General features: G+C 59.2%; 50 protein-coding genes and 1 pseudogene (2 of these 51 only partly in view). 31 read left to right on the top strand and 20 right to left on the bottom strand.

Features of this window, described 5'->3' with window-relative positions:
- The 4 genes from MJA45_RS21155 to MJA45_RS21140 form a co-directional block, all read left to right on the top strand.
- On the top strand, positions 1-532 hold the 3' portion of the coding sequence (locus MJA45_RS21155; RefSeq protein WP_315603883.1) for an ABC transporter permease. Its footprint begins 311 nt before the window's first position; the window shows 532 of its 843 coding nt (coding positions 312-843); the start codon falls outside the window, past its left edge; the stop codon is at positions 530-532.
- A gap of 65 nt (positions 533-597) precedes the next feature.
- On the top strand, positions 598-1368 hold the full coding sequence (locus tag MJA45_RS21150; protein ID WP_315603882.1) for an ABC transporter permease: 771 nt from the start codon (positions 598-600) through the stop codon (positions 1366-1368).
- A 22-nt stretch (positions 1369-1390) separates the two neighbouring features.
- Positions 1391-2083: a response regulator transcription factor gene (locus MJA45_RS21145; RefSeq protein WP_315603881.1), complete on the top strand. Its 693-nt coding sequence runs from the start codon at positions 1391-1393 to the stop codon at positions 2081-2083.
- Positions 2065-3528 (top strand): sensor histidine kinase, encoded by a 1464-nt coding sequence (locus MJA45_RS21140; protein ID WP_315603880.1) that lies wholly within the window; start codon positions 2065-2067, stop codon positions 3526-3528. Before MJA45_RS21145 ends, MJA45_RS21140 begins: the two co-directional genes overlap by 19 nt.
- Positions 3529-3680: 152 nt before the next feature.
- Here the strand turns inward: MJA45_RS21140 and MJA45_RS21135 are convergent, their stop codons facing one another.
- On the bottom strand, positions 3681-3896 hold the full coding sequence (locus tag MJA45_RS21135) for a YrzA family protein (protein ID WP_315603879.1): 216 nt from the start codon (positions 3894-3896) through the stop codon (positions 3681-3683).
- A 146-nt stretch (positions 3897-4042) separates the two neighbouring features.
- On the opposite strand from MJA45_RS21135, the gene MJA45_RS21130 reads away from it, so the two are divergent.
- The 5 genes from MJA45_RS21130 to MJA45_RS21110 all read left to right on the top strand — a co-directional run bounded on the left by MJA45_RS21130 (position 4043) and on the right by MJA45_RS21110 (position 9324).
- Positions 4043-4789 carry a response regulator gene (locus MJA45_RS21130; protein WP_315603878.1) on the top strand — a complete coding sequence of 249 codons (747 nt, stop codon included), beginning with the start codon at positions 4043-4045 and terminating at the stop codon, positions 4787-4789.
- Between the two features lie 29 nt (positions 4790-4818).
- The gene (locus tag MJA45_RS21125; RefSeq protein WP_315603877.1) at positions 4819-5934 is read left to right on the top strand and encodes a sensor histidine kinase; all 1116 of its coding nucleotides are present in this window, start codon (positions 4819-4821) and stop codon (positions 5932-5934) included.
- Positions 5935-6081: 147 nt separating this feature from the next.
- Positions 6082-7017, top strand: a complete 936-nt coding sequence (locus tag MJA45_RS21120) for an ABC transporter ATP-binding protein (RefSeq protein ID WP_315603876.1) — start codon at positions 6082-6084, stop codon at positions 7015-7017.
- Positions 7018-7037: 20 nt separating this feature from the next.
- Positions 7038-8174: an ABC transporter permease gene (locus MJA45_RS21115; protein ID WP_315603875.1), complete on the top strand. Its 1137-nt coding sequence runs from the start codon at positions 7038-7040 to the stop codon at positions 8172-8174.
- A 1-nt stretch (position 8175) separates the two neighbouring features.
- Positions 8176-9324 (top strand): ABC transporter permease, encoded by a 1149-nt coding sequence (locus MJA45_RS21110; protein WP_315603874.1) that lies wholly within the window; start codon positions 8176-8178, stop codon positions 9322-9324.
- A gap of 50 nt (positions 9325-9374) precedes the next feature.
- On the opposite strand, the gene MJA45_RS21105 is transcribed toward MJA45_RS21110, so the two are convergent.
- Positions 9375-10079, bottom strand: a complete 705-nt coding sequence (locus MJA45_RS21105) for a M15 family metallopeptidase (RefSeq protein WP_315603873.1) — start codon at positions 10077-10079, stop codon at positions 9375-9377.
- Positions 10080-10547: a hypothetical protein gene (locus tag MJA45_RS21100; protein ID WP_315603872.1), complete on the bottom strand. Its 468-nt coding sequence runs from the start codon at positions 10545-10547 to the stop codon at positions 10080-10082.
- A 153-nt stretch (positions 10548-10700) separates the two neighbouring features.
- Here MJA45_RS21100 and MJA45_RS21095 point away from each other — a divergent pair, with 153 nt between their 5' ends.
- Complete coding sequence (locus tag MJA45_RS21095) at positions 10701-12038, top strand: MATE family efflux transporter (RefSeq protein WP_315603871.1); 1338 nt, start codon at positions 10701-10703, stop codon at positions 12036-12038.
- A 125-nt stretch (positions 12039-12163) separates the two neighbouring features.
- Here the strand turns inward: MJA45_RS21095 and MJA45_RS21090 are convergent, their stop codons facing one another.
- On the bottom strand, positions 12164-12520 hold the full coding sequence (locus MJA45_RS21090) for an Mpo1-like protein (protein ID WP_315603870.1): 357 nt from the start codon (positions 12518-12520) through the stop codon (positions 12164-12166).
- 191 nt (positions 12521-12711) lie between these two features.
- Between MJA45_RS21090 and MJA45_RS21085 the strand changes: the two genes are divergently transcribed.
- The 8 genes from MJA45_RS21085 to MJA45_RS21050 all read left to right on the top strand — a co-directional run bounded on the left by MJA45_RS21085 (position 12712) and on the right by MJA45_RS21050 (position 23553).
- A complete protein-coding gene (locus MJA45_RS21085; protein WP_315603869.1) occupies positions 12712-14886 on the top strand; it encodes a HelD family protein in 2175 nt (724 codons plus the stop codon).
- 403 nt (positions 14887-15289) lie between these two features.
- The gene (locus MJA45_RS21080) at positions 15290-16102 is read left to right on the top strand and encodes a VanW family protein (protein ID WP_315603868.1); all 813 of its coding nucleotides are present in this window, start codon (positions 15290-15292) and stop codon (positions 16100-16102) included.
- Positions 16103-16286: 184 nt separating this feature from the next.
- On the top strand, positions 16287-16907 hold the full coding sequence (locus MJA45_RS21075; protein WP_315603867.1) for a DUF4004 family protein: 621 nt from the start codon (positions 16287-16289) through the stop codon (positions 16905-16907).
- Positions 16908-16910: 3 nt separating this feature from the next.
- Complete coding sequence (locus MJA45_RS21070; protein ID WP_315603866.1) at positions 16911-17708, top strand: polymer-forming cytoskeletal protein; 798 nt, start codon at positions 16911-16913, stop codon at positions 17706-17708.
- 257 nt (positions 17709-17965) lie between these two features.
- Positions 17966-18547, top strand: a complete 582-nt coding sequence (locus MJA45_RS21065) for an RNA polymerase sigma factor (RefSeq protein WP_315603865.1) — start codon at positions 17966-17968, stop codon at positions 18545-18547.
- Complete coding sequence (locus MJA45_RS21060; RefSeq protein WP_315603864.1) at positions 18544-19359, top strand: DUF4367 domain-containing protein; 816 nt, start codon at positions 18544-18546, stop codon at positions 19357-19359. Before MJA45_RS21065 ends, MJA45_RS21060 begins: the two co-directional genes overlap by 4 nt.
- Positions 19360-19395: 36 nt before the next feature.
- Entirely contained in the window at positions 19396-19647 is a 252-nt protein-coding gene (locus tag MJA45_RS21055; RefSeq protein WP_315603863.1) for a hypothetical protein, read from the top strand.
- A gap of 288 nt (positions 19648-19935) precedes the next feature.
- A complete protein-coding gene (locus MJA45_RS21050) occupies positions 19936-23553 on the top strand; it encodes a CheR family methyltransferase (protein WP_315603862.1) in 3618 nt (1205 codons plus the stop codon).
- A 60-nt stretch (positions 23554-23613) separates the two neighbouring features.
- On the opposite strand, the gene MJA45_RS21045 is transcribed toward MJA45_RS21050, so the two are convergent.
- The 6 genes from MJA45_RS21045 to yhbH all read right to left on the bottom strand — a co-directional run bounded on the left by MJA45_RS21045 (position 23614) and on the right by yhbH (position 30277).
- The gene (locus tag MJA45_RS21045; RefSeq protein ID WP_315603861.1) at positions 23614-25305 is read right to left on the bottom strand and encodes a histidine kinase dimerization/phospho-acceptor domain-containing protein; all 1692 of its coding nucleotides are present in this window, start codon (positions 25303-25305) and stop codon (positions 23614-23616) included.
- A gap of 27 nt (positions 25306-25332) precedes the next feature.
- A complete protein-coding gene (locus MJA45_RS21040) occupies positions 25333-26409 on the bottom strand; it encodes a cobalamin-dependent protein (protein WP_315603860.1) in 1077 nt (358 codons plus the stop codon).
- 163 nt (positions 26410-26572) lie between these two features.
- Positions 26573-26965, bottom strand: a complete 393-nt coding sequence (locus tag MJA45_RS21035; protein ID WP_315603859.1) for an AbrB/MazE/SpoVT family DNA-binding domain-containing protein — start codon at positions 26963-26965, stop codon at positions 26573-26575.
- Between the two features lie 120 nt (positions 26966-27085).
- Positions 27086-27526: a hypothetical protein gene (locus MJA45_RS21030; RefSeq protein WP_315603858.1), complete on the bottom strand. Its 441-nt coding sequence runs from the start codon at positions 27524-27526 to the stop codon at positions 27086-27088.
- A gap of 167 nt (positions 27527-27693) precedes the next feature.
- On the bottom strand, positions 27694-29130 hold the full coding sequence (locus tag MJA45_RS21025; protein ID WP_315603857.1) for a SpoVR family protein: 1437 nt from the start codon (positions 29128-29130) through the stop codon (positions 27694-27696).
- A gap of 4 nt (positions 29131-29134) precedes the next feature.
- On the bottom strand, positions 29135-30277 hold the full coding sequence (gene yhbH, locus MJA45_RS21020) for a sporulation protein YhbH (protein WP_315603856.1): 1143 nt from the start codon (positions 30275-30277) through the stop codon (positions 29135-29137).
- Between the two features lie 372 nt (positions 30278-30649).
- On the opposite strand from yhbH, the pseudogene MJA45_RS21015 reads away from it, so the two are divergent.
- From MJA45_RS21015 to MJA45_RS21000, 4 genes and pseudogenes are all read left to right on the top strand, one after another.
- Positions 30650-32137, top strand: a pseudogene (locus MJA45_RS21015) (DUF4127 family protein); the annotation flags it as partial.
- A 177-nt stretch (positions 32138-32314) separates the two neighbouring features.
- Positions 32315-33019 carry an N-acetylmannosamine-6-phosphate 2-epimerase gene (locus tag MJA45_RS21010; RefSeq protein WP_315608071.1) on the top strand — a complete coding sequence of 235 codons (705 nt, stop codon included), beginning with the start codon at positions 32315-32317 and terminating at the stop codon, positions 33017-33019.
- Positions 32994-33824, top strand: a complete 831-nt coding sequence (locus tag MJA45_RS21005) for a MurR/RpiR family transcriptional regulator (protein WP_315603855.1) — start codon at positions 32994-32996, stop codon at positions 33822-33824. The genes MJA45_RS21010 and MJA45_RS21005 overlap by 26 nt, the downstream gene beginning before the upstream one ends.
- Before the next feature lie 189 nt (positions 33825-34013).
- On the top strand, positions 34014-35582 hold the full coding sequence (locus MJA45_RS21000; protein ID WP_315603854.1) for an FAD-dependent oxidoreductase: 1569 nt from the start codon (positions 34014-34016) through the stop codon (positions 35580-35582).
- 714 nt (positions 35583-36296) lie between these two features.
- Here MJA45_RS21000 and MJA45_RS20995 read toward each other — a convergent pair.
- From MJA45_RS20995 to MJA45_RS20985, 3 genes are all read right to left on the bottom strand, one after another.
- Positions 36297-38324 carry a glycoside hydrolase family 10-like protein gene (locus tag MJA45_RS20995; protein ID WP_315603853.1) on the bottom strand — a complete coding sequence of 676 codons (2028 nt, stop codon included), beginning with the start codon at positions 38322-38324 and terminating at the stop codon, positions 36297-36299.
- Positions 38325-38538: 214 nt separating this feature from the next.
- A complete protein-coding gene (locus MJA45_RS20990; RefSeq protein WP_315603852.1) occupies positions 38539-38979 on the bottom strand; it encodes a C40 family peptidase in 441 nt (146 codons plus the stop codon).
- Positions 38980-39234: 255 nt separating this feature from the next.
- Positions 39235-39681 carry a hypothetical protein gene (locus tag MJA45_RS20985; RefSeq protein ID WP_315603851.1) on the bottom strand — a complete coding sequence of 149 codons (447 nt, stop codon included), beginning with the start codon at positions 39679-39681 and terminating at the stop codon, positions 39235-39237.
- Positions 39682-39813: 132 nt separating this feature from the next.
- Between MJA45_RS20985 and MJA45_RS20980 the strand changes: the two genes are divergently transcribed.
- From MJA45_RS20980 to MJA45_RS20960, 5 genes are all read left to right on the top strand, one after another.
- Positions 39814-40113 (top strand): hypothetical protein, encoded by a 300-nt coding sequence (locus tag MJA45_RS20980; protein WP_315603850.1) that lies wholly within the window; start codon positions 39814-39816, stop codon positions 40111-40113.
- Positions 40114-40129: 16 nt separating this feature from the next.
- On the top strand, positions 40130-40507 hold the full coding sequence (locus MJA45_RS20975; RefSeq protein ID WP_315603849.1) for a DUF423 domain-containing protein: 378 nt from the start codon (positions 40130-40132) through the stop codon (positions 40505-40507).
- 224 nt (positions 40508-40731) lie between these two features.
- Positions 40732-41958 (top strand): glycosyltransferase family 2 protein, encoded by a 1227-nt coding sequence (locus MJA45_RS20970; protein WP_315603848.1) that lies wholly within the window; start codon positions 40732-40734, stop codon positions 41956-41958.
- Between the two features lie 58 nt (positions 41959-42016).
- Positions 42017-44365, top strand: a complete 2349-nt coding sequence (locus MJA45_RS20965) for an FtsX-like permease family protein (RefSeq protein ID WP_315603847.1) — start codon at positions 42017-42019, stop codon at positions 44363-44365.
- A 50-nt stretch (positions 44366-44415) separates the two neighbouring features.
- Positions 44416-48903, top strand: a complete 4488-nt coding sequence (locus MJA45_RS20960) for a DEAD/DEAH box helicase (RefSeq protein WP_315603846.1) — start codon at positions 44416-44418, stop codon at positions 48901-48903.
- Positions 48904-49056: 153 nt separating this feature from the next.
- Here MJA45_RS20960 and MJA45_RS20955 read toward each other — a convergent pair whose 3' ends face one another.
- On the bottom strand, positions 49057-49545 hold the full coding sequence (locus MJA45_RS20955; protein ID WP_315603845.1) for a hypothetical protein: 489 nt from the start codon (positions 49543-49545) through the stop codon (positions 49057-49059).
- Positions 49546-49695: 150 nt separating this feature from the next.
- Here MJA45_RS20955 and MJA45_RS20950 point away from each other — a divergent pair, with 150 nt between their 5' ends.
- Positions 49696-49998 (top strand): YunC family protein, encoded by a 303-nt coding sequence (locus MJA45_RS20950; RefSeq protein ID WP_315603844.1) that lies wholly within the window; start codon positions 49696-49698, stop codon positions 49996-49998.
- Positions 49999-50021: 23 nt separating this feature from the next.
- On the opposite strand, the gene MJA45_RS20945 is transcribed toward MJA45_RS20950, so the two are convergent.
- The 5 genes from MJA45_RS20945 to MJA45_RS20925 all read right to left on the bottom strand — a co-directional run bounded on the left by MJA45_RS20945 (position 50022) and on the right by MJA45_RS20925 (position 53687).
- The gene (locus MJA45_RS20945; protein ID WP_315603843.1) at positions 50022-50942 is read right to left on the bottom strand and encodes a DMT family transporter; all 921 of its coding nucleotides are present in this window, start codon (positions 50940-50942) and stop codon (positions 50022-50024) included.
- A 166-nt stretch (positions 50943-51108) separates the two neighbouring features.
- Entirely contained in the window at positions 51109-51384 is a 276-nt protein-coding gene (locus MJA45_RS20940) for a DUF2179 domain-containing protein (RefSeq protein ID WP_315603842.1), read from the bottom strand.
- A 75-nt stretch (positions 51385-51459) separates the two neighbouring features.
- On the bottom strand, positions 51460-52689 hold the full coding sequence (locus MJA45_RS20935) for a cation:proton antiporter (protein WP_315603841.1): 1230 nt from the start codon (positions 52687-52689) through the stop codon (positions 51460-51462).
- Between the two features lies 1 nt (position 52690).
- Positions 52691-53185 (bottom strand): cation:proton antiporter regulatory subunit, encoded by a 495-nt coding sequence (locus MJA45_RS20930; RefSeq protein WP_315603840.1) that lies wholly within the window; start codon positions 53183-53185, stop codon positions 52691-52693.
- A gap of 148 nt (positions 53186-53333) precedes the next feature.
- Complete coding sequence (locus MJA45_RS20925; RefSeq protein ID WP_315603839.1) at positions 53334-53687, bottom strand: hypothetical protein; 354 nt, start codon at positions 53685-53687, stop codon at positions 53334-53336.
- A gap of 271 nt (positions 53688-53958) precedes the next feature.
- On the opposite strand from MJA45_RS20925, the gene MJA45_RS20920 reads away from it, so the two are divergent.
- From MJA45_RS20920 to MJA45_RS20910, 3 genes are all read left to right on the top strand, one after another.
- Entirely contained in the window at positions 53959-55230 is a 1272-nt protein-coding gene (locus MJA45_RS20920; protein WP_315603838.1) for a glucuronate isomerase, read from the top strand.
- Positions 55231-55349: 119 nt separating this feature from the next.
- Positions 55350-55829: a hypothetical protein gene (locus MJA45_RS20915; protein ID WP_315603837.1), complete on the top strand. Its 480-nt coding sequence runs from the start codon at positions 55350-55352 to the stop codon at positions 55827-55829.
- A 168-nt stretch (positions 55830-55997) separates the two neighbouring features.
- Positions 55998-57320 carry a DRTGG domain-containing protein gene (locus MJA45_RS20910; RefSeq protein ID WP_315603836.1) on the top strand — a complete coding sequence of 441 codons (1323 nt, stop codon included), beginning with the start codon at positions 55998-56000 and terminating at the stop codon, positions 57318-57320.
- A gap of 191 nt (positions 57321-57511) precedes the next feature.
- On the opposite strand, the gene MJA45_RS20905 is transcribed toward MJA45_RS20910, so the two are convergent.
- On the bottom strand, positions 57512-57671 hold the 3' portion of the coding sequence (locus tag MJA45_RS20905; RefSeq protein WP_315603835.1) for a hypothetical protein. Its footprint extends 17 nt past the window's final position; 160 of the gene's 177 nt are visible here — the last part of the coding sequence; its start codon lies off the right edge, out of view; the stop codon is at positions 57512-57514.

The following is a 57671-nucleotide window of genomic DNA, read 5'->3' as shown; positions in this document are numbered from 1 at the left end:
TGCCGCCAAATGGCTGGCCTTTGTCCTGATGACGGCGCTGTTCTTCCTCGTTTATCTCCTTGCGGCAGCCGTCGTCGGAAGGCTCGCCTTCCCGTCTTCTTCGGAGCAGATTCTGTTCTATCATGATCAAGCGGTGGCAAGCGGTGACATGCTCCGGTATACACTCGGCTATTACGGCCTGGCCTTCGCTACCATTCTCGGCACGTCCTCCGTGTTTCTGGCCGCGGCCGTCGTCTCCCGCACCTCGACCGCCGCCATCGGCCTCGGCATGGGGTACCTGTTAACCTCCCTGGCTTATCCGGTCCTCTTCGAGCTGGCGAACCGCGTGCTTGCCTGGGGTCTGCCCGGGAAGCTTAAGTTTCTGTCGCTCACCGAAATCCAGTACAGCGGCATCGCGGTGATGCTGGGGGACGCGAAGGCGCTGCCCAGTATGGAGCTTGGCCTGTGGATGACCGGCATTCTGGCCGGGAGCGTGGCCGTTTTCTTTGCGGGCGCGTGCCTGCTTTTTACGAAACCGGACCGTTGGGCTTAGTGCCTTATCCGGTAACTTTGTTGACGAGAAAGCCTTGGATAAGGCACAAATGGAGGAGGACGACCATGATAACTCTTATGCTTAATGACTGGCAGCGCATCTGGAAGCGGCGCAAAACGATGATCAGTCTGCTAATATTTGCCGCCATCGTGGGCCTGGACAGCTTGTTTCTCAAGATGCAGCAGATGGGGGCGTTCGACAGCGTGAGCGGAGTACCGCTGACTGCCCAAAACTTTCCTTTGTTCCTGCTGAAGGAGGTCTCCTTCTTTCTGTCGCTGATTATCGGGCCTATGCTCATCATTGACAGCTTTAACGGAGAGGCCCACAGCGGGCAGCTGAGGCTTGTGCTGATCCGGCCGATTTCGTTCGGTAAGCTGTTTGCGGCCAAATGGCTGAATTTGTCCATCCTTCTCACCCTTTTCCTGATCGTGACCTTCGTGATTGGGCAATCCGCAGGCTATGCGTTCAAGCCGAGCGTGGATTGGCAGGTATTCCGAAATCCTGAGCAGACGTACGATCCAACCGGAGCGTTCCTCTACTGCCTGAAGGCATACGGCTTGTTTCTGCTCATCCTGCTCGCCCAGCTCAGCGTAATGGCGCTGCTCTGCTTCCTGCTGCCGAATCCTGTGCTCTGCTACCTCGGATGGATCGGCGTGGCGGTCGGCTCCTTGTACGCCACAGATGCCTTAAGCTTCCTGCTGTACGGCATCGGCTCCGTGTTCGATTGGATGGAGGAAAGCGGCCCGGCCGTCCGGCTGCTTCCCGTTCTCATTTGTATGGGGCTCTGCTTTGCCGTTACAATGGTGGGATGGAAACGAAGAAATTGGGTGAACTAATGCCCGCATCAGGAGAGTGACCATGCAGGAAAAAGTATTAATTGCCGATGACGAAGCGGACATTGTGTCCTTAATGGAGCAGGCCTTGACGGCGGAAGGCTATGAGGTGCTGACCGCCTCCGGCGGCAGAGAAGCGTTAACCCTGCTCCCCCGCAAGCCCGACTTGATCATTCTGGATGTGATGATGCCGGGACTGGACGGCTTCGAGCTCTGCCAGATGATTCGGGACGAGGTGAGCTGCCCCATCCTGTTCGTCAGCGCACGGCAGGCGGAGGCCGACCGCATTCAAGGCTTGGCCATCGGGGGAGACGATTATATCACGAAGCCGTTCAGTCTGCGTGAGCTGAAGGCCCGGGTGGCGGCGCATCTGCGGGGCAGCCGGAGAAGGCAGGAGGGCGCTCCGGAGCGTTCCCTGCTCCGGTACGGCCTGCTTCGCATCGATCTGAAGGGGCGGGAGGTTCAAGTGAACCAGGCCGAGGTTCCCCTGGCGGCCAAGGAATTCGAGATTGTGAAGCTGCTTGCTCTGCACCCGGGGCAGGTGTTCTCGAAGGAGCAGATCTACGACCGGATCTGGGGGCTCGAAGCAGCAGGAGACTCGAGCACCGTAACGGAGCATATTAAGAAAATCCGGGCCAAGCTCGCCGCAGCGGATCCGGAAGGCAGCTACATCCAGACCATATGGGGAGTCGGATACAAATGGGTCAAATCGGACTGATCGAACGCCAGCCTCTCAAAAGGCAGCTGATCCTTACCTTTGTCTGGATCCTCCTGCTCAGTGCCGTGTGTTCGGCTGCCGCCATGGTTTCGGGCTTCTGGTGGCTCACCCGGAGCAGCTGGTTCCAGCCGGCCAACGCTTACGAGAACCAGCTTCCTGCCATCAAGGACTATGTCCGCTCGCAGCACGACCGGATTCTGGATCCCGCGAGCCGGCCGGAGCTCGAGAAACGAATCCCGTCCGAGGGCATTCAATACCAAGTGACGGACACCACCGGCCGGCCGATCTACGGAACGCTGGCGGAGCGGGCCATCCCCGGCCAGGCAGCCCTGCTGGAACAGCTGAACCGGACGGCTGCGGCCGACCCTTCGTTCGGATTCGGAGGAAGGTTTAGGGAAGTAATGCCCCTTTCTTCCGCCGGCGGGGAATGGAAGGGGGCGATCCTGCTTCAATACAAGCTGGAGGCGACGGCTAGCGGCGGAAGCGTCCTCTGGGCAAAAGCGGCGCTGGCGCTTCTCTTCCTCGTCTCGCCCTTTCTCTTCATCACCCTCTTCACTTATCTGTTTGCGGGACGATTCGGCAGGCGGCTCGCGAGACCCGTTCAGGAGCTGATCGAAGCGTCGAAGCGGATCCGGGACCAGGATCTGGATTTTACGGTCACGTATAAGGTGGACAATGAGCTGGGGCTGCTGACGGAATCGTTCGAGAACATGCGTAGCGCCCTCAAAAGCTCCTTGCTCCGGGAATGGAGACTGGAGCAGGAGCGCCGGGATATGATGGACGCCATCGCCCACGATTTCCGGACGCCGATGACGATTATCCAAGGCAATGTCGAGCTGCTCGCCGATATGCCGGAACTTACCCGGGAGAAGGCGGCGGGCCATCTGCGCGTGCTCGAGGACAACATCCGCCGCGTCAACCGGCTGATCCAGGACGTGGAGATCGCATCCGAGAAGGATATCGACTACTTTCCGCTCCGGGTCGAGAAGGTTACTCTGGCCGAGTTTCTTGCAGATAAGGAACGGGAGCTCCGCTTCCTATGCCGCTCCCGCGGGATCGGTTGTACCTTTACCTTCGAAGATGAGGCCTCGGAGGAGGGGCCGCAAGTGGATCTGGATGTGGAGCGGATCAGCCAGGTGCTCGACAACCTGATGGCGAACGCCATCCGGTACGTGCCATCCGCTGACGCCCGGCTTGACCTGCGGGTCCGCCGGCAGACCGGGACCCTCGAGATCGAGCTGTGCGACAATGGCCCCGGCTTCCGGGACCAGGATCTGCCCCATCTCTTCGATAAGTTCTATACCGGAGACAAGGGGCAGACGGGGCTTGGGCTGTATACGGCCAAGCTGATTGCCGAGAAGCACGGAGGAGGCATCCGCGCCGGGAGCCGCCCTGAAGGGGGAGCTTGTCTCCGTTTCTGGGTTCGAACGACGGGGGTGAAGTGAGCCCTATATGCGATTTCCTAAAGAAGCTGGGAGTGGCGTGCTGCCTAAACACGAAAAACAGCCCCACGGGACGTTCGAGTCCCGGGGGCTGTTTTTCCTTATGACCATAGGGCGGCCCGCTATTCCGACGCGGAGACCGGCCGACATGGCGTCTACAAGGAGCTTTTCGCCTGAAAATGAACCACGGCGGTGTAAAGCAGCCGGTTCCGGTTAGGATCGAACGTCACCTGATGCTGAACGGATCGTACGTCGAGCAGCAGGGCTTTGTTTTTGTCGATCTGCTCCTCAATTTGCTTCTCCAGCGACTTAAGGTCATACGCTTCAAAGAATTCAACTTTGCTTTCCAGCTTGTCCAATAGAAAATCCATGCCGATGCTCCTTTGCCTTTCGGATCTAGGTTGATTATAGCATTTCTCCTTGTCAGAATCTCCGCCCCGCATTAAAGTGGAATACAGCAAATAGGTGAAGATCGGCCTAACGGTTACCAGATTTTTGGCAAGGGGAGTGCGAGTGAATGAAGATCAGAGTGCTGATCGCCGATGACAATTCCTTCATCCGGGAAGGGATGAAGATTATTTTGACCACGTTTGGAGATTTCGAGGTGGTCGGGACCGTGGAGGACGGCTTGGAGGCGGTGGAGTTCTGCCGGCGGCAAGAGGTCGACGTGGCTCTCCTGGATGTCCGCATGCCGAGAATGAACGGGGTGGAGGCGTCCCGGATCCTTTCCAGCGAAACCGGGACGCGCCCGCTCATCCTGACGACGTTCGACGACGACGAATACATCCTCGACGCCATCCGAAGCGGGGCGAAGGGCTACCTGCTGAAGAACAACGACCCGGAGCGCATCCGCGACGCGATCAAGAGTGTTTATAACGGAAACAATGTCCTTCAGGACAGCGTGCTCGATAAGCTGAAGACGAACATGGAAGCGTGGAAGCCGGCGGGAACCGGCAAGGAGAACGGGCCGGAAGAGCGGAAGGCTGGTACGGGAAGCGTGGAGCCGCCTCGTGTGGAGCCGGGAGGAACGCAGGGCGACGCTCCTGCCCCGGATGCCTGTCCCTTTGACCGCAGCCCCTTCACGGAGAGGGAGCTGGAGGTCATGTCGCGGATTGCAAAGGGGCTTTCCAATAAGGAAATCTCGAAGGAGCTCTTCATCGCCGAGGGAACGACGGCCAACTACATCACTTCCATCCTGAACAAGACGGGGCTCGAGCACCGGACCCAGATCGCCATCTTCTATTTAACAGGCAAGGCCCGCTGATGAGAAAAGGATCTTCCCTGGAATTATGGATGGTGGGCAGCAAAGCCCTCGTCCTCCTGTATGTCATAGCGGCCACGTATTTCGAATCGCCGGGGGAACGCTCTCCCTGGGTCATTCTGTATGTCCTCGCCTACCTTTTTTTCAATCTGCTCGTCCTGGTGCTTCCTTACGACCGGATTCGGCAGGGAGTTCTCCTCCTTCTGTGCGCCGGGCTGGCGGTCTGCTCAGCCTATGCTTATCCCTTTTTTCTGCTCCTGCTTCCCTTTAACGCCATCGAGTTAACCTCCTTCTCCGAGAGCAGGCGCCGGCTGGTCCTCCCGGCCGTGCTTCTTCCGGTGCTTTTTATAAGAGGTGACCTGCTTGTCCAATACACCTTCGTCGCGCTGTTCGGCTTCTTCCACTTCGCCTTCGTCCGGTATTGGCAGGAGAAGGCCGAAGGCCACGCCGTCCGTATCGAGGAGCTGCGCTCGGAGCGGGAGCGTCTGGCCAAGGGGCTCGCGGACAACCGGGAGTATTTGCGGGTTTCGGAATACATGAGCAAGCTGGAGGAGCGCAACCGGCTGTCCCAGGCCATTCATGACGGAATCGGCCATTCGATGACAGGGGCTCTCATTCAGCTGGAGGCGGCCAAGCGGCTGCTGGTCTCGGATCCGGAGACGGCCGGGCGCCTGCTGCAGAACGCCATCGACATCTCGAAGGAAGGGATCGAGGAGATCCGGGTGACGCTGAAGAATACGAAGCCGCCGGCCGAGCAGCTCGGGCTGGTCCGGCTGAAGGCGGCGGCGGAAGCCTTCGGGGCCCGGACCGGCCTCCAGGTTACGCTCGTGCATGAAGGAGAGATGGAAATCATCTCTCCGCGGCAGTGGAAAGTCATCCATGAGAATGTCCTGGAGGCCCTCACCAACTGCGGCAAATATGCCCAAGCCTCGGCGGTCCATGTAGAGGTACGGGTGCTGAACCGGTTCATCCAGGCCGTTGTGGCCGACAATGGCCAGGGGGCGGCGAAATGGGCGAAGGGACTCGGCTTAATCGGCATGGAGGAAAGAGCGGCGGCTCTTAATGGGACGGTTGTCTGCGACGGAACCCGGGGCTTCCGGGTGACAACGCTTCTGCCTCGCTCGGTTCCGGAGGAGCAGCCCGAGTGATGGGATAAATTTCATGGCGGCACCTGTCCGGCCGTGATACTCATACAGGAGATTTCTCATGCCAAAAGGATGAACTTATGCACTGACATAAGGGCATCCTTTTCTTTTAGAATAAAGGCATATCAAAGGAAACACGGAGGGAAGGCCATGAATGTACTGCAGGTGAAAGAGTTGACTAAGAAATTCGGTGATTTTGCAGCCGTGGATAAATTGTCGCTGACGGTGAGGGAAGGAGAAATCTTCGGTCTGCTAGGCTCGAACGGAGCGGGCAAGAGCACCACGATTCATATGATCGCCTCGCTGCTGCTGCCGACGAAAGGGGAAATCCGCATTCTCGAGAAGGACATCAGCAAGAACCGGAGCTTCGCCAAGCGGAACCTGGGCATCGTTCCCCAGGACCTCGCCATCTACGAAGACATGAGCGCTTACGAGAATGTGAGCTTCTTTGCCGGCCTGTATGGGCTGAGAGGAAGCGAGCTGCGCGCCAAAACCGAGGAGGCTCTGGAGTTCGTCGGTCTGAGTGACAAGGCCAAGCATTATCCCAAAACCTTCTCCGGGGGCATGAAGCGGCGCCTGAATATCGCCTGCGCCATCGCCCACAAGCCGAAGCTGATCATCATGGACGAACCGACGGTCGGCATCGATCCCCAGTCCCGGAATTATATTCTCGCTTCCGTCCGGAAGCTGAACGAGATGGGCTGCACCATCATTTACACGAGCCACTATATGGAGGAAGTCGAAGAAATCTGCACCCGAATCGCCATCATGGATCACGGCAAGGTGATTGCGGAAGGAACGAAGGAGCAGCTTAAAGCGACGATTACGGACGTCAAGGACATCCGGATCGAGCTGAGGGCTCTCGTCCAAGGGGAATCCAGGGCGTGGAAGGCGATTCCCGGCGTCCGTTCCGTTGTAACCGAAGAGAACCTGCTTCGTATCCAGAGCGACGCTTCAGTAGATAACCTGAACCGCATTCTCAGGCTCTTGATGGAGGAAGGCAACGAGATCCGGGCTGTCGAGGAGCTGGAGCCGAATCTGGAAACGGTCTTCCTGACGCTGACCGGACGCACCCTGAGGGATTAGAAAAGGAGGGAGAAGCCAACATGACCACGCTGTGGATAGCCCTAAAAGAATTCAAGCAGGATTTCCGCGACCGCCGCACCCTGCTGTTCATGCTGCTCTTTCCGGTCGTCCTTATGCTCATCCTCGGGACGGCGCTCAGCAATGCCTTCAACAGCCAGTCGAGCCTGGGAGAGATCAAGATTCTGGTGAAGAATGAGACGGCGAAAGGGCCGCTGGCCGATGCCTTCGGTTCCTTCACGAAGCAGATAATGGAGATGGGAATCGAGGTCGATTCCTGGAAGGAAGGAATTGACGGCAAGGAAGAGGTGGAGAACAATCGTTATGCCGACTATGTGGAGGTAAATACCAGCGGCATCTCCCTGCACGGCAGCAGCCGGAGCACCTTGGAGAGCAGCGTAGTTCAGGGCATGCTGACGGCTTTCACGGACAAATATAAGGCCGCGGCCGCCGTGGCGGCGGTCGATCCGTCCCAGGTGGAGGCGGTGTTTGCCTCCGCGGGCGCCGGCCATGCCAAGGACTACATCGAAGAAACCTCGCTTACCGCCGACCGCAAGCCGGGTTCGCTGGATTACTACGCTTTGGCCATGTCAATCATGGTGGCCATGTGGGCGGCCATATCGGCGGGAGGGCTCATCCGCAGTGAGATGGTGCGCGGCACGGCTCCCCGGCTGGTGGCGGCACCGGTAAGCAAAGGGCAAATCATTGGCGGAAAGCTGCTTGGCAGTCTCGTGGTGAACGTGCTGTGCGTATCGGTTCTGGTTTTCTTCAGCATGCTCGCCTTCGGCGCCTACTGGGGGGACCACCTCGGGATCGTCTTTCTGGTCCTGGTCTCCTTGGTCATCCTCGCTATGAGCTTGGGGTTATCCCTTAGTTATATGCTAAAGGGCAGCGCTTCAAGAGGAGTCATTAATATGTTTGTCCAGCTGGCCGCCTTCTTCGGCGGAGCTTACTTTCCGCTTGGGGAGGACGACGGGACAGGGGTCATGAGCTTTATCGTCAAGCTATCCCCCATTCGATGGGCCAACCGTGCCCTGACCGAAGTCATCTATGGAGGGACCGTTTCCGCCGCCTGGCCGGTCATCGGGTTGAACCTCGCCGTGACGGCCGCCCTGCTTATCGTCTCGGTTTTCATCATGCGCCGCAAGGAGGGGCTGTAATATGTCAAATCTTTGGTTGCTTGTCAGAACGACCCTGCGGATGACCTTCCGCAAACGCTCCAGCCTGTTTCTGTACTTCGGCTTGCCCATGATCGGCATTCTGCTGTCGAGCCTCCTGTATGGCAATATGGGAACTACGCCTCTGCGGATCGGGGTGGTGAACGCCGATGGAACCCAGGCTTTGGCGAAGGAGACGATCGGCTTTGTTAAGGGGATGGGCAACGTCACGCTGGTGGAGCTGAACGGGGAAGACCTTCGTTCCCAGCTTGCCGCCGGCAAGCTGGACGTCGGCCTATTGATCGGTGAGGGCTATTCGGACAGCCTGCGGAAGGGAAACCCCGGAAGCCTTACCATCCAATCCGTAAAGGGTGCCCAGGTGACAACGTATGTGAAAGCGATGCTGAACGGTTACCTGGAGAATGTGGCGGCTATGGGCAAGCTGGCGGGACCGGATCAAGCCAAGTTTCAGCTTCTCTATGACCAGTACCGGAACGGAGACTTTAAGCTGACGGCCCAGTCCGTCAATGACACCTCGGTGGTGAAGGGCATGTCTTACCAGTCGATCGGCTTCCTGATCATGTTCATGATGATGTCGGCGATCAGCCTGTCCGACATCATGCTGAAGAACCGGGAGAACCGGACGTACTTCCGCATCCTGTCCTCCCCGGTGAGTGCCCGGGTATACGTCGCTTCCAACATTATCGTTAACCTGTTTATCATGCTGCTGCAGATTTCCGTCGCCCTGCTCCTGATGAAATTCGTGTTCCATATGGACGCCGGCATCCCGATGGCGGAAATGGTAGGACTTCTGGTCTTGTTCGGCCTTGTCGCCGTCAGCCTTTCCCTCGTCATTGTAACCTTCGCCAAAAGCTCCGCCTCGGTCGGAGTCATGCAGAGCCTGATCGTCACGCCGACCTGCTTATTGTCCGGCTGCTTCTTCCCGATCAGCATCATGCCGGACACGATCCGCCGCCTTTCGGATTTCATGCCGCAAAGCTGGGTGCTGCAGACGATTACGAGCCTTCAGGAGGGCGAGAGCCTGTCCGGTCTCTGGTTTAACCTGTCGGTGCTCGCCGCCTTCGCTCTCGTGTTCTTCCTGGTGGCGGTTTACCGGTTCGGACGGAACAACACAACCCGGAATTTCGTATAAAAGAGACCGGCGTTTAGGGCCGACAGCGTCAAAAGAGCCTTCCCCAAGCTTCAAGGGAAGGCTCTTTTGCCTTTGTAGAAGGCGTTGCCGCCGGTCATCATGGCCCAGCGCTGGTTGCCGTAATCGAAATGCCACCATTCGTTACCATAAGGCGCGAAGCCGGCGGACGTCATGGCGTGGTACAGCATCCGCCGGTTGTGCCGGATGCGCTGCTCCTGCATGGTCGGCTGGGGCAGAAGCTCGAACGAGTCGGACGCGGCCCGGTCGGTCAGGTCATCGAAGGGGGTCCCCATGTCCAGCCAACCGGCTTCATCCGCCACGGTTAGATCCACCGCTCCGCCCGTCATATGCGGCGGCGGGGTCTCCACATCAGGCGTTGGGTAGGCCACGAACCGGGCGGTTTCCTTCTCCACTTCCTCTTCGGTCGCGAAGCGGTTCGACGCGGCAATCTCCTCCCGGAAACGCCGGTACAGCTCCAACTGGACCTCGTAAGGGCGGAAGCCGTCCAGTACGACGAACCGGAAGCCCGCCGGGAGGGCGGCGGCCGCGGCAAGAAGCCGGGCGGCGGCTCCCTCCCGGAGCCAGCAGTCCGGGAGCGCCCCGGGAATTCCCATCTCCCGGTAGAAGGGGTGCACCTCCACCCTAGGGGAGAGACCGGTTAGCGAAAGCAGGGGCTCCCCATTCTCGGTTAGAGGGAGTGTCCGGTAATTCACAGCAGGAGGAGCGGCAGGGGGAATGGGCGGATAGGCGGTCATCTACAGCTTATCCAGATCATTCATCAGCTTGCGGACCGATTCCTCGTCCAGTTGGCCCGATTTTTTGAACTCCGCCAGCTTCTTCATCACCTCATGGCCGAGCTGCTCATACTCGTTATAAGATTCCACGTTGGCCGGATCGAACCAGACGTAAGAGTCCCCCTGCCCGCCGTTGCGCAAATAGGGCTTCGTCCACTGCTCCGGATAGCGGTAGGACTGCTCGCCGAAGAGAAGGCCCAGCACCTCGTCACTGTCCACCGGCATGAGATGATGATATTTCTCCTCTTCTCCACCTTGTGCGATGTCCCGGTGAATATACCGGTAAACCAGGTAATGCTCGCCGGTTACCTTATCCTTCATGACTTCATAGCTTTCGAGCGCGTCTGCCTCGAGCTCCCGTATGGTCTCCAGCCGTTCAGCCAAGAGATGGTGGGGGACGAGCTTCAGGCCGCTTAACGATTCTTCCATGGAGGTCTTCCTTTCTTAATGGAGGGAAAAAGGCTCCCCGGGTTTTCCTTTCAGTATACCAAACGGGTCGGGCGGAAGTAAGCCGGAGGCCCTTTGCTTTCCTTGTCCCGGCACGTTAGAATGAAGCGATATCAGACAACAGGGGATGAAGAGTTGACTAGACATTGGGGACTCATCCTGCGGCTTGCGCTGCCTTCCATCATTTCCTTCGCTACGATTACCTTGACGGGTACGATCAATCTTATTCTGGTCGGGCACATGGGAGCACTTGTGATCGCAGCGGTAGGCGTATCGAATATTATTATGTACAATGCCTGGGCGCTCTGCTCCGGCTTCGGACTGACGGTGAATTACCTGGTCGCGCAAAATTACGGAGCCGGGGATATGAAAAAGGGGGTCGCCCGCACCTATCTCGCCTTGTACATGTGCCTGGGGCTGGGCGTCCTCCTTCATCTGATCGGATGGCTCGCCCCCGCCTCCATCCTAAGGCTGATGGGCGGATCGCCGGAGCTTGTCGAAACCGGTACGGATTATCTCGAGATCCGCTTCTATGCGATGGCCTTCGCCACGCTCAGCTTTATCTTTCACGGCTTCTTCCGCGGAGTCGGCGATACGAAAACCCCGATGATCCTGTCCATCGCCTCGAACATCCTCATGGTGTTCTTCACGTACGGGCTGACCTACGGCCATTGGGGCTTTCCGGAGCTTGGACTCCCGGGCGCCGCCTGGGGGATATGGATTGGGGAAGCCGTGGGGCTGCTCGGCAGCGCGTATGTGTTCTTCGTCCGCCTGCACAAGCGGTTCGCGACGCGCATCCGCGCCGTGATCGACCGGGCGGAGTCCCGGCTGATCCTCGCGGAGAGCGGCAAGCTAGGCGTGCAGGAGTTCGCGATGAGCCTCGCCATGTTCGTGTTCACGATGTTCGTGACACGGCTTGGCGACGAGGCGCTGGCGGCGAATGAAGTGGCGCTGAACGTCATGAGCCTGGGCTTCATGCCGGCCTTTGCGTTTAGCGCCACCGCGACAATTCTCGTAGGCCGGGAAGTCGGCCGCGGCAATCCGCTCCTCGCGAAGCGCTACCAGACCGACACGGCCGTGCTCGGCTCGCTCTTCCTGCTCGTCCTGGGCGCGGTGGAGTTCGTATTCGCCGCCCAGATCGCGGGCATCTACACGGCCGATCCGGCGGTGAGCGAGCTGGCGGAGAAGCTGATCCGCATCTCCGCCTTCCTTCAGCTGTTCGACGGGCTGTTCAACTTCTTCGCGGGCGGCATGCGCGGCCTCGGGGAAACGTCCTTCCTCGTCAAAGCCTCCTTCCTGCTCAGCTGGCTCGTCTTCGTGCCGCTCGCTTACCTGCTTACCTTTGTATGGGGGCTCGACAGCGTAGGCGCCTGGATTTCCTTGTACACCTTCCTGACGGCCTATGGGGTAACGGTCCTTATCCGGTTCTACCGGACGGACTGGAGTCAGGTAACCGTCAAGGAAGCCGGTTGAGCCCGGCAAGACGAATAAGCCATAGCTAGCAAAAGCTGCCTTCCGGGTAACCAACACCGGCAGGCAGCTTTTTTAGCGGCCGGCCCTCGCTCCGGATAGCTGGCCGCAGCCATCCCGCTCCGGCATCAGTCCGCCGGGGGACCGGGCTCGGCTTTCGGAGGAGAGCCAGCCGTCAATCGGTCCAGGAGGCGCCGCCCGGTCGCAAGCTCGATCGTCCTCAGGAAGAACCAGGAGAAGCCCGCATAGAAGCCGATCCAGGGGGAACGGAAGGAGGCGGGGCGGTTGCGCTCGAATCCGTAATGGCCGATCCATGACAGGACATAATGGGCAAGCGCGAGGACCACGGTCCAAGTGAGGTCCACCCAGACGGTTCCCCAGGCGAGGAAAGCGAGCAAAAACGCGGCGTAATGAAGGGCGCGGTTCACCGGATGCCGGTGGGCGCTCATGTACCGCAGCAGATCGCGGCGGAACCGTTCTTTCATCCAGGATCCCTCCCTTTTTACTTCCAGTATAAACCAGAAGGGGGCCCGGGTCTTTCTTTGACGGTCGGTTTTTGCTTTTGGGAAATCGGACTTTTCTTTTGGCCGGGGATTCGGTATGATTAGATTCCTTGACTTCAGAGGAATTACATCTGCTCTTTCTTAAGATGCAGGTCATATGGAGGTAACTGATCTTGGACGAAAAGACTCAAAGTGCCTATCAAGAAGAACAGCAGAGGCTCGAAGCCGCCAAAAAAGAAATCGACCGCCAGCTGGAAAGGCTGCGGAAGGTTCCCGTGTATCATGGGACCGACTTGACCGAGCAGGCGCTCGAAAGCGTGCGGGAATCCTCCCGCCGGAGCCTGGGGAGGGCCCAGGCCGAGCCTTACTTCGGCCGGCTGGATTTTCATGAAACGGGGCAAGGAGAACCGGCAGCGCTCTACATCGGCAAAGTCGGGGTGGAAGAGGAGAAGACCGGCAAGCTGATGGTGATCGACTGGCGTGCTCCGGTGGCGAGCCTGTTCTACTCCTTCTCCGGCGGCCGGGATGCCGCAGCGTACGAATCCCCCGAGGGGCTCATCGAAGGGCTTGTTTATTTGAAGCGGAATCTCGTGATCCGCGAGCGGATCCTGCAGCGGGTGGTGGATACGTACGACCGGGAAACCGACACGGCCTCGGCGGGAGACGAATTTCTCGTCTACCGGCTTGGGGAGAACAAGGACAACAAGCTGCGCGACATCGTGTCGACCATCCAGGCGGAGCAGGACCGGATCATCCGCTCGGCGCGGAATACGGCTCTCATCATCCAGGGGGTAGCGGGCAGCGGGAAGACGACCGTCGCCCTGCACCGGCTGGCGTATCTTCTGTACCAGTACCGGGAGAACGTGCGCGCGGAACGGATGATCATTTTTGCCCCGAATGCCATGTTCCTCGATTATATCTCTCAAGTGCTGCCCGAGCTCGGGGTCGGGAACATCCAGCAGAGCACCTTCGGCGAATGGGCGCTGGACCTGCTCGGGCATGAGGTTCAGCTTGAGGAGCCCGCGGGCCGCCTGGAGCAGTGGTTCGGCCTCGGGCCCGACCGTCCGGCAATGGACGACCGGGCGCCGGGCCGGATCAAAGGCTCGGACGCCTTCCGGCTGTGGCTGGACCGCTGTCTCGCGGTCTATGAGCAGGGCTGCGTACCGGAAGCCGGCTTTGCCCCGTGGGAGGGTCTGGTCCTCCCGGCGCGGAAGGTGCACGAATGGTACCATGTCGAGAACAAGCACTACCCGCTGTTGAAGCGCAGGGAGCGGGTGGTGGCCCGCATCAAGCGCTGGCTCGAGATGGAGGTGGACAAACGGCTTCCCCACGAGCGCAAGGAGCTGAAGAAGAAGGCGTCGCAGAAGCTGCGCACGTATCTCGCCGGCTGGCCGGAGTACACGCCGTTTACCTTCTACAAGGAGCTGTTTCAGCAGGAATCGCCCTTCTTCCTGGCCGGTGTACCGCAGGACCTGTCCGCCGGAGGGTGGCCGGGCATCGCCGGCCTGGCGGAGGAATCCCGCAAACTCTTCCGCCGGAAGAAGGTTCAGCCGGAGGACTTGGCGCCTCTTGTGCATCTCCACGCGGCGTTCTACGGCATCACCGGGGACCGGCTGTTTGACCATACGGTGCTCGACGAGGCGCAGGATTTCTCCCCCTTCCAGGTAGCGCTTCTCGACCGGTTCACGAAGAATCATTCCTTCACCATTCTCGGCGATCTGTCCCAGGGGATTCACGCTTATCAGGGCATCTCCGCCTGGGAGGAATTCAGCCGTCTGTTCGGGGAGGGACACGCGGCTTATTTCCAGCTCGAGCGGAGCTACCGTTCGACGATGGAAATTATCCATTTCGCGAACGTCGTGCTCAGCCGCGGAGTGGCGGGCAGCTTGCTCGCCGTTCCCGTCTTTCGCAGCGGCAGCCCTGTCCGGGTCATCGGCACCCCGAAGGGGGACAGGGAGGAGACGATTCTCGGAGCGGTCCGCAGGCTGACCGGGAGCGGATACCAGACGGTGGCCCTCATCGGCCGGACGGAGAAGGAGTGCGCCGGGCTGGAGAAGCTGCTCGACCGGGAGGGCATCGCGGCGAACCGCATCGTGGCGGGACAGAGCCGGTACGGCGGAGGGATGTCCATCGTCCCGGCTTACCTGGCCAAGGGACTCGAATTCGACGCCGTGCTCGTCCTCGATGCGGACGAAACGCACTACTCCGCCACCGCGCCGGACGCCAAGCTGCTCTATGTGGCCTGCACCCGCGCCCTGCATGAGCTGTGGGTGCTGTACACCGGGAACCCCTCGCCGCTGCTCGAAACGGAGGATCCGGAGTTCGTCAGCACCGAGCAGCCGGGCTAAGGCGGCCAGTCCTGTCCACGACAATGGGGGAAGGGCAGCGACGGATCCCGCCCGCGAAGACATCGGATCAGGCGCCATGCCTCCCAATGACTAACCGGGCCCGCACCAGGCTCTCCACTGGCACCGCCCCAGGCACCGCAAGAGGCTCTGCATCAGGCTTCGCCCAGGCACCGCAAGAGGCTCTGCATCAGGCTTCGCCAAGGCCCCGCATCAGGCTTCGCTCCAAGCTTCGCCCCAGGCGGAGCCTTTTTGCAGTGAGCAGGCATTCCGATTATCCTTCTTCTCCTGCTTCGCGGCGTCCTCCCGTTCCGGTTACTCCCTATCTTGAACATGCCGGGGTTGCTCCCGCCGCCGGGCCCTTGTACACTAAGAGAAAACGCTTTAAAGGGTGGGACCTGTTCCTATGAAGAAGCTTCTTCTTCGTCATTTTCCCTTTCTGTACAAGTGGCGTGTCCGGCAGCTGCGCCTGAAGAGGCATCTACAGAATCTGGACCCCCGCCTTCGTTTTGCCCTGGAGCGGTCTCCGGTTTCCCTCCCTCATGTGGCCCACAAGCACAAATCCGTGCTGAGAAGGGTGCTCGCCGGAACGCATCCTCAGCTGCAGGAGAACAAAATCACGAACCTGCAGATCTGTCTTGAGACCCTGGACGGGATTCAGATCGCTCCGGGAGAAACCTTCTCGTTCTGGAGGCTGACGGGACAGCCGACGGCAGCCAAAGGATATATCGAAGGCCTTCAGCTTGCCAACGGCCGGGTAACGACAGGAACCGGGGGCGGGCTGTGCCAGATGGCGAACCTGCTGTTCTGGCTCGCGCTGCACACCCCGCTCGAAATCCGCGAACGCCACCATCACAGCTTCGACCTCTTCCCGGACGACCGGAGGGTGATCCCATTCGGCAGCGGGACCAGCGTGGCTTATAACTATGTGGATCTAAGGCTGCACAATCCGACCGAGCTTACCTTCCAATACCGGCTTTGGCTGAGTGAGGAGTTTCTCGAGGGAACGATCCGCACGGACCGGCCGCTTGCCTTCCGTTACCGGATCGAGGAAAGAAACCACCGGTTTTATGAAGAGAAGGGCCGCTGGTACCGGGAGAATGAAATCTGGAGGCTGACACTTGACCCTCAGAACGGGGACCTCTTGTCTTCCACGCTCCTCCTCCGCAACAAGGCGGAGGTCCGATACCAGGTTAGCGCGGCCGCTGGGGCGGGTTAAGCGGTGGAATGCCAGCATCGGGCGGATGGCCCCCGCCGGCTATACGTTGCCGCGAAGACAAGGACGGAACCAAGGGCCGCTTCTTCTCCGCCATGGCTCTCTTTACAACGAAACAATGTTATGTTACGATTCATCTAACGGAAGACGGAACAATGTTACGCTATACATCAGGAGGGCACCCGCTATGGAGCAGGAGTTGATATCCAAAAAAGAGCTGCTGCAGCTGACCGGCATTTCCTACGGCCAGCTCTACCGCTGGAAGCGGCAGAATCTGATCCCCGAATCCTGGTTTATCAAGCAGTCCAGCTTCACGGGGCAGGAAACGTTCTTTCACCGCGACAAAATCTTAACCCGGGTAAGGGGCATTCTGGAGCTGAAGGACAGTCACTCCCTCGAGGAATTGGCCGAGCTGCTTTCCCCTGAGCTCACGAACAAGAGCTTCGCCCTTTCCCGCCTGCAGGAAAAAGGATTATGGGATCCCGATCTGCTCGTGAGGCTCGCCAGGCGGCTGAATAAGCTGGAACTGACGTTTATGGAGGCGGTGCTTGCTTATGTGGCGGGCCGTCTTCGGGAGGAGCACGAATTGGCCGACGGTAGGCTGGAAGAGCTGCTGGAGGGTATGGAAGGATGGATCCCGCAGCTCGGGGATACCTCTTACCGGTTGTACTATTGCGTCAGGGATGGAGCGGGTATGGCTGCCGTTGTGCCGAAAGACAGCCCCTTTCTTACCGACGCCAAGGTGAAGCAGGTCTATGACCTGGAGGAAATCGCCCGTCTCTTGAAAGCGGAGCTGGAGGAGGAATAAGGCATGGACCGAAACAAGGAGGGCACGGAAGCCATGATTAACAAAGCGGCGGGGACGGCCCCGAACGGGGACCTGATCATATCGGGAAGCGGGTCGGCGGGGGGAGGTCATTTCGATGAGGTGCGCATTTCGGGCTCCGGGAAAATTACCGGTAACGTCAGCGCCCGGCTTTTTAAAGTATCCGGTTCCGGGCACGCGCGGGGAAATGTTTCGGCTGAGCGAATCAAAATCAGCGGAAGCTGCGCTGTCGAGGGAGCGGTGGAAAGCGGGGAGCTGTCGGTATCCGGCTCCTTTAAAGCCGACGACACCATCCGTGCTTCCGAGATCGAGATTAGCGGCAGCCTGAAGACCAGGGAGGCCTTGAAGGCCGTCCGGATTCAGGTGAAGGGAGACATCCAGGCGGGAAAGGATCTCGAAGCGGAAGAGGTCAAGGTGACCGGGGGCCTATCGGTCGGCGGTCTGCTTAACGCCAACCGGGTTCAGGTGGACATGTACGGAACGAGCTACGCCAAAGAAATTGGAGGGGAAGAGATTACGGTCCGCAAGGCCGCGGTCCTTTCCATCTTCACCGATCTTCTGCACTCTATCGCCGGCCTGTTCCGCGGCAGGGACCTGAGGCCGAATATGATGAATGCCGACCTGATCGAGGGAACGCTCGTGAACGTGGAATATACAAGGGCCCGGCTCATCCGGGGAAACCGTGTCGTGATCGGTCCCCACTGCGAGGTGGAGCGGGTGGAGTATACCGAGTCGCTTACCGTGGATCCGTCGGCCTCCGTCGGCTCAAGCACCGAGACCTAAAGGGCTTCCGATTTCCGGCTCCCGGCTGGACCAGGCGGAGAAAGGATGCGCTTCATGCAAGCGATAGGCTGCCGGGAAGCTCCGGCAGCCTTGTGCTTTGTGATAGGGATTACATCCCGGCCAGGACGTCTCTGGCCCTGCCGTCCTGCTGCTGCCTTCCTCCCAACGCGTGGTTTTGCTGGAAATTATTGTTGATCGTTCGTTTGACCTATGGTTAACTTAGAAGGGACTTGAAGTATGGGCCGGGAGCTGGAGGGATGATGTTGTCCGATCAGGAATTCGAGCTGTTTCGCGTAAATATCCATTCCCTGAATCATGAAGCGCAGCGCAGGCTATTCCTTGCCTACCGGCAATGGGTGTACCGGGACATTTATTTTCTTCTGAACGATCATGCCTTAACCGAGGACTGCATCCAGGAAACCTTCATGAAAGCGGTCCGAAGCGGCCCTAAGACACGCTCCGATTCCCGAATGGGGGCCTGGCTGAAGAAGCTGGCGCGCAACGGGGCTTATGATTTTTTGAGAAAGCTGAAAAAATATCGTCAGATGTCCGGCCTGGACGACGTTATCGATAAGGAAGAGGCGTTCTATTCCCTGCCAGTGGAGAAGGTGGAGGATATGGTGGAACGCATGCAGCGCAACGAAATTCTTCACGCCACGATCCAAGAGCTGAAGCCGGACTACCGGGTGGTTCTCTTTCTCCATTACATAGCGGAATTGTCCTACTCTGAAATATCGGCGGAGCTCGGGATTACCGAGCAGGTGCTTACCCAAAGGCTGGCCAGAGCGCGCAAGAAGCTGGCGGGTCACTTTATACGTAAATGGGGGGATGACCGGTGAACGGACCGGGCCGGGAAAGAACGGCTGGCGGGCAGGTGTCCCTGGCTGTCAGAAGGATTCACCACGGGCTTGCGGTCCCGGATGGGGAGGAAGCCTGGGGGCGGATGCAGGAGAGGCTGGCCAGGGAAAGGCGGGGAAGCCGTCTCCGCCCCGTCTTCTCCCAAGCTCTTGCGGCCGCGAGTCTGGCGGCCCTCCTGATCGGGGCGGCGGCAGGATCTTTCGCGCTCGGTCCGGCTGCCGCCGAAACCTTCTGGTTCCATGTGGGCCGGAAGGTCCAAGACGGGGCCGTTCACCTCTGGTACGGCCGGGACGGGGACCGCGAAACCGCCCGTGCCAAGACGGCTGCTCCCCCTGCGCAGGGGGAGGGCGAAGCAACATCCTCCGGAGCGGGCCAGCCGGCGGTTCAGCGGTCCGTCGTGCCGGCGCGGCCCGTAGAGATGAGCGTCCCGGAAGCCGTCGAACGGTGGAAGCTGCCGGCACCCGCCCGGCTCCCCGAAGGCTTCGCACCGGATACAGCGCAGCTAACCCCGGACGGAGAAGAAGGGCTTAAGCAGGCGCTTCTGCTCTATCGAAACGGGGACCGGGCCGTTCTATTCCTCTATACCCGGTCGGCTTCCGGGCAGCCGGAAGGCGTGTATTCCTTCGGAGGCAAGGCACAAGCGCGGGAGATCGAGATCAACGGGAGCCCGGGCACTCTTCTTCCAGGAGACGGCTATGTTACGGTTCAGTGGCCGTCCGCTTACGCGGTCCTGCAGGTGTCGGGGCCGCTTACGGAAGAGGAGGCGGTGGAAGTCGCCCGTTCGGTCCGGTAATCTCCCCATTCCCCATAATGCAAAGGAGGGTGTGTCATGAGCCCGCGGCTTCAGAACAAAGCAGCGGTCCTGAGAAAGTTCGAAGGCTATTGCTACCAGATTGCTTATTATGTTCTCGAGAAGGAGCAGGAGGCGGTTCAGGCCGCCCGCGAGACCTTGCTGGAGCTTGGAACGGATGATTCGTTCTTTGAGCAGGAGGAGCCCGAGCAGCAGCGGCGGGTGCGCGTCCTGACCATGAAGCAGTCCCTTGCAGCCCGGAAAACGGCTTATTCCGCCGTTATCGTATAAAGGTGAGGTACGGCCCGGCTGACGCTTCGGTTATCCGGGCTTTTGCCATGCCGGATATGGCGGTTTTCTTGACCAAAAGTTTACTTTTTATGGAAGAAGCTGTTGGGTTCGTGTATACTGATCTTATATGGATAGACAAATTCGGCTGAACTGCCTTGGAAGAAGCAGCGAAAGGCCGGACTGCAGCAAGAGAAGACGGACCCTGCAGCCACATTAAAAACAGAGGGGCTTAGGCGTCATCGTTCCCCACCAGAGGATGCCTAATCAAAGTGATGGGGAGATGATAGAATGAATAACAGCACGAATGGCTCCACGGAACACCGCAAACCGTTATACGTGGTAGGAATTGGTGCCTCGGCTGGCGGAATGGAAGCTCTCCATTCTTTTTTTACGCACCTTGACCCGGATAGCGGAGCTTCCTATGTCGTTGTCCCGCACCTGTCCCCCGATTACCGCAGCCTGATGGCGGATATATTGTCCAAGGTTACGTCCATGCCGGTTGTGCAGGCCGCCGAAGGAAACAAAGTCAAGGCGGACCACGTGTATGTCCTTCCTCCCGGCAAGCTCATGACGATAGAGAATGACGCTCTTCACCTCGAATCGATAACGCCGGGAAGTCCTCTGGTGTTTCCCATCGATGTCTTTTTCCGGTCGCTTGCCAAAAACTCCGGGGAACATTCGGTTTCCATCGTTCTGTCCGGCACCGGAAGCGACGGGTCGCGGGGCATCAAGGCGATCAAAGATGCGGGTGGCCTGATTCTTGTTCAGGAAGCGGGCTCGGCCCAATTCGACGGGATGCCGAACTGCGCCATTTCCACGGGGCTCGTGGACTGCATCCTCCCCCCTCAGCAGATGGGCGGCGAGCTGGTCCGGTTCATGAACTACTGCCAGTCGGCCGGACCGAACCAGCTGGTCACGAGAGCGCAGACGAGCGAAGAAACCATTCAGAAGATATTCCGGCTTTTGCATCAGAAATTCCATATTGACTTCACCCAATATAAACAGAATAGTATTCTTCGTCGAATTGAACGGAGGATGGCCATTCATCACATCGGCGACCTACACGATTACTACCAGATGCTGCTTGGCGATGTTTCGGAAGCATCCGTACTGTGGAAGGAGATGCTGATTAACGTGACCCGGTTTTTCCGCGACAAAGAGGCTTTCGAGGTTTTGAAGGAAGAGGTGATGCCCCGGATCTTTCACAAGGAGAACCAGGAGATCCGCATATGGGTGGCCGGCTGCTCGACCGGAGAGGAAACCTATTCCATCGCCATTCTGCTCAGGGAATACATGGAATCGATCGGCCGGAAGCCGGCGATCAAAATTTTTGCCACCGACCTGGACAAGGATGCGCTCGATTTGGCAAGCCTTGGCATGTATCCCGCCGGCATCGCGGCCGATGTGACGCCGGATCGGCTGGAGAAATATTTTGTCAAGGTAGGGGACCGCTATCAGGTCTCCAAGGAACTCCGCAAAATGATTGTGTTCGCGCATCATAATCTCGTGAAGGATCCTCCGTTTCTCTCGATCGATCTGGTCACCTGCCGGAATGTGCTGATCTATTTTCAGCCCATTCTGCAGAAGAAGGTGCTTTCGCTGTTTCATTTTTCACTCGCTACCGGCGGCTTTCTGTTTCTTGGAGCAAGTGAAACGATCGGAGAACTCGGGAAGCTTTACGCTCCGCTACACAACAAGTGGAACATTTTCTCGAAGCGGAACGTCATCCAGCGCAGGCCGCTCAACATGGTGGAGATCAGCGAACCGGTCACCCTTCCGGGGCAGACGCTGCAGGGCTCGCAGATTATGGAGGATTCGAAGCTGTTCCGCAAGCTGGACGATCTATCCCAATCGTTGATCGAGGAGTTCGTTCCTCCCTGTATCATTATCGACGACAATCACGATGTCGTGCACACGACCGGGGATGTGAATGCCTTCCTGAACGTGCCGCGCGGGAAATTTTCCCACAACCTGTTCAAGATGGTTCCCCAAAGCCTATCCGTTGCGCTCAGCACGGCCGTTCACAAAGCCCGCAAGGAGAAGTCGGAGGTCATCTACAAGAACATCGTCATGGAGCAGAACGGGGCTTCTCGGCGCATCTTGTTGAAGGTCAAACTGTTCCGGACGGAAAAGACGAACGACAAGTACATCCTGATCGCCTTTCTGCCGGACAGGGAGCTGGAGAAGCTGGCACCTGCCTCCTCCCCCCCTCCCGATCTCGACCTGAAGGAGAAGCAGTTCATTCTGGATCTGGAGCAGGAGCTGGTTACGACGCAGGAAACGCTGCAGACGGTGATCGAGCAGCTGGAGACGTCCAACGAAGAGCTCCAGGCCACGAACGAAGAGCTGATCGCGTCGAACGAGGAGCTGCAGAGCACGAACGAGGAACTGAGCTCGGTTAACGAGGAGCTCGTGACCGTCAACTCGGAGTTCCAGTCCAAGATTCACGAGCTGATCGAAGTCAACAGCGATATGAACAATTTCCTGAGTGCCTCCAACATCGGAACCATCTTCCTGGATATCGATCTGAGTGTGCGGCGGTTTACCCCGAACGTCATGGATGTCATCAACCTGATGGAGGTCGACGTAGGACGCCCGATCATGCATATCTCGCATAATCTGGTTTACGATCGCATGGTGCCCGATATCGAGGAAGTGTTGCGCACGCTCGTTCCCATTGAGCGGGAGGTGCAGAGCAACCAGAAGAACTGGTACCTGCTCAAAATTTCTCCTTACCGTACCGTGGATCACTACATCAAAGGCATCATCATGACCCTCGTCAACATTACCGAGCTGAAGTCGATCAACAGCCAGCTGAGCAAGCTTTCGCTCGCCATCGAGCAGAGCCCGTCCGTGGTCATGATTACGGACAAGCAGATGAAGATCGAATACGTCAACCCCGCCTTCACGGATATTACCGGCTATTCCCGGGAGGAAGTCATCGGAACGGAGGCCCGGGCGCTGGAGCGCGGGGAGGGGGGGACGGAGGTCTATGACATCCTTTGGGAGAAGGTGGGCTCGGGCAGCAAGTGGAAGGGAGAGCTGCAGGGCCGGCACAAGGACGGAAGAATTTACTGGGAATCGGCCACCGTTCTTCCCGTCATCAACGAAAAGAAAGAAGTGGTGCATTACCTTAAGGTAGCGGAGGACATCACGAAGAAGAAGCATACGGAGGGGCTGCTGAGAAAATCCGAAATGCTCTCCGTGGCCGGCCAGCTGGCCTCGGGAATCGCTCACGAAATCCGCAACCCGCTGACCTCGGTCAAGGGCTTTCTCAAGCTTCTAAACACGAAGCAAGGCGATCAGGAGAAATACATGGAGATTCTTTCCGCTGAGGTGGATTCCATGGAACTGATCATCAACGAGCTGCTCCTGCTCGCCAAAACCCAAATTTTCGAATTCGCGACGAAGGACCTCCGGGTTATTCTCCAGAACGTCGTGATGCTGCTCAGCTCCCAGGCTATCCTCAAAAATATAGAATTCGTGGTGGAGTGTGAACTCGAAAGCGTGCACATGAACTGTGTCGAGAACCAGATCAAGCAGATGTTCGTCAATCTGCTGAAGAACGCGATCGAGGCGACGCCGTACGGGGGCCAAATCTTCATTCAGATCCGCAATGCGGTTTACGGCAAGGTCATGATCCGCATCGTCGACAAAGGCTGCGGCATTCCGAAGGAGCAGCTGGACCGGATCGGCGAGCCGTTCTATACCACGAAGCAGAAAGGCACCGGCCTCGGCCTCATGATCTGCCACCAGATCATAGAGAATCATCAAGGCCAGATGCGTTTTCAGAGTGAGGTCAACAAGGGAACGACCATCGACATCCTGCTTCCCCTGCACATCGAAGGCGGGCACCGCTCCTTGGCCCAGCCGGGTTCGGAACTGTTCCAATCCATTCTCAAGTAACGCCAAAAGGCCTGTCCGGTCGAAGAAATGCCGGACAGGCCTTTGCGGTTTGAACTTAAGTTACAAGTACTGCTCAAGCGCCCGGCATGCGGCCTCGTAATCCTCCCAGAGGCCGGCCAGCAGCGCTTCGGCTTCGGGCGTAACCACTCCGGCTACCCCCATGCTTTCGAGCTGGGAGAAGGTGGCCGACAAGCTGACGAGTCCCAAGCCAAGCGCACTCGATTTCAGCATGTAGGCCGTTTTCTGCAGCTCGGCCGCATCCTTGTCCCGGACCGAATGCTTCATCCGGTCCATAAGCCCGGGAGCCATCTGCTTGAACTGGTTGAGAAGGCTGCGGAGAAGAACGCCGGATTCGTCGAGCTTCTTCAGGTCCTGGATAATCGGCAGGCTAAGCACACGGGAAGGTGCCGGCCCTTCCGCCGGAAGCCAGCGCAGGAGCATCGCTTCCAGCTGCTCCAGCGTAATCGGCAGCGCCATGCAATCGTCAAAGCCGCTTTCCCGGTAGTGGGCGGTGAAATCGGGGCCGGGGTTGGCGCTGATGCACACCATCGGAGCGGGCGGCTGCTTCCGGCGTGCGCTTTCCTCCCGGATGAGTTTGGCGGGCTCCAGGCCGTGCGCCGTCGGGAGAAGGTGGTCCATTACGATAAGCGAATAGGTCCGGCGGGCATATCGCTGGACGGCGGACTCCCCGTCTTGGACGACGTCAACCTGGGAGAAGCCCATCCGGGTCAGCTGCATATGAACGACCTGCCGGTTGATGGCATTGTCCACCGCAAGAAGAATGGGAAGGGACCGCGTCTCCTCGTCGAACCACTCGGTCAGCCGGAGCGCGAAGGGGGATGCTTCTTCCGGACCCTCCCCGTAGAGGCCGGTCCGGCTTCCCTCGGCCCGGGCTTCGGGTAGGGTCAGCTGAAAGGACACCAGAGGGCCTTTCCCGTCCTCTCCATGCACGTTCAGGGAACCGCCCATCAGCTGCAGGAGCCGGGAAGCAATGCGCACCCCGAGATGGCTTCCTTCTTGCCCAGAGGGCGCCGGGAGGGGACGGCGTTCTCCTGCGGGCTCCGACACCTCGATGCGGATGGCCTGTTTGCCTTTCTCAGCCCGCTCCAGCAGAGCCCGGACCGTAAGGGTCCCGCTGCCGGACAGGCGGGTGGAGTGGATGATCACATTGAGCAGAATCTGACGGATGCGCACCGCATCGCCGATCAGAATCGGGTGAATCCGGCTGTCCCAGACGGGAAGAAGGATGGTCCGGGAAGCGGCGTTCGGCTTCATCAGCTCCACCATATGATGAAGCAGCTTGCGAAGATCGAAGGGCTCCTCGTTCAGCTTCACTTCACCGGTTTCGATCTTGGTGATATCGAGAATATCGTTAACGATCGTCAGCAGAAGCTTGGCGGATTCCTCGATCAGCATCACTTTCTTGCGATGCTCGGCATGGAGCTCCGCATGCATGAGCAGCTCGGTCATCCCCAGGATGCCGTTCATAGGGGAACGGACCTCGTGGCTCATCATCGAGAGGAACGATCCCTTGGCAAGCTCCGCTTCCACCGCTTTCTTCTGGGATTTCTTAAGATCCAGATTGGTTTTGGCGAGCATTCTCTGAACGGTAATCAATTCGTTGTTCATTTCCGATAGCTCCGAAAGCAGCCGGTCCTCCTGTTCCTGAAACCGGATGACCCGGTCGGACAGCTGACGGACGGTTTCCCTCAGCTTGGCTATTTCCGAATGCCACTCGGCATGAGACTCCATGTTCATTAGCTCCTTTAGTCGGTCGCATTATTCCGTTTGGGCCGTCTGGCCTTGAAGCAGGCCTTCCGCTACCCGGACGGCTTCTTCGGCATCCGAGGCCCACCCGTCGGCTCCCACCCTCTTCCACAGCTTGGAATCGATATTGAAGGGCAGGCCGCCAACGATAATTCGGACTCCCGCACATTCGGGGTTTCCCCGGATTTGGGAAATGAGCTCTTCCACGAGATGGACGTGGTACGTCATGGTGGCGGAGATGGCGATCACGTCCGCCTTATGGTGGATAAGCGAATGAATCACACTTCGAGCAGGCACGTTCGCGCCCAGGTAGTAAGTATCCCAGCCCTCCAGCTCGAACAGGTCCGTGAGCACCCGCAGGCCGACCTCATGCATTTCCTTGCCGACGCAGGCGGAGACGAGTGTATAGCTTTTGCGGGGGCTTGTGAACAAATAAGGATACAGCTGAGACATGATCATCTGGGTGGCGGCCGTACAGAAATGCTCTTGGGCTACTTGGATGCGGTTGGTTTGCCACAGGCGGCCGATCTCATGCTGGGTGGTCTGGAAAATATACAAATACAAGTCTCTCAGCGGGACCTTGTCCTCGACCAACCGGGTGATCAGCTGACTTGCGGACCGGCGGTCCCCGTTAAGCAGGGCTTGTAGGTAAAGCTTGGTCTCCTCCGCGAGGGGCTGGTCCTCCTTAAGAAAGGAGGAGGGAGTCTCCGCCGCTGTCAACTGCTGGCGTCCCAGCCGCAAGTAATCCAGCAGGGTCCCGCGTTCGGGTTCCTTCACGTGGGCCTGAATGACCTCCTCCATGCATTGGAGGTTAACCCGCAGCTCCTCCACGGAAACCTGGTACCCGTCCAGAAGCGTTTTGAGCCAGGCGATATAATGGACGAACAAGGAGGGGCTGTCGACCAGGACGCTTTCGGCCAAATACTGCAGGTTATAAACGGAGTCCTGCCTGGTTCTTATCCGTCCGGAGGCTCCGAAGCGGGCCGTCAGATCAGGCTGCCGGGAATATTGCCGGGCGGTCACTTCCTCCGCAAGCTCCTCGGCTTGGGACATCAGGAGCATGCCGGCCTGCCGGGTGATGGACTTCATTCGAATCCCTCCTCGGTGTAGGGTGTAGATAATCCGGAAGCGTCCTCTTCGTTGCCGTCTACCATATTATACTATAAAAGGGTTTGGGAAGCTTCCCTGTATTCCCCACCGATGCAAAACAGCCCGAACCAGAGGTCGGGCTGCTAGGCCGGTTATGCTTATTTTACTTCAGTTCTTTATTCAGCTGGCTCACCCGGCCTTGGGTAATGCCAAGGATTTCGGCAAGCTGCTTCTGGGAGGCGTCGGGATATTTCTCCTTCGCTTCCCGGAATCGGTCCAGCGCGGTAGGCTTGGACGACGGGCGGGAGGAGACGGGTTTTCCGGGCGCCTCGGAGGGCCGGATCTGCTTAAGGCAGGAGGCGCAAATGAAATACGATTTGAAATAGATGTTGTTGTCATAATTTTCACAGAAGATGCAGTCCGTCGACCGGTACTTCCGCAGGGCGATCCGCTTGTCATCCGTGAAAATTTCCAAAGGATCCCGGATGCGGATATCATGAATCTCCAGCAATTCTTTCGGAATAACGATGCGGCCCAGCCGGTCCAATTTTCTCACTATGCCAAGACTTTTCACAGAGATCCCCCAAGAAGTTTTTTAACATATTATACCATATTTATCGGGAAAAATTATAGATCTTAAGTCCTGGGAGGCCCGTCAATCTTGAGGTTTTCTCTGTTATTTTTTTACAGATTTGCGGATGAGCGCTTTAGTTGTGAGCGGCTTTTTGCTTACTTTGACCCGGCTTTTGGTTTGGGCTTTCTTGAAAATCGCAAAAGGCGGGAAGATTCGAACCAGCTGATGCTGAAGAACCGTGTTGTTCTCGACGGTAAAGGTACCGCTGTCTACGGCAAAAGTGTTGACGATCAGGTTGCGGGTCGTGGGAACCGTTACCCGGATTTCGTAGTGGAAGGAGACATCGCGAACACTTGTTGTGATCGCAAAGTTAGTATTGGGAGATACGTTGACGGTCTGGTCGAGAAGACTTGTCCTGCTATCCCAGTTGATAACTTGCACCCGCACCCTTCTAAAGAAATTGCTCAGGTTAAGAAGCTCAATGTGTGCATTTACCGTGGAACGGGTTTTGTTAATAGTGCCTGTCGATAAAACGATAGCCAAATCTACCAACTCCTTTTCTTGTTGTCGCTCTATTCTATGTAACGGAATGGAAGGGTGACTCCGGTATTCGTGGAAGTTTACTAGAGAAGAGCGACGGGGAGGGCACAAAAAAACACCGGGCAGGCGGAGCGGTCCGCGACCCGGCGTTTGACCCTAAATGTTTGACCCTAAATAAACTGGCGGTGGTGCTTCTTCCCGTCGTATGTGAATACCACTTTCTTATCCTCGACGATCGTTTCCAGGTGAACCGGCTTGCCCCAGAGCTTCTGAACCGAGGGGAGGGTGCGCTCCAGGTATTTCAGGTCAAGCTCCATCCCCTCGAAGGAATGCTTCAGGTACAGCTCTCCGAGCCGCTTGTAGTCCCCGTTGTCTACCACCAGGTAAGGGAAGCCCCCGTTGACGCGGGAGTACACCAGCTGGTCGCGGATGTTCATCCAGGTTTTGTCGGTGATCTTCCAGTCGGTGCCCTTCTTCTCGAAAATATACAGATCGAGGTCCTCTACCAGCTCCTTCGTCAGGTAGCTGCGGATGAACGAGGTATCCGAGTCGAATTCGCGGACCTCGAACATCTTCTCGCGGCCCTGGCCGGGCCTGCGGCCGAACCGCTCCTGCTCCTCTTGAGTGGGCTTATCCCAACGCTTCTCGATGTCCTCGAAGATTTTCAAGCCGAGGTAATAGGGATTGAGGCTGCTCTTGGACGGCTGGACGACCGAGGAATTCAGCTTGGAGAACTCCACCGTTTCCTCCGGCGTCAGGTCGAGCTCGCGCATAATGCGGATGTGCCAGTACGAGGCCCAGCCCTCGTTCATGATCTTGGTCTCCATCTGCGGCCAGAAATACAGCATCTCGTCGCGCATCATGGTCAGAATGTCCCGCTGCCAGTCCTCCAGCTCGGGGGAATGCATTTCGAGAAACCACAGCAGGTCCTTCTCCGGCTGGGAGGGAAATTTACGCACGGTGATCGGCTCGGGCTTGGAGTGGGTATCGCGTTCGAGGGACCACAGGTCCTCGTAGCCGGTCTGCGGCTCGCTGCCGGACTCGGCGGCCGCCTCCCGGCTCTTTATCCTGTCGGGAGTCGTGCGTTCGCCGCGGCGGTACGGCCGGATGAGGCCGGGGTCGACATGCTCCTGAATGGCGAGCACGGCATCGAGAAACTGCTCGACCTTCTCCGTGCCGTGCTCGATTTCATATTGGCGGATGCGCTCGGCGGTTGCCGACATGCTCTCCACCATGTTGCGGTTCGTATTGGAGAAGCGCATGTTGTTCTTGAAGAAATCGCAGTGGGCGAGGACATGCGCGACAATCAGCTTGTTCTGGATAAGCGAATTGCCGTCCAGAAGAAACGCGTAGCACGGGTTCGAGTTGATGACGAGCTCATAAATTTTGCTCAGACCAAAATCGTACTGGGTCTTCATCTTATGGAAGGTTTTTCCAAAACTCCAGTGGCTGAAGCGGGTGGGCATTCCGTAGGCGCCGAAGGTGTAGATGATGTCCGAGGGGCAGATTTCGTAGCGCATCTCGTAATAGTCCAGCCCGAAGCCTTGGGCGATCTCCGTTATTTCCTCGATGGCCCGCTCCAGCTCTTTGATTTCATGGGACTGCATAGGCTCACCCCGCCTCCGGTTTATAGAAAAAGGCCTTCAAGGCGTCATACACTTCCCCTTTTTCCCGGATGATGCAGTACTGGAATTTGGGGTTCTTGATATGCTTGAACGCCGACATGAGCGTGCTGCTCCGGTTGTACTGGTTGACCTCCCCGTAGCCGAACATGTTCGTGCGCTCCATCAGCTGCCCGATCAGCTTGACGCAGCGCTCGTTGTCGGAAGTGAGGTTGTCTCCGTCCGAGAAATGAAACGGGTAGATGTTGTACATGGCAGGGGAGTACCGGGAGTCGATGATATCGATCGCCTTCTGGTAAGCCGAGGAGCAGATCGTTCCGCCGCTTTCCCCTTTGTTAAAGAATTCCTCTTCCGTCACTTCCTTCGCTTCCGTATGATGCGCGATGAAAACGATCTCGACGTTCTCGTACTTCGTGCGGAGGAAGCGGGTCATCCAGAAGAAGAACGAGCGTGCGATGTATTTCTCGAAGCTTCCCATGGAGCCGGACGTATCCATCATCGCGATGATCACCGCATTGGAATGGGGCTTGTGGATCTCCTCCCACGTCTTGAAGCGCAGATCGTCGGGGGAAATGCCGTGAATCCCCGGCTGGCCTGCGTTGGCGTTGCGTTTCAGGTTCTCGAGAATCGTCCGCTTCTTGTCGATGTTCGACATGATTCCCTTCTTGCGGATGTCTGTGAACACCACCTCGGAGGTGTGCAGCTGCTTCTTGTCCTTCTCCTGGAGATTCGGAAGCTCCAGCTCATCGAAGAGCATCGCCTGAAGCTCTTCCACGCTTACTTCCGTGTCCAGGTAATCCTCTCCGGGCTGGCTGCCCGCGCCTTCGCCTTTGCCGGGACCTTTGGCCGGCTCGCTGCCCAGCACGTCGCCTACCTGGGAGTCTCCGTCTCCCTGGCCGACGTGCTTCGACTTGCTGTAGTTATAGCGGAACCGGTATTCGTCGAGGGAGCGGATCGGAATTTTGATAATCTGCCGTCCGTTGGAGAGGATGATGCTTTCGTCGGTGACGAGATCAGGAAGATTCTGTTTGATCGCTTCGCGCACTTTTTCCTGATGGCGGGTTTGGTCCTGGTAACCTTTACGGTGCAGGGACCAGTCCTCGCGGGATACGATAAATACGGGTTTCGTCATGGCTACACCTCCTGAAGAATGGCGCTGACGCTAAGGGACACCGGACCCGTCCGCCGGGCCGGAGGAAAGTCGGATAGCTTGTTATCAAATATATTCACGAGAACGGGGGATATGTGATTGGGTTACAAGCCCATTTGGAGGGGGAGGGGGCGATAGCCCGAACCCTTTTGTTAAGCGTTAAGAGGGGAGCGGCTTCTTGACCACTGTTCGGAGAAAAATTCCGCCCATATATTTATTTGTGGAGAATCATTCCTTTCCGTGCTAGAATGGCGGTAAAGAGATTGCCTATTTCCCCATTCTAATAGAAGGAGGCCGGAGCCTTACGAGGCTGATGAGAGGCGGAACCCTGCCGCCTGCTCCCGGATATCCCGCATGCCGAAAATTATCTACATTCCGCTCGACGAGCGGCCCTGCAATTATGACTTTCCCCCGCTGCTTGCCGCACGCACGGACCTTCATCTGGTTCGCCCCGGTATGGAGCTGATGGGCCGTAAAAAACAGCCCGGCGACACCAATGGTTTGTGGGATTGGTTTCTGGAGGAAGCGAAGGAGGCGGACGGTGCCATTGTCGCCCTGGATACCCTTCTGTACGGGGGAATTATTCCTTCCCGTCTTCACCACGACACGGTAGAGGAAGCGGCCGCAAGGCTCGAAGGACTCCGCCGGGTGAAGGAAGAGAACCCGCGTTTAATCCTGTACGCGTTCCAGCTGATCATGCGCTGCCCGCAGTACTCCTCGAACGACGAGGAGCCGGATTATTATGGTGACTGGGGACGGGAGATTTTCCGGACCGGCTTCCTCCGTCACAAGAAAGAGCTCGGCCTCGCTTCCGGCGAGGAGCTGACGGAGCTGGCCGGCCACGACCAGCGGCTGCCCGGTCCCGGCGTGCTGGATGATTACTTGGACCGCCGCGCGGTCAATCGGGAAGTGAACCGCCTGGCGCTCGACTATGCGGCCGACGGAACGATCGATTTCCTCATCGTTCCCCAAGACGATTCCGCTCCTTACGGCTGGACCGCCCTCGATCAGCAGGAGGTCCGCCAGCGCATCAGGGAACTGGATGTGGAGCAGAAGGTGTACATGTACCCGGGAGCCGACGAGGTCGGCTGCACGCTTTTGTCGCGCATGGTGAACCGGATGCATAACCGGACGCCGCTTCTTTATCCGAAATTCGCGGGGGTCCAAGGCCCGTTCCTTACCCCGCTCTATGAAGACCGCCCGTTCTATGAAAGCCTGAAGTATCAAATTCTTGCGGCCGGGGGAATGCTGGCCTCCTCGCTCGGAGAAGCGGATGCCGTCATTCTCTGCAACACGCCGGGGGATGTCATGAGGGAAGCCGTGGTGCAGCATGAGCCTAATCCGGGCTACGATGCCTTCCGCAATCTCGTGGAGCTGGTCGAATACGCGGATATGGCCATGCGCCGCTTCGGCAAGCCGTGCATCGTTGCCGATATTGCCTATGCGAACGGCTCGGATCTGCAGCTGGTGAAGCTGCTCCGCCAGAAGGACATGCTGTTCCGGCTGGCTGGATATGCCGGCTGGAACACGAGCTCGAACACCCTCGGCACCTGCATCGCCCAAGGTATGCTCTATTTGGTGTACGGCGATACCGGCGCTCACCGCGATTTTCTGGCTCTGCGCCATGTGGAGGATGCCGGCTACTGCTCCTCCGTCCGCCGCCGGGTAAGCAATGGAGCCGTCAAGGAGCTGGGGCACACCTATTTCTCCATCGACGGCAGCCGAGGAGAAATCTCCCGGATCGTCCGCCGGGAGCTGGAGCAGTTTGCGGAGGAGCACTTGGCCGACCAGCGGTTCCGGATCGAAATCGAAGACTGCTGGATGCCGTGGAGCCGGATGTTCGAGGTCGGACTGACGGTCCGGGCGGTTCCGATTGGGCAGCCGCTGAAGCAAGAAGATCGGACGGATGCCGGCCGGGCTGGCCGGGCAGACGGGGCCAGGCAAGCCGGCGGGACAGACAGGGCATACGGGGCTGACAGGGCCGGGCAAATCAGCGTGACGCCCGCCGAAAGAGACTCGCTGTTCGAACAGCTCCGGGGCCGGCTGATTGTGTCCTGCCAGGCGCTGGCTGACGAGCCTCTGCACGGAGCCTCTACGATGGCCCAAATGGCCAAGGCCGCCAAGCAGGGAGGAGCGGCCGCCATCCGGGCCAACGGGCCGGAGGACATCCGAGCCATCAAGGCGGCAACCGGGCTGCCGGTGATCGGCATCATCAAGAGGGACTACGACGGATGCGAGGTCTATATTACGCCGACGAGCCGGGAGGTCGACGAGCTGGCCGAGGCCGGAGCCGACATGATCGCCTTCGACGCCACCCGCCGGCCCCGGCCGTGCGGGGAGACGCTGGAAGGGCTGACGGCTTACATGAAGAGCCGGGGCATCCGGATGATGGCCGACATCTCCACCCTGGAGGAAGCGGAATACGCCGCCTCCCTGGGAGTGGACTGCGTGTCGACCACGCTGTCCGGCTATACGCCGTATTCTCCTCAGCAGGAGGAGCCCGATTTCGCCCTGATCCGGCGGGCGGCGGATCGACTTACCCTTCCGGTACTGGCCGAAGGGCGGATCTTCTCTCCCGAGGAGGCGGTCCAGGCTATGGCCGAAGGCGCCTACGCGGTTGTCGTCGGCTCGGCGATTACGCGGCCCCAGGTGGTGACGGCCCGGTATGCGGAGCTAATTCGAAAGGCGGGGAATGCGGATGGACGTGAGGGCTCGGATTTATAGCTATTATCCTTCTCTGACGAAGTCGGAGCAGAAGGTGGCCGACGCCGTTCTCGAGCGGAACGTAGACCTCATCTACCATTCGGTCACGGAGCTGTCCGAATTCGCGGAGGTCGGGGAAACGACCATTATGCGGTTCTGCCGCAAAATCGGCTTCAAGGGCTATCAGGACTTCAAGCTCGCGCTCGCCCAGGACAAGGCGTACCAGAATCCGGATCAGCCGGACTCCGGAAACGGAGAAGAGGAAACGGCCCGGGGCGTTTACCGTCACGCGGTTCAAGCCCTCGACACCTGCCTCAGCCTGCTCGACAAGGACAGGCTGCAGAAGGCCGTCGACTTGATCGATGCGGCGGGCCACGTCCAATTTTTTGGGGTGGGGGCATCGGGGATTACCGCGTTGGACGCCAAAAACCGGTTCATGCGGATCGGGCGGCGCGCCGAAGCGGTGGCGGACAGCCATATGCAGATGATGGCCGCGATGTCCATGCGCCCCGGGGACGTGGCTGTCGGCTTCAGCGTGTCGGGAAGCACGCTCGACACGAACGATATGCTTGCCAAGGCGAAGCAGAGCGGAGCGTCGGTAATCGCCATCACGAACTTCGCCAAGTCTCCGATTACCGGTGTGGCGGATGTCGTTCTCTTGACGGCGGGTAAAGAGTCGCCCTTAGAAGGAGGCTCGATGGCCGCCAAAATCGCCCAGCTGTTCGTGCTGGACCTGCTCTGCCAGGGCTTGGCCGAGAAGAGGCCGGAGTGGACGAAGGAAATGAAGGAACGGACGGCGAAGGCCGTAATTGAACGAATCTATTAACCGAAGGAAGCCGTCTGCAAGGGAGCGGGGCCGGATTTTCCTTCCGTATGAAAAAATTAGGAATGGACAATGGGTAAGGGACTATTCGTCAGAAACTATTTCGTAAGGAACCGTATGGAGGGTAACTCATGTTTGCCATTGAACGGATAAGGCACGAGACTTACTAAACAGTTGCAGGAGGGAAACCGAATGGAGAAACGGAAGGCGGATGTGATCGTGATCGGCGGGGGGCTGGGAGGCACCGCCTCGGCGCTGGCGGCCGCGAAGGCCGGCATGAAGGTGATCCTGACCGAAGAGACCGACTGGCTGGGAGGCCAGCTGACGAGCCAGGGGGTGCCGCCCGATGAGCATAGATGGATCGAGTCGTTCGGCTCCACGGCCGGCTACCGGGAATTCCGGGAGAGGGTCCGGGCCTACTACCGCGACCATTATCCGCTTACGGAAGAAGCCCGGAACAATCCCCACCTGAACCCCGGCAAAGGCTGGGTGAGCCGGCTCGCCCATGAGCCGCGCGTCGCGCTCCAAGTGCTGGAGAACATGCTGGCGCCCTATGTCAATTCCGGGAGAATCACCGTGCTTTATGAATACAAGCCGGTTGCGGCGGAGACGGAAGGGGACTCGGTACGGTCCGTCACCGTCGAGCAGCGGGGCACGGGCAGGAGGCTGGAGCTGACGGGCGCCTATTTCCTCGATGCGACGGAATGCGGGGATGTGCTTCCCTTGGCGGGAGTCGAGTTCGTCATGGGCGCCGAAGCGTCCAGCGAAACAGGGGAGCTTCATGCCGCCCGGGAGGCGGATCCTTTGGACATGCAGTCCATCACCCATGTCTTTGCCGCCGATTATGTTGAGGGCGGAGACTTCACCATCGAACGGCCGGAGATGTACGACTACTGGAAGGCTTACATCCCTTCCTTCTCCACGCTGCCCCTGCTTAACTGGAATGCGATCGATCCTCATGATTCCACCCGGCTGAAGGAATACACGATGTTTCCGAACGATCGGGGCGTCGTCTCCTTGTGGGACTATCGGCAGATTGTGGATCCCTCGATCTACACGGAGCCTTTGTACGAGGGACCGGTGACGCTGGTCAACTGGCCGCAGAATGATTATTACGTCGGCCCGATCTACGGGGTGTCCGAGGAGGAGAGGGAGAAGCATCTGCATGGAGCCCGGCAGCTGAGCCTGTCGCTTCTGTACTGGTTGCAAACGGAGGCCCCGCGCCCCGACGGCGGCCGCGGCTATCCCGGGGTCCGGCCGAGGGGCGACGTGCTGGGCACGGAGGACGGACTCGCCAAGGCGCCTTATATCCGGGAATCCCGGCGGATCAAGGCCGTGTACACGATTACCGAGAACGACGTCAGCATGGAGGTGCGGGGGGAAGCCGGTACGCTCCGGTACGAGGACAGCGTCGGAGTGGGCAGCTATGCGCTCGACCTGCATCCGACGACCGTTACCCAGCGGGCGATCTATATCCCGGTCTATCCTTACGAAATCCCGCTTGGGGCGCTGCTGCCCATCCGCGTCAAGAATCTTCTGCCGGCCTGCAAAAACATCGGGACCACCCAGGTCACCAACGGCTGCTACCGGCTTCATCCGACCGAATGGAACATCGGGGAAGCCGCGGGTTATCTGGCAGCCTATGCGGTCTTGAACGACTGCCGGCCTCATGACGTCCGGGAAGAGGCGAACCACCTCCGTGCGTACCAGGAGCTCCTCGTCCGGCATGGAGTGGAGCTTCATTGGCCCGAGGAGAAATAAACGGTATTCCGTCTTTCTCGAATCGCTCGAAATCTTCCAAGTAGACTTATCGCATGGAGGGGTCAGGTTCCGCCTGTGCCGTCCGTCCACCTATCATTACAGTAAAAGCCATGTGCCCCGGCACATGGCTTCTTGTATAGGGGCGCCCCGGAAGGTTGCGTCTTCCATTTTACCGGGAGCATGTTGGGGCAGGCATGTGCTGCCCACCCTGGTTTATAACAAGCTGACTTCCATCAACGGAATTCGAGGGTAGATGCGTTAAGGAACGTCTCCCCGAGCGGAAAAGGAACCCCGCGAATAAAGGAACGCCGGTATCCTATTGCCCGGCAACGGAGCGTTTCTTCGGCATAGAGGAACTACAGTATCTTATAGCCAGGAAAAAGAGCGCTTCGCCGGGCATAGAGGAACTACGGTTTCCTATTCCACCGCCAAACGCGCTTCTCAAGCCTGCATGCCCCTCAATAGAGGAGCAGAGTTCCTCTCCTTAGCGGGAGGAGGTTCCAGGAGCGGGGATAGAGGATCATCGTTCCTCTATCCGTCCCACAGCCCGTCCGGGCGCTCTTCCGGTAACTTTGTTGGCGGAGTGGTCCCCGTAAGCCCGTAAGCACACGAAAATAAAAGAGCAGCAGAACGAAATCGGATAAGGCGCCCGCCGGTGAAAGTCCTCCGGTCCTTGCAGGAGTGTCTCTTTTCAGGAGGGACCCCGCCGGATCGTTACCAAATCCCCTTCTTCCGCGAATAGGAGATCAGGTCCTCCGCATAGCGAAGCTGATCCTGCAGGCGCCGCTCCGCCGCCGGGTGAAGGCCGCCTTCCGCCTTGCCGGAAGCGACGGCGCGGTGCACCCCGCCGAGACAGCCGAGAAGCCGGTCGTGAGCATCAGGGGCCATGACCGGACCGGAGGCCGCTTCCCGGAGGCTATCGTACTCCGCCGTGAAGGCCTCGATCGCCGCGAGCAGGGCACCGCCGGTCCGGTCCGAAGCGGCTCCGCGCGGAAGGTAGACCTCGCGGAGGTCGCGGACCAGCTCCGCGATGAGGCGGCTCACGGCTTCGATCGGATGAAGGCCGGGGGAAACGGCGTCCTCCCGCCAAGGTCCCTGGCGCAAGGCCTTCACGTGCGGACGCCCGGCCTGCCCGAAGGAGAAGAGGCTCGCGCCCTGGTCCAGGTCCCGAGCAGCGAACAGCTGGGTGACCGTCGAGAAGGCATCCAGATGAATGTACAGCGGGTAAAGGCCGCTGTAAATGAGACAGCCCTCTGCCAGCTTTCCTTTGTGCTCCTTCACGGATTCCCTGACCCTATCCGATTCGGCGAAATAGGCTTGGGGGATGACGACATCCACCACCTCCGCCCATTCGCCGATCCGGTCGGCCTCGGGTCCCGGCTCCGGAGCGGCCGAGATGACGGTTTGCGGGGCTAGAGCTTTCAGCTCCCGGTAGACCGCCTTCATCCCTTCGTTCTCGGCTTGGCGAAGCCAGGCCGTCCAATGCTCCCACCCGGCGGGATCGGTGTCCGCATCGAGGTCATAGGGGTCCGTCCCGATTTCCTCGGCGTAAGCGGAACGGACGTACCGGGAATAGCTGAAGCCGTCGGACGGAAACCGCATGTAATCCAGGTTCACGCCTGCTGCCCCGTAGCGGCCGACCATTTCCTTCATGAGGCCGATCAGGTAACCCCGCGGCTCCGGATTTACGATGTCCATCCAGAAGTACCCGGTGCCGGGATCGGGAGCAGGCTGGTCCCGGCCGACGCTGTCCCGGGGCACCGCCGCCCATTCCGGATGAATGCGGAGGATGGGGCCTCCGGACGGGTCGATCCCGACCATATAGCCGTTGATCCAGGCATGCACGGCAATGCCCCGCTTAGCGGCTTCCTTAACAAAGACGTCGAGCGGGTCCCAGCCGGCAAAAACCGGGTTCTGCCCGGCAATTCCATGGGCGCAGGCGGTCCGGCTGGGGAAGATGGTATACCCTTGGAAGAAGGTTTCCAGGTAAAGCTCGTTAAGGCCCGAAGCCGCCATCCGGTCCAGCGTCACGCCGACCTCTTCCGCGTTCCGCTCCACCGGCCGGTACCAGACGCCCCGCGCCTCTGCCGTCCGGCTCGGAAGCGAGAGGCAATAGCCCTCCAGGGCCCATGCCTCCGCCTGCCGGGAGCAGTGGACGCTTTCGGCGGGAGAGGCGGCGGCCAGGCGCCGGGCTAGCTCCAGCCTTTCCCGGGCTGAGGAAAGGCGGGAATCGGCTTCGCGGAACGGGACGTTCGCGTACTCCTCCCGCGCCCGGTCCAGGCTGGCTTCCGCGGTCCGGATGCTATCCTCCGCCCGGTTCAGCCCTTGCTCGGCGGCCGGCCGGCTTGTTCCGCCGTCGTTCCCCCGCTGGTCCGCTTCCGCCGGTGTCCGTTCGTGCCGGGTCACCAAATCGCCGACCCGGAAGTGAGCCAGCAGCGGCCCGCCGCTGTCCGCCGTTTCCCCCGGGAGAGCGGAGAGGACAAGCCCGTTACCGGGGATGGAGCTTCCCCTGCGGGGACCGGACGGGGGATGGACCTCCACCACCCGGTAGCATGTCGGCCGCCCTGTCTCCACCAGCACGACCTCGGCGGCCGTGACCTTCGTCCCCGTATAGTAGCCCCACACGGGCATATATTCCACGATCTTTTCCGTCCCGCCCGGCCTATTAACCGGGGAAACCGGAACGTTCCGCCCATCTGCCAAAGTATAGTCAATTAAGGTTGGAGAGGAATGAAGCTTCATAGGACAACCCCCTGTACGAGTCGGATGATTCTCTTCTATCTTTCTACTTATTTATAGCCAGTATAGCGGAGGAGGAGGAAAAGGGCATTAGGAGAAGGCAGAAAAGCGAGAACCCGGTCCATTCAGCTTAAAAGGGAAATAGGGAAAGAAGCCCAAAAAACCGTTCCCGAAAAGGGAACGGCTCGAAGCGGAAGGCCCGGGCCTTCCGTGACTATTACTTAACGTGGGTGCCTTTGACGAAGCGGTTCTTCCAGTAGCCGGAATAGAGATCCGATACCACGCTTCCGCTTTGGATGGCATGAACGAACTTGCCGTTTCCGACGTAGATGCCGACATGGCCGATCTTACCCGGACGGCTCGTGCTCAGCATCACGAGGTCGCCCTTCTGCAGCTTGGATTTGCTGTAGACGGATTTTCCGTACTTTGTTTGCGCGTTGGCTCCCCAGCCGATGTGGACGCCGTTTCGCTGGTAGATGAATTGGGTAAAAGAAGAGCAGTCGAAGATAAGATGTCGAGGATCGCGGACTCCCCAGCGGTATTTTACTTTTCCGACGTAGGATTTGGCTGTAGAAGCGATCTTATCCCCGGTGGGAGAAGCGCTGGCCATTCCGGCTGCCGAGAAGAGCAGCGATAAGGCTAATATGGACGCGGTCATCAGTTTTTTCATAATGAAGGACAAGTCCCCTTTCCTAAAGTTTGGCTGTAAAGCGGCTTCAACGGAACAGGGCCATTGTAACATTCCCATCCGCCCTGCTTCTTTAGTGGGTTAATGGGAAAACAACCAACCTCCTCCAGAGGCTGGAATACAAAAAGCAGGCGCAGGCACCCCGAAGGATGCTTTGCGCCTGCTTTTTTGGTAATAGTTGAAGGTACGGTCCGGGAGGGCGTCGCCTCCCCGGATTCCGCTCTCTTAAGCGGGTGCCGCCATTTGCGCCAGCAGAAGGAACAAAAGCACAAAGACCGGAATAACCCCGTTAAGCGCCGTTCCGGCAACCGCGAAGGCTTTCCGGCGGTCCCTCTGCAGCAGGCCGATGAGGCCAAGCACGAAGCCGGCCAGAAAGCCGGCGACCGTCCCCATTAAGCCGATGCTGACAAAGACCAGCGTTGCTTTGAGCCTATCGCTCATAACCAGCTGGCGGGGGTCGATGGGGCTCCCTGCGGGAAGCTCGCTGCTGATCAGCGTACCCATGTACACCAGGAGGGTAAAGAACCCGGCCATCATCACGGAGCCTACAATCAGCGAAGCGAGTCCGGGACCCGAGTGCTTCCGTCCCTCGTCCCCGGCCGGTCCCGAGTGTCCTCCGTTCCCGCCCCACGGGCTCTTGGAATCGTCCCGGCCGCTCGGTTCGTTGTGCATAGTATCACCTCGTTTTGAACTCGGTTTAAGCTCTTCTTATCATAATGGGGTAAGAAGGCTTTTGCAAAGCGGCTGTCTCGCCGGGCGGCATTCTGGTATGATAAGGTTATCATTGTCAGAGGGAGTGGACTCATGAAATACCGGCTTTTTCAGACCGTCAAGACCGTCGACATGAACGCCGAAATTCTCTCGGAGGTGCTCTTCGATCATGGAGAGGTGGAATCCCCGCTTCCCGCTATCGGAGCCACGGTGATCAACCACGCACTCGGATTGAAACAATTCGATGTGGTTTATGATAGAAGGGAAGGACGGATCAGCCGTTCCAAAATCATGGACATGGAAATAGACCTGCTTGGCGACGGAACGGCCGTGCGTGTCTTTCTGGAGCCGGTCACCCTTATTGTCGGACAGCATGATGTAGGACAACAGTAAAGGAGCGGAAGTAGACGTGAGAACTTACCTGCTGTGGGGCAGCGTGCTTGCCCTGCTTGGAGTGGCACTGGGGGCATTCGGCGCCCACGCCCTGAAGGACCGGCTGACGGAGGATATGCTGGCCATCTATCACACCGGGGTGCAGTATCAGATGTACCATGCGCTCGGCCTCCTCGGAATCGCCCTCTTGCATGACCGGCTGGAGGCGAAGAAGCTGGTCGCGCGGGCGGGCCTTCTGCTCGTAATTGGGGTCATAATCTTCTCTGGCAGCTTGTACCTTCTCGCTTTGAGCGGGATCAAAGTGCTCGGTGCCATTACGCCGATCGGCGGGGTCGCCTTTATCGCCGGCTGGGCATGCCTGGCGGCGGCCGCCTGGAAAGAGCGTCGGCTGTAGGATTATCTGTCATAAGGCGCCGACGTCATCAGTTCCCGGCTTCCGGCGCGATTCAGCCGGCCTAACCGGATAGGGCGCCGGGCCCGCGAAGACCGAAGGAACAATCTGCCTTAGCAGGTTGTTTTTTTGAAGTTAATGACCTTTTTATTTAGGAGGAGGCCTCCGGCTCCCCGTTCTCCTTGGGAGAAAGAGGCCGTCCATGAAGGAAAGAGAGAGGGTAAGCTTTGATTGGTTCCTGGCTTGGGTACGCCTTTGCCGCTCTGCAGCTGTTGGTTGGCGGCATCGGTGTTTATCAGATTCTGCTTGGCTTTGCCGGATACATTCGCAAAAGAGAAACCTATGAACGGCAACCGGAGCACTCCTTCGCCATTCTGGTGGCCGCCCACAATGAAGAGGCGGTGCTCGGCTCTTTGCTGGACAATATCCACAAGCTCGATTATCCGAAAGCGCTTTACGAGGTCTTCGTCATTTGCGACAACTGTACGGACCGGACGGCCAGGATCGCGAAAGCCGGCGGGGGAAAGCCCATGGTGAGGGAGCACCCGACGCTGCGAGGCAAAGGCCACGCCGTGGAATGGATGCTTCAGCGGCTGTGGGAGCAGGACCGGAGCTTCGATGCCGTGATTATTCTCGATGCGGACAATTTGATCAGCCCGAATTTTCTGACCGTTATGAATAACAAGCTGGGCCGGGGAGACCGGGTGATCCAAGCCTATCTGGAAACGAAAAATCCATTCGACTCCTGGGTAAGCGTTTCCTACGCCATCATGTACTGGTTCATGAACCGGAACTGGCAGCTCGCCCGCCACAATCTCGGGATGGGCAGTGTTCTGGGAGGGACGGGGATCTGCATCGAATCCGGTCTGCTGAAGGAAATCGGCTGGGGAGCGCGGTCACTGACCGAGGATGTGGAGTTCACGGCCCGCTGCGTGGAAAGAGGGATTTTTCCGACGTGGGCCCATGACGCCCTTGTTTACGACGAGAAGCCGATCGGGCTGTGGAGCTCCATGCGCCAGCGGCTTAGGTGGATGCAGGGGCACTTCTTCTGTGCGAGGCGGTATTTCTGGAGAATTCTGCACGCGGCGCTCGCGAACCGGAGCCTGTCGCAGCTCGATGCGGCGCTGTATCTGTTCCAGCCGTTCCGGTTCCTCCTCTATATCATCTACAGCGTGATGCTGTGGGTCCAGCTGACCGGCGGGGGAGGAGAAGGCTTCCGCTCGCTTCTGCCGGCCTGGTTCTGGTACGGCAGCAGCCTGCTCCTCTACCTGCAGCCGGCGGCCGTCCTGTTGCTCGAGCGTAGGTCTTGGAAGGCGTTTGTCGGTCTTATCCCCTATAATCTGTTTCTGCTGAGCTGGATTCCGGTGACGGTTTGGGCTTTTTTTACAAGCAACAACCAGAAATGGAGCCATACGAAGCACACCCGCGCGATCAAAATCGAAGAAATTTCGTAAGGAGACGAAAGGCAGTATGTGGATCAGCCCCCGCTGGAGAAAAATAGGGAGGGACCTGGTGGTCCAGAAGGTCCGGACGCTGCTGGTCGTTCTGTCCATTTCCCTTGGGGTGACCGGGGTGGGAATGATCGGACAGTCCCGCATGGTGTTCGTCCAGGGAATGGAGGACAGCTACCGCGCCTCTTCCCCTTCGCATTTTACGCTGCTGGCCGAGCCTTTCAGCGAGAAGGAACTGGCGGCTCTAGCTGCTGTTCCCGGCTTGGGACAGGTGGAAGCGCGAAGAACCGTTTATGGGCGGATCAGCCCGTCAACCGAAGCGCCTGCTGCCGGAGCGGACGGCTGGAAGAATGTGAACCTGCAGGTGGTGAAGGATTTCGGCGGCATCGTCATGGACCGTTTTTACCCGGAGGAAGGGGAGTGGCCCCCTCCGGGAGTAGGCCTGCTGCTCGAACGGACCGCGCTTGCTTACCTGGGCCTGTCCATAGGGGATGAGGTATGGCTGGATTTATCGGACGGAGAGAAGCATAGGTTTACCGTCGCCGGGACCGTCAAAGATCCTCTCCGCAATTCGGCCGAGGTGTCGGGCCTGTGCTTCGGTTATTTGACGGGAGAGGGAGCCGCGGCTCTCGGGCTGCCGGAGACCTATAACACGCTGTCCGGCAAGGCGGAATCCTCCTCCGCCGATAAGAAGCTACTTAACGATCTGGCCGTCCGGGTACGGGACGCTCTTAATGCGGAAGGGAAAGCGGTCTTCTCTTTATCGGTCCCCGAGCCGGGCAAGCATTGGGCCTATGACCTGATCACGTCGATGGCCTTCATCCTGCTCGCCTTTGGTGGGCTGGCCCTTCTTCTCGGCTCCGGTCTCGTGGTCAACACGATGACCGCCCTCATTCACGGACAGCTGAGACAGATCGGAGTCATGAAGGTGATAGGGGCGGGGGACGGCAGCCTGTTCCGTCTCTATTTGGGGATGGTGCTGATCCTGGGAGGGATAGGAGCCGCCGTCGGCATCCCGCTCGGCTGGGGGGCCGCTTTCCTGATCACCCGCCGGACGACCGATCTTCTCAATCTGGATGTATCCGGCTACGGCCTGTCTCCTTCCGTGGTGGGGCTTCAAGCGGCGGTGGGCTTGCTGATTCCGGCCCTGTCGGCGTTCCTTCCGGTTTACCGCGGCACCCGCATGCCCGAAAGAGAGGCGATTGGGGGACCGGATCCGGGAAGAGAGGCCCAGGCGGGGGAGACGATCATGGGGCTGAAAGGGCTGCCCCGGCCCCTGCTGCTGGCCATACGCAATACCTTCCGCCGCAAGGGCAGACTGGCCTTGGCGACAGCCGTGCTCGGCATCGGAGGAGCGGTGGTGCTTTCCGTATTCAGCCTGCAGGCCTCGATCGGCCGCACACTGGACCGCTCCTTCGGCTTTATGGGCTATGATATACGGTTCACCTTTCCGGTTCCGCAGCCTGGAGAAGCCCTGGAGAAGCTCGCCTTCGGGCTCCCCGGCGTGAAGAAGGCGGAAAGCTGGTACTCCGCCACCGGCACCCTCCTCCGCCGGGACGGCACCAAAAGCCGCGATCTGGCGATAGCCGCTCCACCGGAAGATTCCGGTCTGCTTACCCCTGTTATGAGCGAAGGACGCTGGCTCCGGAAGGACCAAGCCGACATCGTACTGACCTCCTCCTTCGCAGGAGAAGAGCCGGACCTTCGGATTGGCGATTCCGTCACCCTCACGGTTCAAGGGGTGAAGCAGACCTGGCGGGTAGCGGGCATCGTCCCGGCCCCGAAGGAAGTGGACGCGTATGTTGGCTACGGCTCCCTTACCCGTTCCGTTGGGGCGGATGGAACCGCCAGCCTGCTTCAGCTTGGAATGGACGGCGCGGACTTGGAGGAGCAGAGGAGCACCGCGGCCGAGCTTCGCCGGCTGGGGGAAGAGAAGGGCTGGAAGCTCAATGCTCCGTCTTTTACCGCGGAGGCACGGGAGGTTCAGGAGAAGCGGCTCGGGATCCTCATCGGGTTTCTTGCGGCGATGGCCGTTCTGCTTACCGTAATAGCTTCTCTCGGTCTCATGGGCATGATGAGTCTTAATGTCCTCGAGCGGTCCAAGGAAATCGGAATCCTGCGGAGCATAGGTGCCGCAGATTCGGCGGTATGGGCCATGGTGACGGTAGAGGGGATGTGTGCCGCCCTGCTCGGCTGGGGCCTGTCCGCCGGCTTGGCGTATCCGATCAGCCGTATTCTCGGCAGCCAAGTGGGCCTGAGCCTGTTTCAGGCCCCGCTCGATTACCGTTATTCGTTCTTGGGGCTTGCTCTGTGGCTGGGGGGTGTTCTGGTCTTGGCCGCCGTGGCAACCTATCTTCCCTCCCGCAAAGCTTCCCGGATGGACATCCGGGACGTGCTGAATTATGAATAGGGACAGGAGTATCAGCTTAACCAGAAAAGGTTGCGAAAGGGGTGACGCGTATGAAGGGAACGGAGGACTTTCATCCGGTTCTGAGAAGCTGGTTCGCCAAAGAGGTGGGGAACCCGACCGATGTTCAGCTGCAGGCGTGGCCGTCCATAAGCTCCGGCCGCCATACTTTGATAGCCGCTCCGACCGGCTCCGGCAAAACGCTGGCGGCGCTGCTCCCGTGCCTGGACCGGGTCGTCAAAGGCAAGCTGGCAGGAAGCTATAGCGGAGCCGGGGTCCGCATTCTCTATGTAACCCCGCTCAAGGCGCTCAATAACGACATTCATCACCATGCCGTACGCTTTGTCGAGGAGATGGAGGCGGAAGCAGAGAGGTCGGGAGCCGGTTGGCCGGGAATACGCGTCGGCGTCCGCACCGGGGACACGTCGCAAAGCACGCGGACCTCGATGCTGCGCACCCCGCCCGACCTGCTTGTCACGACCCCCGAATCGTTGTATATCCTGCTGACCTCCCGGAAGGGAAGGGAGATGCTGAAGACAGTGGAGCAGGTCATCGTCGACGAAATTCATGATCTCGCGGCGGACAAGCGGGGGCTTCATCTCACGGTGACGCTCGAGCGGCTGGTCGACTGGTGCGGCCGTTCTCCCCAGCGGATCGGCGTGTCCGCCACCCAGAAGCCGATGGAGCGCGTGGCGCGGTTTCTCGGGGGCTGGGAAGAACCGGCTGCCGGAGAGACGGAAACACCGTACGAACCCGCAGGGAAATCGGGGGCGGAAGAGGACAGCCGGGGCAGCGAAGCCGAAGCCGCCGGGAGCGGGTTGAACGCACGCGCTTCCCATGGGGAAGAGAGCGCCGCCCTTTCCGGGAGCCGTGAGGAAAGGGATGGCCTTCCGCCGGCTGCGGAAGAGAGGGCGCCGGAAGAAGCGCTTGGCAGCGGCTACACTCCCCGGCCGGTCCACATCATCGAAAGCCGGATGAACAAGGAGCTCCAGGTCACGGTGACGATGCCCGAGCGGGCTTCCGGCGGGAAAGAGCGCGACATGTGGAAGCCGATCCTCGACCGGATCACGGGGCTCATGACGGGCAGCCGGACGACGCTCGTGTTCGTCAACAGCCGGAGGCTGTGCGAGCGCTTGACCTTGCGGCTGAACGATCATGCGGGCTACGAGATGGCCCGGTCGCATCACGGCAGCGTGTCCCGCGAGAAGCGCCTCGAGGTCGAGCGGATGCTGAAGGACGGCGAGCTGCGCTGCCTGGTGGCGACCTCCTCCCTGGAGCTCGGCATCGACGTCGGCCACGTCGATCTCGTGATCCAGGTCGACTCGCCCAAGACGGCCGCCGCGGGCATCCAGCGCTTCGGCCGCGCGGGCCACGCCGTGGGAGGCATCTCCCGCGGCGTGATCCTCGTGCGCACCCGCAGCGAGCTGCCCGAGGCCGCCGTGCTCGCGCGCGCCATCGCCGCCCGGGACATCGAGGAAATCCGCGTTCCGCGGCATTCCCTCGATGTCCTCTCCCAGCAGATCGTGGCCATGACGGCCACGGAGGACTGGGAGCTCGGGCGGCTCGCCCGCACGCTCGCGCGCAGCGACGGCTTCCGCGGCCTGCCGCGGGCGCGGCTCGAGGCGGTGCTGCAGGTGCTGGCCGGGCTGTACCCGTTCGCACGCCCGCTGCTCGAGTGGGACCGCGGCGCCGGGGTGCTCCGCCGCCGGGCAAACACGCCCATGGCGGCGGTCATGGGCGCCGGCACGATTCCGCAGAGCTCGGGGTATCCCGTGCATCATGCGGAATCGAAGCTGCACCTGGGCGAGCTGGACGAAGAATTCGTCCACGAAACGCGCGTGGGCGACACCTTCCAACTCGGGACGAGCTCCTGGAGGGTACAGGCGATCCGCCACGACCGGATCTATGTAACGGAGAGCGCCAATGCCTACAGCGAGATCCCGTTCTGGAGGGCGGAAGCGTTGGGCAGAAGCCGGGAGATGGGAGAAGCGGTCGGCCGGTTCGTGGAGGAGCTGGACCGGAGGGAGCGGGATTCCCGGCTGCTCGCCGAGGAATGGCTCATGGAGGAATTCCGCATGGAGGCGGGCGCGGCGGACAGCCTGCTGTCCCTTATCGCTTCCCAGCGGGCCTCCACTCCGCTGCCTACCTCCCGGCGGCTCGTCCTGGAGCATTTTACGGACGATGCCGCGCAGCATCATCTTGTTCTTCACAGCTGGTTCGGCCGCCGGTTCAACCGGACCTGGCAGCTTGCCCTTCAGGCGAAGCTGGAGAAGAAGGGGACCGGGCGGTTGTATGCCAATGCCCGGGACAACGGCATTGAATTCGTCTTCACCGAATGGGACCCGGCGTGGCCTCTGCTGATCCGGCAGCTGGGGAGCCGCGAGCTCGAAACGCTCCTCCTTCAAGCGATCCCCTCCTCGCCCCTGCTCGGCATCAACTTTCGGCGCATTGCCGAGGTGTCGCTTCTCCTTTCCCGCAGCTTCACCCGTATGCCGGCCTGGAAGAAGAGGCTGAGGAGCGAAGAGCTTCTTAAGGAGGCGCTGCCCTACGCTGAGGATTTCCCTTTCCTACGGGAAGCCTTCGAGGAGTCGCTCCGGGAGTCGCTGGACACCGGACCGGTTCAGGAGATGCTCCAGGCCATGGAGAGGGGAGAGATAGAGCTCGCTTACCGGGATTCCCGCTTCCCGTCGCCTATGGCGGCCCAGTTTCTTTTTGATTACGTTAACGCTTCGTTCTATGAATCGGATGCCTTGAGCAAGGATCTGCAGGTTCGTCTGCTCGGCGTAAACAAGGGCTTGGCGGCTGAAATGTTCGGACAGGACGCCCTCCGGGAAAGCATTTCCCAGGAAATCGTCGAGGAGGAAAAGCGGCGGCTGGAGGAGGGCGAAGGGCTCGACATCCAGGGCCGGGAGGATCTGTACCGGTTGCTGAAGGAGCGGGGGGATATGACGCGGGAGGAGCTCATCCGTCTGGCTGGTCGGGCTTCCGCGGAATGGGTAGACTCTCTAATCGAGGAGGACAAGGTAGCCGTCGCCGCCGTTGGCGGGGAACCGCGCTATATTTGCTCCGACGAAGCGGAGCTCTACGCGGCCTTCCCCGGGAGCAGCCGATCGGCTGCCTTCATTGGCAAACGGTTCATGGAGCACCGGCTCGCCTTCACCACGGAGGAGCTGGCGGAGCGGTATGCCATCCCCCGGCCGGAGGCGGAGCGGCTGGTTCAGGAAGCCCGGGGACAAGGAACGGTGGAGACGGCTCCCTTTGCCGAGCCCGGCCGGGAAGAGCTGTGGACGAGCGCCAAGGTGGCTTCGCGCATCATCCGCTTCTCCATCCGGGATTTCCGGAGGGCAAGCGAGGGGGTTCCTGCCGACCGGTATGCCGCCTATTTGGCCGAGCTTCAAGGGGTGACGCTGGGGACGGCTTCGGGTGGCGCCGAACTGCGCGAGGTGATCGGCCGGCTTCAGGGGCTTTTTCTTCCCTTGAGTCATTGGGAGAAGTTTATTTTCCCGGCGAGGGTTCCCGGCTACCGGCCGGACGAGCTCGATCTGCTCTGCGCCTCGGGCGAGCTCTTCTGGATGGGCCGCAAGGAAGAGGGGGAGAAGGAGGGGAGGGTCGCCTTCTTCCTGATGGAGGCCGCCGAGCTGTACGGTCCTCTTGCGGCCAGGACCGGCGATACCAAGCATCCCGCCCTCCTGGAGCGGCTGCGGAGAAAAGGGGCGAGCTTCCTCTCGGCGCTGAGCCGGGAAACCGGCGAGCTGCCCTCGGAGGTGCTCGAGCAGCTGATGGACCTTGTCTGGGAGGGCCATGCCGCGAACGACCAGTTTGCTCCGCTGCGGCTTCACCTGGGTGGTAACCGGGCCAAGGCCGGGAAATTTCAGTCCGGCCTCGGCCGCTGGTACGCCCTCTCCGGGCTTGCCGGAGAACCGGTTGACCCCGGGGAGTCCGCCGTGCGGTGGACCCGCCACCTGCTGCAGCAGTTCGGACTGGTAACGAGAGAGCTGGCGTCCCAGTCGTCCCCCTACGCCTGGGACGTGCATTACGGGGTTCTCAAGCAGCTCGAGGAATGGGGAATGGTTACCCGCGGCTTCTTCATCAAGGGTGTGGCTTCCCTTCAGTACTCGACCCGGGAAACCGTCGAGGGGCTGCGAAAGCCGGCCGGCCGGGAACCCGGCCTCACCCTGCTCTCCGCGGTGGACCCCGCCAATCCTTACGGAGCGGCGGCCTCTTGGCCGGCTCGTCCGGGAGCAGCGTTTGCCCGCAAGCCCGGGAATTTCCTTGTTTTCCGTGAGGGCCGCTGGGTGATGTGGATCGAGAACAACGGGCGCCGGCTGGTCAGCATGGGGGATGCCGAAGAGGAATGGGGCCGGGAGCTCTCCGGCCTGTTCCGTACGCTGCTTCGCCAGAACGGAATCCGCAAAATCGTGGTGGAATCGTGGAACGGCCGCGAGGCGGTGGAATCCGAAGCGGCCGGGCTTCTCGAGGAAATCGGCGCCGAGCGGGACCGCAAGCATTATGTGCTGTGGCCGAGCAGCCTGCGGGACTAGTGCAGTAGCCGAGAGTGTTGTTCTGCTTTCTCATTGATTTTCGTGCGCATACGGAGGATTACCCGCCAACAAAGTTACCGGTTAAGGCATTGGCCCGGCCGGTGCCTGACCGCATAAAGAAACGACCGGGATCGGAATCCCGGTCGTTTCTTTTTAGTGAGCGGCGAGGTCTTCCACTTCGCTCAGATGAAATTGGTAAACCTTCTTCTCGTCCACGTGGTACACCGTCAGCATTTCCGTATCATAATCGAAGTTGAGAATCCGGCAGGGGATGCTTAGTTTGCCTTCCTTGGCGCTCGGGACGGTGAGCCTAATCAAGGCATTGCTGCTCTTGATTTTTTCCACCTCGTCCGTAACCTGCTTCTTGTTCTTGGAGGGCGGAGCGGCAGGCGGCCTGGCCATCGCCGAAGAGGACGGCTGCGTGTCTGCCATAAGGGGAGGAGATGAGTTCTTTCCTTTCTCGAGGAGGAACTCGATCTGCTTGCCGAGCTCTATTCCTTTACGGATCTGGTAATCCTTGATCTTGTCCTGGTTCAGCAGGTGAAGCAAACTTTCAAGAGCAATGCCGTTGCTGTAGCCTTCCACTAGGATGTCCACGGTGAAGAGATAATTTTTTTTCCCGCTCTTTGGTTCGGTATTCATCTTCATCCACCCTCTTCTCCCTATCACTATATCACGATCTATTACCCGAAAATAGGCCCATTTTACCATTGCCAAGCGGAAGACGGCTTCCGGGAGCACGCTTGCCGGAGGACAGACATACAATGGCAAAAAACGGATGGGGGCGGTGCCATGATTCGGATGATTCCGGTTGAGGTGGATGGCGGAACGGCGATCGGTGTGGAGGTCAAGCTGCCCAAAACGACCCTGCTGTCGGTCTCCACAGAGAAAGGTTATATCATGTGCGGGGCGCTGGACGTCGGTCTTCTGAACGAGAAGCTCAAGGAAAGAGGGATCATCGCCGGAAGAGCGGTTGGAGTCCGGACCTTGGAAGAGCTGCTGGACGCGCCCCTGGAATCGGTCACGACGGCGGCGGAGGCGCTTGGGATCGTTCCCGGGATGAAGGGCATGGACGCGCTGGCCCGCATGCTTTGAGAGAAGCGCGAAGAGGACGGGCGTCAGGCCGCCCGTCCAGGCTCCTCGGCTAAAGGCGGCGTCGGCTCCTTCCGCTCGGCGCGGATGAACAGCCAGACGCCGAAGAGCAGCAGGCCGGCGGCGGCCGCCTGAAGACCCGTCACGGCTTCGTTAAGCAGCAGGTACGCGAGCAGGCCGGCCCCAAGGGGCTCGCCCAGGACCGTCATGGAGACGGAGGTGGCGTTCATGTATTGGAGCAGCCAGTTGAACAGGTAGTGGCCGAAGAGCGTGGGAACGACGGCGAGCATAAGAAAGATTCCCCATTCCTTCGGCGCGTACGCCGTAAAGGAATAGCCGGCGCTTGCGTTATAGACGGCGAGGACGCCGGCGGCCGAGGCAAACACCGTGAAGCTGTAGACAAAGGCGTTGATGCGGCTTCTTAAGCTTTTGCCGATGAGCATATGCAGGGCCACGGCGACCGTTCCGAGGAAGGAAAGCAGGTCGCCCTTCAGGGCCTGTACGGACAAGCCGAAGTCTCCCCAGCCGATCAGGGCGGCTCCGGCGATGGCGATCATCATGCCCGCCGCGGCGAGGGGATGGGTCCGGTGGCGGTACAGCCAGAACGAGCCCAGCATCACCAGTATCGGTTCCAAAGCCATGATGGCGGTGGAGCTGGCCACCGTCGTTGCCCGCAGCGAACCCATCCAGAATAGAAAATGAAGGCCGAGCATCAGGCCGGAAAGAGCAAGGCGCAGGCCGTCCCGCGCAGAAATCGAGCGGATCTCGGGCCAGTTGCGACCAAGGAAAGGAAGCATCAGCAGATTGGTCAGCAGCAGCCGGTACATGGCGATAACCGATACAGGGGCGTCCGACCAGCGGATGAAGATGGAAGAGAAGGAAATGGCGACGATGCCGATCAGCAGCAGCAGCCACAGCGGAATGGGAAAACGTCGAGTGTCGGTCATGGGGCAGAATCTCCTGTTGTCATAGTGAATGGGCTTGGCCCATTCTTACTATACTCCCTTAGCCCCTTCCCGCCAACCGAAAAAAGAGGCGGGAGCCCGCTTGCGTTCAGCAGCGTCCCGCCCCTTATGGAATAAAAGATGCCTTTCTCCGTCGTTCCCGTTGCGTTTAGCTCCAATGGTCCATTCTCCAAACGGTAAGTCCCGCGTCGGGATCGACCGATCGGACAAGCTCCCTAATGGTCACGAGCTCCAACCGGTAGACGACGATATAAAGGACCTTCTCCTCGGCGCTCCGATGCATCGGATGGGAGTTCAGCGGCCGGATGCTTCGTTCCTTGCGGTCCTGAAGACGCTCCTTAATCCGTTCATGACGCTCCGAATGAATGCGCACCATCCGTTGAAAATAGCAGCGTTGCGTCCTTCTTCCATACAAAGGGATCATTTTCCGTTCCTCCCCGGGCAGCGAATCTGCCGTTTGATGGTAAGCCGGGTAAGCCAGTGGAAGCCATTCCGGCGGTCAACCTTCTGGCGAGGCATAGTTCTTCTTGCTTTCCGTCCGGGCGGTCCATTTAAATAAAGGATCCAGCCATTGGTAAACGAGCTTGCTTTCTTTGCTTAAGAGCGGCCCGAGAACGGCCAGGATGAGGACATACAGCGCGGCAAACGGCTGCAGGATGGGAAGCAGGCCTCCCGCCTTCGCCAGATTCGCCATAATAATAGAGAACTCGCCGCGGGCCATAATCGTAAGCCCGATGGAGACGGACGCTTTGGGCGGCAGGCCGGCCGACCGTCCGGCCCATAAGCCGGCGGTAAAATTGCCGATGAGGGTGAGCACAACGGCGCCTAGCGAAAGCCACACCGCCCCTCCGAGCGCCAGCGGATCAATGGTCAAGCCGAAGCTGAAGAAGAAGAGGGCGCCGAAGAAATCGCGGAACGGCAGCACGAGCTTCTCGATCCGTTTCATATGCGCGGTTTCCGCCAGCACGAGGCCGACCAGGAGCGCGCCGATCGCCTCCGCTACATGGATTTTCTCGGAAAAGCCGGCCACCAGGAACAGAACCGCGAAGATAACGAGCATAAAAAGCTCGTTGGAGCGGATGTCGAGCAGCCGGTTCAGAACGGGGACCAGCTTCCGGCCGGCGATCAGCACGAACAGCATAAAGCCTAGAGCAATCACGGCCGACAAGGCAATTCCGCCGAGGGAGGAAGACCCGCTTAAGACGAGACCCGAAACAATGGAAATGTACACCGCGAGAAAAACATCCTCGAACATGATGATGCCGAGAATCATCTCCGTTTCCGGGTTGGCGGTCCGTTTCAAATCCACCAGCACCTTGGCGACGATGGCGCTTGAGGAAATCGTCGTAATGCCGGCGACAATGAGCACCTCCGCAAACGGGAGCCCGGCCAGGAAGCCGAAGAGAAGCCCCATCGTAAAGTTGATCAGGATGTAGATGGTTCCTCCGACGGCGATGGACCGTCCTGATTTGATCAGGCGCCCGACGGAAAATTCCAGGCCGAGGTAGAAGAGAAGGAACAGAACGCCGATTCTGCCCATAAATTCAATAAGTGGAGCACTCGAAATGAACCTAAGGTCGAACGCTCCCCAATGTACCGAATGGGGGCCGACCGCCATTCCGATGAGAATATAGAAGGGAATGACGGAAAATCTCAGGCGGGCCGAGAGCAAGCCCGCCAGGGCGATGAGTGCGACAGCCAACCCTATCTCGAATACCAGATGATCCATATCATTCACACCCGTTCGCGAGAACTTGGCGGAACTGCTTCTGCTGGCTTCTTTCCCCCGCTACGATCAGAAGCGAATCCCGCTGCAGCACGACTTCGGGTCCCGGATTGATAAACTTCCGCCCGTCCCGCTGAACCACTCCAATGATGCTCGCCCCTGTCGTTTGGCGGATGCCCAGCTCGCCGATGGTGAGGCCTATGCAGCTCCACCCGTCTTCGACCCGGTACCATTCCATAATCAAATCGTCCAGCGCGACTTCAATGGTTTCCAGTGCTTTAGGGGTATAGCTCATTCCGCCGATAATCGCGGCCGTTTTGCGCGCTTCGTCATCCTCAAGAGTAAGAAGAGACACGATCTCTTCCTCGCTGCCGTTCCCGTACCCGAAGCATTCCCGCCGGCCGTCATCATGAATAATCACGATCAGCTTCTCTCCGCTTCGGGTCACGAGCTCGAACTTTTTTCCGATTCCAGGCAGATCGGTTTCTCTAATTTTCATAGGCTTCACCCTCCGTATCGTATGGTCGTCCTCTTGGTTAGCGTCACGGATAAAGAAGGCCATTGGCTTGGAATGCCATTCCACGGGCATGCAAAATAACCTTGCTTTTTTGGGGATAGGCAAGGGCCAATAAGCCGTCAGCGGCTTTTTACGCCATTCTAGAGGTACGGCGGACAGGAGTCAGAAGCCGTCGGACAAGCCGGCGGGACAGATAGGGAGTGAACAGACGGAGCCGGGCGGACGGGCATAAATGGGGTGCGGGAACGGTCAAGGATAGGGCGACCGCCCATAAGGCTAACAGGTTAGGGGGATGAACTTTGTTCTTGTAGGCGCGGACCGTGAGCTTGGTTTCGCTTTCGGTTTTGACGCGGTCTGTTTCGGAAAAAGAGGATAGGCGCAACGATTCGGATGGAGAAGGGGTAGGGATTACGAACAGCATAACAATGGCAACGAAGCCGGCTATGAACAGTCTCCAGAGCGTCTTGTCGGTTCTAAACGGCATGCCATCCCTCCCCGTGGTGTGATGTGAAGCTGCTTGAGCAGCGCTGCGCCCCTTCCGAAAAATCCGTGTACCGTAGGTGATTGAATTATCTGAAAGGTTAGGTTTAGTATACCAACCGGACGAAGGGAAAGTAAAGGCTGCCGCGGGAAGGAACGCCGGTTTGGGCGGGTCTTTTTCTTGAAAGCGGTTAAGAAAACGCCGTTTACCTTCCCCGGAAAGTGTTTTATAATGGAATTGTTAACGTGTGCACAACCAAAGGAGGAATCCGAACATGACCATTACCCATTACGAGGAGCTCGCCCGAACCGTTAAAGAAGTTGTCGCTAAACAAAAGGTAACCGACATGCATACCCATCTGTACTCGCCCAATTTCGGAGGCCTGCTCTTGTGGGGCGTGGATGAGCTGCTGACCTATCATTATCTGGTGGCCGAGGTCATGCGCTGGAGCCCGATCGACTACGAGGAGTTCTGGGCCTTGTCGAAGCAGGAGCAGGCCGAGCATATTTGGAAGACGCTCTTTCTGGAGCACTCTCCGGTGAGCGAAGCGTGCCGCGGGGTTCTGACCTCGCTCGAAGGCTTCGGCGTCGATGTGAAGACAAGGGATCTTCACCAGTTCCGTGAGGTCTACGCCCGATACGACGAATACCGCCAGGTGGACCGTGTCCTGGAGCTTGCGAACGTGGACCACGTCGTCATGACGAACGATCCGTTCGATGACGAGGAGCGTCCGTTCTGGCTAAACGGAACGGCGCCGGACAGCCGCTTCCATGCCGCGCTGCGCATCGATCCGCTTCTGAACGATTATGCCCGCAGCCGGGAACGGCTCCGCGAGTGGGGATACGCGGTGGAGGAGGAGTGGACGGAGCAGTCGGTGAAGGAGGTCAGCCGCTTCCTTACGGATTGGATCGGCCGGATGAAGCCCTTGTACATGGCCGTCTCGCTGCCTCCAAGCTTCGCCTATCCGGAGGATTCCGACCGCGGCCGGATTATCCGGGACTGTATCCTCCCGGTCTCAAGGGAGAGGAGCGTCCCGTTCGCCATGATGATCGGTGTCAAACGGGGGGTTAACCCGGCGCTGCAATCGGCAAGCGACAGCGTGGACAAAGCGAGCTTGGAGCCGCTTGAGTACATGCTCAAGCATCATCCCGACAACAAATTCATCACGACGTTCCTTTCCCGGGAAAACCAGCATGAGCTGGCGGTGCTCGCCCGCAAATTCCGTAACCTCATGGTATTCGGCTGCTGGTGGTTCCTGAACAATCCGGTGCTGATTGAAGAGATGACCCGCATGCGCGTGGAGCTGCTGGGACTCAGCGTCATTCCCCAGCATTCCGATGCCCGTGTTCTTGACCAGCTCATTTACAAGTGGAAGCACTCGAAGGAGATTCTGGAGAAGGTGCTTATCGAGAAATATCACGATGTCCTGCGCACGGGATGGACGCTCGAGCGCTCGGAGATCGAACGGGACGTCGCGGATCTTCTGCGTAACAATTTCTGGAGATTTATTGGCCGGGAGGATATGATCGAGACGGCCGGAAACTAAGGAGGGCGAAAGACAGATACCGGAATCCTTTTTTTGAAACTTTCCCAGGCGGCTGTGTTTCAAACGGGCGGGTACAGGGTAAATAAATCAGGTAAACCTAAATAAAGGAGCCGACCCGGATGGTATTCAAAAAAAGAGACCTGTACCGTTACCTGACTTTAACGACTTCGTTTTCTTTCCTGATCGAAGCACGCAGCAAGAGAGAAGCCGCGGAGGCCTTCCCATACAAGTTTAATCCGAACAGCCTTGACTTTTCGACGGTTGCCTTAATCAATCACAACGGCGACAAAAAGCTTTTTCATACGGAAAGGGTAGAGGACCTTTCCTTTGCCCGAGTGGAGTTCGCGGAACATAGCGGACAGTTCCGGGTTTATGGCAAGATGAGCGTGGTGCTTTGCTCTTCGAATCTGGACGAGGTAAGCGATCATCTGTTCCAGAAATGCTCTTACCGGATTCCCGGTTCCCTTTATGCGGACAAGACCGTATGGGCCCTTTCGTCAGGCCAGCAGCCCTTGATCCTTCAAATCCATTCCCAAACGGCGGAGTGGGGAGCACCCGTCCGGGAGGACGCCTTGGCTCTGGTCCCCATCGCTCAATAAGGAACCCATTCAAACCAGCGGCGCTGATCGAGGATCAGCGCTTTTTTTTTTGCGCTCAGCCCTTTGGAGGAGCCGGTCCTGGAAGGGCCTGTCCGGTCCGTCTGTATTTCTCCCTACCGTTAGCCTATAATGAAGGGAACGAGAGAGGCAGCGGAAGAGGGGGCCGGGATGCATAACCAGGAACTGACCACGAAGCACGAGAACATTACCAAATACATCGAAACGCTGGAGGTAGGGACACGCCTTTCGGTGCGGGGGATTGCCCAGGAGCTGAATGTGAGCGAAGGGACGGCCTACCGGGCCATCAAGGAGGCCGAGAATCTGGGCTTGGTGAGCACCAAACGACGCATAGGGACGGTCCGCGTGGAGAAGAAAGAGGAGGGAAGCTTCGAGAAGCTGACCTTCGCCGAAATTGTCCCTATGGTGGAAGGGACCGTTCTGGCGGGTTCGGAGGGCTTGGAGAAGTCGCTCAGCAAGTTCGTCATCGGAGCCATGGAGCTGGATGCCATGCTGAAGTACGTGGAGGCGGGGAATCTGCTGATTGTCGGCAACCGGGCGGAGGCCCACCGCTGCGCCCTCGGCTTGGGAGCGGGCGTTCTCATAACGGGAGGCTTCGACACCGCACCCGAGGTGAAGGAGCTGGCCGGCCGGTTGTCCCTGCCAGTCATCGGAACCTCTTATGATACGTTCACGGCCGCCATTATGATTAACCGGGCCATCGAGGACCGCCTCATCCGGAAGAAGATTCTCCTGGTGGAGGACCTGCTCCCGGCGGACGCCCCGGTCTATTCCCTACCCGAGCAGGCGGAGGTTAGAGATATGCTCGAGCTCGTCGAGCGGACCACGCATACCCGCTATCCGGTCATAGACGAGGAAGGGAGGCCAAGCGGCATCATCACGACCAAGGATGTGATCGGAGCGAAGCAGGAGGAAACCGTCGGCAGCCGGATGACCCCCGAACCTCTCGTCATCGGCCGCCGGGCTTCCGTCGCTTCCGCAGGCCATACCATGGTATGGGAGGGCATCGACCTGCTTCCGGTCGTGGATGACCGGCGCGTACTGGTCGGGGTTCTCTCCCGCAAGGATGTCATGAAGGCGATGCAGTCGATCCAGAAGCAGCCCCAGAATACGGAGACGTTCGAGGCCCAGATCTGGTCGGGCATGGAAGAGGTGCGCGGCGATGATGGAAGCCTCTCTTTTCAAGGACGCATTACTCCTCAGCTGACCAGCCTGGAAGGGATGGTCTCGGAAGGTATTCTGACGACCTTGATGACCCGGGCCGCCTACCGGACGGTTCAGGACCGCAAGAAAGGGGATCTGATGATCGACAGCTCCGCCCACTATTACCTGATCCCCCTGCAGGTGGACGATCCGATCGAGATCGTGCCGGTCATTGTCGAGCTGAGCCGGAGGTTTTGCAAAATCGACATGGAGGTGCTCTGCCGGGGAAACCGGGTGGCCCGCTCCATGTTTACGGCGCGGGTGCTGTAGGGCACGGGAAGGAAAGTAACCCGCCGCCATGGCAGGGCCGGACCGTCCGCCGTTTAACCAGTTCCCGGCCCCAAGATGGTGAGGGAAAGGGCTATGGCGGCCGATTTCAACGTCAAAAAGGAGCAGCATAGGTGCTGCTCCTTTTTGATGGGAAGCTCCAGCCGGGAGTAGGCCGGCGGAAGAAGCCCGGTTTACTCCACGGTGGGAAGCTTCGTCACGGCCGATCCGGCCGGCGAAATGTCATAGAACGTATGTCCCCGGCAGGTGTGGCAGGTGGTGAGATGACAGTCGAACAGGTCTTCCATCGGGGCTCCGCATTGGGAGCAGGCCTTGGCCGCGTTTTCCGTTAGG

Origin of the sequence: Paenibacillus aurantius (assembly GCF_032268605.1) — a bacterium.
Taxonomy (GTDB): Bacteria; Bacillota; Bacilli; order Paenibacillales; family NBRC-103111; genus Paenibacillus_AO; species Paenibacillus_AO aurantius.
This window is presented reverse-complemented; position numbering and strand designations above follow the sequence as displayed.

Bases quoted from the DNA above. Each gene is read 5' to 3' on its own strand.
- MJA45_RS21150 (WP_315603882.1), top strand. From the start codon at position 598: ATGATAACTCTTATGCTTAATGACTGGCAGCGCATCTGGAAGCGGCGC.
- MJA45_RS21145 (WP_315603881.1), top strand. From the start codon at position 1,391: ATGCAGGAAAAAGTATTAATTGCCGATGACGAAGCGGACATTGTGTCC.
- MJA45_RS21140 (WP_315603880.1), top strand. From the start codon at position 2,065: ATGGGTCAAATCGGACTGATCGAACGCCAGCCTCTCAAAAGGCAGCTG.
- MJA45_RS21135 (WP_315603879.1), bottom strand. From the start codon at position 3,896: ATGGATTTTCTATTGGACAAGCTGGAAAGCAAAGTTGAATTCTTTGAA.
- MJA45_RS21130 (WP_315603878.1), top strand. From the start codon at position 4,043: ATGAAGATCAGAGTGCTGATCGCCGATGACAATTCCTTCATCCGGGAA.
- MJA45_RS21125 (WP_315603877.1), top strand. From the start codon at position 4,819: ATGGTGGGCAGCAAAGCCCTCGTCCTCCTGTATGTCATAGCGGCCACG.
- MJA45_RS21120 (WP_315603876.1), top strand. From the start codon at position 6,082: ATGAATGTACTGCAGGTGAAAGAGTTGACTAAGAAATTCGGTGATTTT.
- MJA45_RS21115 (WP_315603875.1), top strand. From the start codon at position 7,038: ATGACCACGCTGTGGATAGCCCTAAAAGAATTCAAGCAGGATTTCCGC.
- MJA45_RS21110 (WP_315603874.1), top strand. From the start codon at position 8,176: ATGTCAAATCTTTGGTTGCTTGTCAGAACGACCCTGCGGATGACCTTC.
- MJA45_RS21105 (WP_315603873.1), bottom strand. From the start codon at position 10,079: ATGACCGCCTATCCGCCCATTCCCCCTGCCGCTCCTCCTGCTGTGAAT.
- MJA45_RS21100 (WP_315603872.1), bottom strand. From the start codon at position 10,547: ATGGAAGAATCGTTAAGCGGCCTGAAGCTCGTCCCCCACCATCTCTTG.
- MJA45_RS21090 (WP_315603870.1), bottom strand. From the start codon at position 12,520: ATGAAAGAACGGTTCCGCCGCGATCTGCTGCGGTACATGAGCGCCCAC.
- MJA45_RS21080 (WP_315603868.1), top strand. From the start codon at position 15,290: ATGAAGAAGCTTCTTCTTCGTCATTTTCCCTTTCTGTACAAGTGGCGT.
- MJA45_RS21075 (WP_315603867.1), top strand. From the start codon at position 16,287: ATGGAGCAGGAGTTGATATCCAAAAAAGAGCTGCTGCAGCTGACCGGC.
- MJA45_RS21070 (WP_315603866.1), top strand. From the start codon at position 16,911: ATGGACCGAAACAAGGAGGGCACGGAAGCCATGATTAACAAAGCGGCG.
- MJA45_RS21065 (WP_315603865.1), top strand. From the start codon at position 17,966: ATGATGTTGTCCGATCAGGAATTCGAGCTGTTTCGCGTAAATATCCAT.
- MJA45_RS21055 (WP_315603863.1), top strand. From the start codon at position 19,396: ATGAGCCCGCGGCTTCAGAACAAAGCAGCGGTCCTGAGAAAGTTCGAA.
- MJA45_RS21050 (WP_315603862.1), top strand. From the start codon at position 19,936: ATGAATAACAGCACGAATGGCTCCACGGAACACCGCAAACCGTTATAC.
- MJA45_RS21045 (WP_315603861.1), bottom strand. From the start codon at position 25,305: ATGGAGTCTCATGCCGAGTGGCATTCGGAAATAGCCAAGCTGAGGGAA.
- MJA45_RS21040 (WP_315603860.1), bottom strand. From the start codon at position 26,409: ATGAAGTCCATCACCCGGCAGGCCGGCATGCTCCTGATGTCCCAAGCC.
- MJA45_RS21025 (WP_315603857.1), bottom strand. From the start codon at position 29,130: ATGCAGTCCCATGAAATCAAAGAGCTGGAGCGGGCCATCGAGGAAATA.
- yhbH (WP_315603856.1), bottom strand. From the start codon at position 30,277: ATGACGAAACCCGTATTTATCGTATCCCGCGAGGACTGGTCCCTGCAC.
- MJA45_RS21005 (WP_315603855.1), top strand. From the start codon at position 32,994: ATGGACGTGAGGGCTCGGATTTATAGCTATTATCCTTCTCTGACGAAG.
- MJA45_RS21000 (WP_315603854.1), top strand. From the start codon at position 34,014: ATGGAGAAACGGAAGGCGGATGTGATCGTGATCGGCGGGGGGCTGGGA.
- MJA45_RS20995 (WP_315603853.1), bottom strand. From the start codon at position 38,324: ATGAAGCTTCATTCCTCTCCAACCTTAATTGACTATACTTTGGCAGAT.
- MJA45_RS20990 (WP_315603852.1), bottom strand. From the start codon at position 38,979: ATGACCGCGTCCATATTAGCCTTATCGCTGCTCTTCTCGGCAGCCGGA.
- MJA45_RS20985 (WP_315603851.1), bottom strand. From the start codon at position 39,681: ATGCACAACGAACCGAGCGGCCGGGACGATTCCAAGAGCCCGTGGGGC.
- MJA45_RS20980 (WP_315603850.1), top strand. From the start codon at position 39,814: ATGAAATACCGGCTTTTTCAGACCGTCAAGACCGTCGACATGAACGCC.
- MJA45_RS20960 (WP_315603846.1), top strand. From the start codon at position 44,416: ATGAAGGGAACGGAGGACTTTCATCCGGTTCTGAGAAGCTGGTTCGCC.
- MJA45_RS20955 (WP_315603845.1), bottom strand. From the start codon at position 49,545: ATGAATACCGAACCAAAGAGCGGGAAAAAAAATTATCTCTTCACCGTG.
- MJA45_RS20950 (WP_315603844.1), top strand. From the start codon at position 49,696: ATGATTCGGATGATTCCGGTTGAGGTGGATGGCGGAACGGCGATCGGT.
- MJA45_RS20945 (WP_315603843.1), bottom strand. From the start codon at position 50,942: ATGACCGACACTCGACGTTTTCCCATTCCGCTGTGGCTGCTGCTGCTG.
- MJA45_RS20940 (WP_315603842.1), bottom strand. From the start codon at position 51,384: ATGATCCCTTTGTATGGAAGAAGGACGCAACGCTGCTATTTTCAACGG.
- MJA45_RS20935 (WP_315603841.1), bottom strand. From the start codon at position 52,689: ATGGATCATCTGGTATTCGAGATAGGGTTGGCTGTCGCACTCATCGCC.
- MJA45_RS20930 (WP_315603840.1), bottom strand. From the start codon at position 53,185: ATGAAAATTAGAGAAACCGATCTGCCTGGAATCGGAAAAAAGTTCGAG.
- MJA45_RS20925 (WP_315603839.1), bottom strand. From the start codon at position 53,687: ATGCCGTTTAGAACCGACAAGACGCTCTGGAGACTGTTCATAGCCGGC.
- MJA45_RS20920 (WP_315603838.1), top strand. From the start codon at position 53,959: ATGACCATTACCCATTACGAGGAGCTCGCCCGAACCGTTAAAGAAGTT.
- MJA45_RS20915 (WP_315603837.1), top strand. From the start codon at position 55,350: ATGGTATTCAAAAAAAGAGACCTGTACCGTTACCTGACTTTAACGACT.
- MJA45_RS20910 (WP_315603836.1), top strand. From the start codon at position 55,998: ATGCATAACCAGGAACTGACCACGAAGCACGAGAACATTACCAAATAC.